Consider the following 42461-nt stretch of genomic DNA (forward strand, 5'->3'; position numbering starts at 1 on the left):
GAACGTTGTGTACCTGTACGCCGAGGCAATCGCTGATCAATCCACCGACGGCGGTCGTACCTTTATCCAAGTCGTGCCGAGCAAGTTCCAAGTGCTGGGCGTCGAGCAAAAGGCTAAAGGCTATCTGGAAGACTACACGAACGCGACCGCTGGTATCATGTGCAAGCGTCCGTACGCTGTAATCCGTCGCTCCGGCGCTTAACCTAGCATCACCCCCGGCGAGCATCCGTTCGCCGGGGTTTTACCTTTCGGAGACTCAAAAATGAAATCTGTCTACGTGTACTCGACATTGTCGGCTGACCAACTGTATACAACTTACGTCAAGGGCGGGAACGATATCCCACGTCCCGAACGTACCGTACTGATCAAAGGCGGCGCGAACGTTGCGACCAAACACCTGTTGACCCCTCGCGGCGTCGTCACGCAAGTAACCGCCGAGGAACTGGCGTTACTGCGCGATAACAAGCTGTTCCAGCTTCACGAGAAGAACGGTTACGTCAAGGTCGACACTTCGAAACAAGAGGTCGAAAAGGCCGTTACTGACATGGAGCCTCGCGACGAGTCTAGCCCGCTGGTGCCGGGCGACTTTCAGGTCGACAACAAGCCCGAGCCAGTCTTGAACCTGCCGGACGCACCGCAAGCAAATGAAACTCCGGCCGCGCCTGCAAAGCCTGCCGCCGGCGGTCGCCCAAAAGGCGCACGCTCCCGCAACCGTAAGTAATCAGAAAGGGTCCGAATCGTGTCAGTCATTACGTTCGACATAGCCGCGTTTCGGGCCGCTTTCCCACAATTCACAAGCGATACGACGTTCCCCGATGAAACCTTGCAAGGTTACTGGGACGTCGCGATTGTCTATATCTCCGACTCCGATTATGGTTATCTCGCTGGCGCCGCTCGAACCCGCGCGCTTAACTTGATGACCGCGCACCTTGCCGCGCTGGGCGTACTGATCGCCGCCGGGCAAGTTCCGGGCCTTGTCTCCGGATCGACAGTCGACAAAATATCCGTCACGCTGACGCCTCCGCCGGTTAAAGACCTATTCATGTGGTGGCTCAGCCTCACCCCTTACGGCCAGCAACTCGCCGCGCTGTTGTCGACTTGGTCCGTCGGCGGCATGTATATCGTCGGGCACTATCGCCCTCGGGTAATCAATTGACGACCGTCAAGCGTACGCCCGGACCCGGAGCCGAACGTATACGCTTGTTATTGGCTGGCGTAACGGACAAGGTCGGCAAGGTCGGCTTTTTCCCTTCGAGCAAATATGAGGACGGGACGCCCGTCGCGTACGTTGCGGCTATTCAGGAGTTTGGAAGTCCCGCCCAAGGTATCCCGCCGCGTTCGTTTATGCGCTCCACGATCGCCGAGAAGTCGCCGGAATGGCGCGCCATTGCCGACCAAGGATCGCGCGCCATGCTCAACGGAAACGCTACCGGCGAACAAGTTCTCGAAGCGATCGGGCTGAAAGCGGCCGGCGACATTCGCGAGACGATATCGAAGCTCACGACGCCCGCGCTCAAGCCTGCAACCGTGGCCGCTCGCTTATCTAAACGCGCCGACAAGCAAACCGTCGGGCTACTCACAAAACCGCTGGTCGATACAGGGACCTTACTCAACGCCGTATCCAGCGCAGTAGAGGACAAATAAATGACCCCCGGCTCCAACCTCCTCGCGCAAGCCTTGACCGTGATTGCTCCGCAACTCGCGCAATACTGGGCGGCAACCGGTCGAGAAGTGAATACGGTCGGCATATATGTAACTTCGTTTGCTGAGCCTGTCGACGTGTACGGGAGTATCCAGCCGGTACCGCGCGCGCTGTATGAAAAATACGGTCTAGACTTCAACAAAAATTACGTCACGTTCTACACGACCCGAGCAATCGACGACGTATTCCGCGGTCGATCGGGCGATCAATTGACGTTCGGCGGTAAACGCTGGCAAGTCGAAAGCTCGAACGACTGGCAGTTTGTCGACGGCTGGAACGGGCTTTTATGTATCGAGGTCACGGCTGATGACTGACAATCAAATTTACGCAATATTATTCCCTATCATAAGCGCCGGGCTGGCCGCCCGTAACGTCGTCGTTCCTGCGAATAACATTATTCAAGGCTATCAGCCGACGCAACAGGGTCGACCTATTGGTCCGACAGTTTATCTTAACGCATTGCCCGCAACGCCGCTTGGACATCCCCGCCGTGACTCAATATACGATCCCGATACGCAAGTTATGCGCGACGTCGAGGTACAAACTTACCTCGTGCAATATCAAGCAAACGCGTTGTCGCAACAAACGGCAAGTGATGAAACCCAACTTACTGCGATGGGCATTTTAAAAGCCGTTCGACAAGTCTTGCAAAGCTCGAATACTATTGCTTTGCTAAAGACTGACGGGCTGGCTATACTACGCGTTAACGCATTGCGGAACCCGACTTTCGTAAATGATGAAGGGCGCGCTCAGTATGCGCCGTCTTTTGATTTTACGTTGACATACGACGAAGTATATACGGCCGACGTGCCCGTCGTTGATACGTTTGAGTTTAATCTAAACCGAGTATAGGAGCCTTAATCATGGCGATCAACTTTCGCAAATATGTCGACATTACGTCGGGTATCGGTGCCGGGGCGTCAGTCGCTCGCCGCGACCTGATCGGCCGGCTGTTCAGTACAAACCCCCTCATTCCGACGAAATCCCTGATCGAGTTTGACGATATCGAAAGCGTCCTCGCGTATTTCGGATCGACCTCGGAAGAATACAAGCGCGCCGCGTTCTATTTCGGCTGGATCAGCAAGAACATTACGCGCGCGAAAAAGATCGCCTTTGCCCGCTGGGCCGACGTTGCCGTCGCCGCCCAGATTTTCGGCGACACTGATCAAAAGGCGCTCGCGACTTTCACCGCCATTTCGGACGGTACGTTCATTCTCAACGTTGGCGAGCAAAGCGCAACCGTGACCGGTGTCGACCTGTCCGGCGCCGTGTCCCTTGCCGCGGTTGCCGCGTTGATCGAAGACGCGATCCAACTCGAAGCCGGCTCGCAGTTTACCGACGCAACCGTCGTATACAACGCGACGCGCGGGTCGTTTGACTTCACGTCCGGCGACGTCGGCACGGCGGCAATTTCCGTCGAGGCCGAAGGTACCGGGACCGACTTGCTCGGCCCTCTGGGCTGGACCGGCACAGGTGCGATTCTGTCCGACGGCGCCGACGGCGAGACGATCACGGACGTGCTGACCGAATCCGCCGACGCTTCGAACAATTTCGGGACGTTCCTTTTCATCCCGACCTTGACGATCGAAGAAATCGAAGAAGCGGCAATCTGGAACAATACGCAAAATATTCTGTATATGTTCATGGTGCCGACGACTGACGCTAACGCCTCGGCGTACAGTGCCGCCTTGATCGACTATGCGGGCGTCGCAATCACGCTGTCCGAGACCGCCGATGAGTATCCCGAAATGATCCCTATGATCATTTTGGCCGCGACCGATTACACCGCGCAAAACTCGGTTCAAAACTACATGTACCAAATTTTCGCGGTTACGCCGGGCGTCACTACGACTTTGCAGTCGAACGCGCTTGACGCTTTGCGCGTCAATTACTACGGTCGCACCCAGACCGCGGGCCAGCAAATCGACTTCTATCAACGCGGCACCTTGACCGGTTTGCCGGTTTCGCCTAGCGACATGAATGTGTACGCTAACGAAATCTGGCTCAAGGACGCGGTTGGCGCTTCGATCATGGAACTCTTACTCGCGCTCGCCAAAGTCTCGGCAAACGCGAAGGGTCGTATTCAGATTATCAGCCAGATTCAAGCGGTTATCGGCGAGGCCTTGCGTAACGGCACTATCAGCGTCGGCAAGATTCTCACCAATACGCAAAAGCTGTTCATTGGCGAAATCACCAACGACCCGGACGCATGGCAACAAGTCCAGACGATCGGTTACTGGCTCGATTGTGAAATCCAACGCGTCGACGGCGATCCTGTCGAGTACAAGGCTGTTTACACGCTGGTATACAGCAAAGACGACGTCATTCGCAAGGTCGAAGGTCGTCACGTTCTGATTTAACCGGGCCGGGGGTGCAAACCCCCTCCAACTTTTTAGGAGCATACGATTATGACAACCGATGTAAGCGGCTTTGGAGCGCAGGTACAAATCAAAGCGAGCAACACTTTCCCGCAAGGTTTTGTCGTCTCGCAATTCGCCGACGACGCCGACCCTTTCGATATCCCGTCCGTGCAAATTGCCGATAAAGCTATGGGCTTGAATGGCGATTTGATCACATGGTCGAAAGCCAATCCGATCATGATCACGATCAATGTCGTGCCGGGTTCCGAAGACGACAAGAATCTCGCGATTCTTCTCGAAGCGAACCGTGTCGGCAAGGGTAAATCCGGCGCTCGTGACGAGATTACCGTCGTCGCCGTATACCCGAACGAGGGCACCTTGACCCTGTCCGCTGGCATCATCACGGACGGTTCCCCGGGCAACTCGATTGCCTCGGCTGGTCGCTTGAAATCCAAGGCGTACCAATTCGCATTCGAGAACAAGACGGATACACGAGGATAATCATGCTCGAACCAAAATCTATCGAGGTACAGACGCAAGCGGGCGTCACTCGCACTTACACGATTAGCAAATTCCCGGCCGTTGCCGGGCGTGAAATCGTTGCCAAATACCCGCTGTCCGGTATGCCAAAACTCGGCGATTACGCTGTCAACGAGGAGACCATGCTAAAGCTCATGGCTTTCGTTGCGGCGACTCCGCCGAGCGGCGGCGATCCGGTTCAACTCACGACCCGCGCGCTTGTCGATAATCACGTTCCCGACTGGGAGACGTTGGCAAAGCTGGAAATCGCGATGATGGAATACAACGTTTCTTTTTTCGGGAACGGGCGAGCCTCCGGTTTCTTCGAGGGTATCGCCCAGAAGCTCCCAGCGTTACTTACGAAAATATTGACGGATTCATTGCGACAATTGTCGGAGAAAAACAAGCAACGCTCCACGAACTGAAAACCATTTACACGCTGGAAGACGCTTTTAACTTGTGGGAGGTTATCGTCGTGAACCGTTATAATGAGCATCTTGCAATCGAACATGCAAAGAACAAACGATAATGTCCTCAGTCCTCGAAACCTTTCTGATACTGTTCGAATCCAACGCCGACGACGTCGACAAGGGTACGCAAAAGGCTGAAAAATCCTCCAAGTCTTTAGAGGAGGCCTTGCGCCAAGTCGACGGCCAAACCGACAAGGTCGGCGACGGCTTTCTCAAAATGGCTAGTTCTCTGGGCGGCGCGATCGGTGCCGCCCTTTCTGTCGCTGGCATTACTGCCGCGGTCATGTCTGCCGCCGATAACGCTGACGCACTCGGCGAGTTTTCCGATAAGCTGGGCCTGAATATCGAGGAGGTCAACGCGTGGGGAGACGCCGTTCAAGTCAACGGCGGTACCGCCGAAGGTTTTCGGGGATCGCTTGAGTCGCTTATCGACGGCATGGTCACGTTTGCAACGAAAGGTACGTCGCGCGTTTCGCCGTTCTTTGACGAGCTAGGGATCAAGATGGTCGACGCCGAAGGTAAGGCGCGCGATGTCATGGAGGTATTGCCCGAGCTTGCCGACGCGTTTGAGGGTTTGAGCAAACAAGAATCGGCCGGCCTTGGTCGTAAGCTGGGCCTTGATCAAGGTACGATCATGTTATTGCAACAAGGTCGCCGGGCTGTCGACGAGCAAATCGCAAAGCAAAAGGAACTTGGCACGGTCACAAAAGAGGCCGCGGAAATCGCCGGGAAGTTCAACGACGAGTACGACAATACCGCGAAGGTTTTCCGGTCTCTCTTTACCATTGTCGGCTCGTCCGTTCTCCCGGCGTTAACGGCGATCCTCGGCGGCGTGCAACGGTTCGGAGGGTTCCTCGCTAAGAATTCCGACTTCGTGGTCGGCTTGTTGATTGCGCTCGGGTCGGCCGTCTTGATTTACGCATTGCCGCCGTTCGTATCGTTGGCCGTTGCAGTCGTGACCGCGTTCGCCCCGTTCCTGCTAATGGGCGCCGTTATCGCCGGAGTCTCGATTGCCTTTGCGTTGCTTTACGACGATATCATGAATTTCATCGACGGCAATGACTCCCTAATCGGTCAAATCCTGACGCAATTCCCCATGATCGGCGACGTCATTCAAGGCGTTATCGGTTACGTTAAGGCGCTATGGGATGCGGTAAGCTGGGTTTTCGAGTCGATCGTATCGGTCTTGCAAATATCAATCGAGGGCTGGCGCGTATTGTTTGGCGTTATCGCTGACGGCTTTAGCGGCTTTGTGAGCGGTTCTAGCGTCGTGCAAACCATGCTCGCGACGCTTGCCGAAAATTTCCAATCCTTTAAGGATATCGTCGGCGGTGTATGGGACGGCCTGACCTCCAAGGTTCAAGGCTTTATCAATCTGATCCGCAATGTCATTACGCTGATATCGGGCGTCGCTGGCAAGATTACGGGCGTCCTCGACGGGGTCAAGGCCAATCTGGGTATCGGTGAGGCGCAAGCCGCGATCGCCGAGTCCGGTTCGACCGCAATCAACAATACGTCTTCGAACGCTATCTCTAATAGCTCGAAGTCCGTAAACAAGACGACGAGCGTACAGACCGGCCCTATAACCGTACAAACGCAAGCGACTGACGCCGAAGGTATTGCCGGCGCGATTGGCTCGTCTATGGGTCAGCAAATGAGGCAAGCGGCCTCAACTATCGACGATGGGGTCGCCGCATAATGGCTTTGACTGACGCAAATATCGCAACGGCATCGGCTGACGTGGTCGCAATATTCGACCAGAATTTCCAACAATTATTCACGACGGCGCGCCCGATCAAAGCCGTCGTCAAAGAGGACTCGAAGGTTATGGAACATCCGCTCGAAACGGGCGGCACCATTACGGACCATACGATCATTTTGCCGGTCGAAATCGAGTTGTCGTTGATCCCTACACGGGGCGAATACCGCGACGTCTATCAGCGTATCAAACAGGCGTTTTTGAATCGTACCCTATTGGTCGTTCAAACCAAGTCGGGAACATATCAAAATCAACTCATACAGTCCTTACCACATGACGAAGACCCGGACCTATACGACACGATATCGCTCGCCTTGAAGCTCAAGGAGGTACAGCTTGTCGAGGCGCAATTCGCACGCTTGCCGCCGCGATCCGTACGTAACCCGACCAACGCGTCGACCGTCGATCGTGGTCAGCAACAGCCCAAGGAAAGCACGCGCGACAGTTCGATTTTATTCGGAGTCTTTAACCCATGATCGAAATTGAACTCGCACCGGTGCCAAATCAAAAGTTGACGATTCAGCTTAACGACGAGACTTACGAAATCACGTTGCGCGAGACTGGCGGCGTCATGTCGGCTGACGTCAAGCGCGGCGACGAATATGTCGTGCGTGGCGCTCGCGTCGTTGCCGGGACGCCGCTCGTCCCTTACGAATACCTTATCGAAGGTAATTTTGTATTGAATACAGAAAACGAGGAGTACCCGTCGTACCTCATGTTCGGCACGACCCAAACGCTCCTATACGTTACTGCTGACGAAATCGCCGAGCTTGTCGCATGATCGAACTTGACCCCCGCCTTTTGCGTATTTCGGTCGAAGTTAACGGCGTCATGAAAGCGTATGATCAACTCAACATGCGCGCGACGGGCACCAAGTTTGCAAACGCAAATCAAAACGAGTGCGAGGTCGTACTGACCAATCTCGACAAAGCGACGCGCGACTTTCTTTTGACCGAGACGAGTCCCTTTAATGCAACTCGAACTCCGAAACGCTTTATCGTCGAAGCTGGGCGCGTATCGTACGGTTTGGTTAAGATATTCGAAGGCGTGATTGCCTCAGTCGTACCGACGCAACCTCCTGACATTTCGGTCACGATCAAGGCGCTGACCGGCAACGACAAAAAGTCCGAGGTCATAGCGACCGCTCAGCCGGCGCAAACGTCGCTTCGTCGTATTGCAAGTCAAGTCGCGTCCGATTTGGGCCTTGGCCTTGCGTTTCAGGCGACCGACAAACAGATTGCGAATTACAATTTTACCGGCGGCGCGCTTAAACAAGTCGATAAGCTGGGCGAAGTCGGAGCCGTCGACGCCTTTGTCGACGATAGCCGCTTGATCGTGAAGAACCGCGGCGCCGCGTTAACTGGGCAACTTCGCGTACTGAATGTCGATACCGGCATGATAGGCATTCCCGAGGTCACGGAACGCGGCGTGAAGGTCAAATACTTGCTTGACAATTCGTCCGTACTGGGCGGCGCGTTGCGCCTTGAAAGCGCGATATACCCGACGGTAAACGGTGATTACACTATCTACAAACTAGGCTTTGATATCGCAAACCGCGATACGCCTTTCTATTGGATCGCCGAGGCTTCACGTAATGGCCGCTAATCCTCCCAGTCAAAACCCCGCCGACGAGGACTCGCTAGTCGGCACCTTGCGCTTTGCATTTAACAAGTTTATGCAAGGCGTCGACGGCATGTTGCCGGCAAAAATCATCGCGGTGAGTGGCGATCGAAACAATCCGCGCGTCACTGTCGAACCGCTTATCGCATTGGTCACGACTGGCGGCGCCACGATCAAGCGCGCTCAAATCGCAAGCCTGCCTGTGTTTCAGTTTGGCGCGGGCGGCTTTATGCTGAGCTTTCCGCTTGCCCCGGGGAATTTAGGCTGGATCATGGCAAACGACCGGGACATTTCGATATTTTTAAAGTCGTATGCAAACGCCCGGCCGCAAACGCTACGCAAGACCAACTTCGCCGACGCCGTGTTCATTCCCGACATCATGACCGGCTACACAATCGACGGCGAGGACGCCGGAAACGCCGTTTTACAATCCGCCGACGGTTCGGTTAAGATTGCGCTATGGCCTGACCGCGTTAAGATCACGGCGCCGCTGGTGGAGATTGATAGCGCGCTCGTGACCATGTCGGGCGACTTAACTGTAAACGGCGCTGTCGCAGTCGACGGCGACGTGACAAGCGGTACGATTAGCGTTACTAGTCACATTCATAACGGCGTGCAGTCCGGCGGCGGAACCTCGGGACCTCCTGTACCATGACGAGAGTATTTACAGTCGACGAAAATAACGACCTCGTAATCGCAAGCGACGGTCGTTTGTCTATTTCGGTAGAACTTGAAGCCGTATTGCAGGCTTGCGAGCACGCGGCAAAAGCTCAGCTTACCGAAATGGTCCTCGCTGTCGACGAGGGGGTCCCAAACTTTCAGACGATTTGGAGCGGATCGCCGAACGTCTTGCAATTTGAAGGGTATTTGCGTCGCCAGCTACTTCGCGTTGTCGGCGTGCTGGACATTGCGTCACTTTCCGTTACCGTAAGTAACAACGTTTTGTCGTATACTGCCGTCATCGTGACCGAGTTCGGGCAAGGGGCGTTAAATGGCTAATTATCAATATTTGGATAACTCGGGCGTAATCGTTGCCGATACCGCCGACGTCTTGACGGAAGTCGAGAACGAATACAAAAACGCTTTCGGGCAAGACCTGATCGTAACGCCTGACACTCCGCAAGGCGTTCTCATTACCGCCGAGACTTTGTCGCGCTCAAACGTTATTCGAAATAATGCGGCGCTTGCGAATCAAATCAATCCAAACATTGCGGGCGGCGTTTTCCTTGATGCAATTATGGCGCTCACCGGCACGGCGCGCGATCCTGCCGAACGTTCTACTGTTACCGCAACCCTTACAGGCGTCCCGGGCACGATCGTGCCCGCTGGGGTCATTGCCGCAACGAATCCAGACGGCGACGAATTCGAACTCGTCTCGACGGTCGTCATTGGCGTAGGCGGAACGGTCGACGCGCCGTTTCAGTCCGTCGAGTTCGGTCCGATTGCGGCCGGCGCCGGGGACCTAATCGACATTGTCGACGGCATACTCGGCTGGGAAACAATTACGAATGCCGAGGCGGCGACGCTGGGTCGGCTTGAGCAGTCCGACCAATCTGCCCGATTGTATCGCCGCAATACCCTTGCACTCCAAGGGCAAAGCCAGCCCGAAGCGATCACGTCGGGCCTGTACGCGACCGAGGGCGTCAAGTCGTTGACGTTTCGCGAGAACGTGACCAACGCTTCCGATACGATCGACGGCGTATTGCTTGTCGCTCATTCCATTTACGTATGCGTCGACGGGGGTACCGATCAAGACGTCGCCGAAACTATTTTGCGTAAAAAATCAGCCGGCGCCAACTACAACGGCGGCACGTCGGTTGACGTTGTCGAGCCTTCGAGCGGTCAGACGTATACGGTGTTGTTCGACCGCCCGGCCCCGATCCCAGTCCTCGCGCGCGTAACGATTAAAACCTCCTCGGTCGTTGCCGATCCGGTCGCCGCTATCAAAGAAGCGATATTGGCATACGCCGCCGGCGAGCAGTCCGAGGAGCCGGGATTCACTGTCGGCAATTCTGTCTCGGCGTTCGAGCTTGCGTCGGCAATCAATCGCACATACCCGACAATTTACGTCTCGTTACTTGAGATTGCGTACGCGTCGGACGGTATTTATACGACTGACGCGCTACCGATCGCAATTAACGAAATTGCGACCATTCTCTCCGGATCAATTACGGTAATTATCGCATGAGGATACAGGCGCTCGATTTTTCGATAAATCTGCTACAGGCTATCTTGTGGCAGTATAACGACGCTTTGCGCCTGCAATCCCTGCTAGAGTCAAAACAAGATTGGTATAACGAGCAGTATTCGGAGTTCTGGGACGACTGGGTAAGCGACGTATTCGACTTGCGTACAGCGAACGATTTTGGCCTATCGGTATGGGCCGTTATCCTCAATATCCCTTTGACAATCACGTCGGGGCAGGAGCCTAGCGCGAACCTTTGGGGGTTCGGGCCGTTCCGTAAAAATTTCAATCGAGGCAACTTTGCCCCGTCGACGTCCGGTATCCGTTTGTCGACCGAGCAACGTCGGCTCGTATTGCGCTTGCGATACTTCCAGCTAGTGACGCGCGGCGCGATCCCTGAAATAAATACGTTTTTGAAATACGTTTTCGAAGACTTGGGGGACGTGTATGTACTTGACGGCCTCGATATGACTATGGATTACGTATTTACGTTTGCGCTACCTTCGCAACTTCGTTTCGTATTAGAATCCTACGACATATTGCCGCGCCCCGCCGGGGTCGGCGTTAACTATACGATATTGGTTCGCGACACGTTCGGCTTCGGTCCGTTCCATCGTAACTTTAATCGCGGTACCTTTGGGAGTAATTGATCATGGCGTTAGCTAAATTTTTCCGGTTTCCTTTCGCTACGTCTGGGGATAAGGCGGTCATCCCTGACGCGACGCAACCGGCCGGCACCGTAAGTTACGAGGAGGGTTTTGGCCCCGATTACGAACTTGACCCGGGCGTCGATCCTGCCGCAAAGGACGTTCCTCGCGACGAAACGAATCAGCTTTATTTCGACATTACGACTGCCCTCCGCGAGTACCAAACGTTCGGCGTTCCCGACTATATCGAAGCGTCGCAAAATGGCGGCGTAGCGTTCGAGTACGCAAAGTTCGCTCGGGTACGTTGGACCGACGGCAAGGTGTACGTATCGAAGGTCGACAATAACGCCGACGACCCGACCGTCGCCGCCTCGTGGCAGGTGCTTAACGAAAACGTCGATTTTGTGGCAATCAACACGACGGCATTTAACGGCTCAGTTGTCGACGGCGAGGCTGTTTACTGGACCGGCACCGAGTTCGACGAGGCTGTCGCTGATGGTACGACAGCGCAAAATGTCATCGGCTTCGCTGACGTCACAAACGGCCGCGTTTTCGTGTACGGCGTTTATGCCGGACAACTGTCGGCGCTGACGCCGAACGTCGAGTATTTCCTTTCTACAGCAACGCCCGGGGCAATCACGTCGGTACGTCCGGCCGCGAACGCCGTGTCCGTAGGCGTAGCACGCACCGCGACGGGCTTGCATGTGAATCCTCGCCTCGCAATTCCGGTCGCATCCGAAACTGTCGCGGGTATTGCCGAAAACGCGACGCAAGCGGAAGTCAACGCCGGCTTAGATGACGTTAGATACGTCACCCCTTTAAAGTTGCGATCGGGTTTTGCGATTAGCTTGACCGAAAACGGATATATCAAGTTCCCCGCATGGCTCGGCGGTCTCATTATTCAATGGGCTTTGGCCGCTTCCGACACTACGCTTGCCGCCCAAGGCGGCGCCAGCCAAACAATAACGTTTCCGCTGGCCTTTCCGACCGCCGCTTTTGCCGCAATCCCCGGCACTCGAAGCACGTCGGGGTCTCGATTTTACGTTGCGTATAGCACTTTGACGACGACAAGCGTAACTGTATTGTTAGTTAACCCGACCCCTGTCGGTGGCGGTAGTGGTACGGGTCGTGGCGCTATAATCGCTATTGGTCACTAAGGAGAAACTGTAATGATCGCAAAATTTTCAAAAAAGACCGGGGGAGTTTACCCGATCAACGTTTTCAAACAGTTTCCAAAAGACGCGCTCGATATTCCAGACGACCTTTATGCAGATTTCAAATCCGCAAAAATCGAAGGGTTTGACGTGAGCGACGGCAAAGTCGTTGCCAAAGTTAGCGAGCCTCAAAAAACGTCCGATCCTGCCCAAACGCAAATTGACGAGCTTGAGTTTTCAATCACGCCTCGACGATTAAGAGAAGCCGTTCTTACTGAGTCAGGCGCCAAATGGTTAAGCGAAGTTGACGCCAAAATTCAAGCGTTGCGAGCTAAACTAGGTTAGCGATTGTTATGTCAAAACAAAAAATTAATTTTGGCGCGGGTGTCGCGGCGTTTGGGGACTCGTTCACAAATAGTCAAGGGGCGACGGCTCCCGCGTACGGATACATAAATCGGCTTGCCGCGTCGGTAGGTGGCGGCCTTGCCAATTATGCCGTTTCCGGTCAAGGTACTTACATTGCCGCACGCAACGGCATGGGCGCCCCGCTTCGTCGTCGCAACGTCGTTGCGATACTGGCCGGTTTAAACGACGCTCGGCGAGCCGGGCTTGCCGCTAAAGATAAAATTGTTACGAATCTGAGAGCGTTGATAATCATAAATTTGCTGGCAAGCAATTCGCTCGCATCAAGTTTACCCCGTGTTGGCGCGTGGAAAGTTCTTCCGTCGACGCTTGTTAGCAGATCGTCGGCAAAAGGTGGAAGCGCCTTGTATACTGCCGACATTAACGCGGCAATGACTTATAAATTCAGCGGCGACGCTTTTGTGATCGGTTCGATTACTACTCACACTTTATCGAGTTCGTCATATCAAGATTGGGATTTTCGCGTCGACGGCGGCCCTCGTCAAACGTTTGAAAATTACAATCTGACAAACGAAGCGTACAGCCACAATGCGAGAATCATAAGCGGCCTCGGCGCCGGCCCGCATACCGTTCAAATATTGCCGAAAAGCGCGGTACCTTGGTCGGTTATAGATTATTTTGGCGTACCTCTAGCCGAACCTAAAGCCGCCGGCCCTATTTTGGTGGGGCAAATCCCCTATTTGAAAAACTGGGTTTATCTGGGTTTTACCTTAACGCCTGCAATCGTCGACGAGCTTAATCAGGCAATCGCCGACATGGTCGCAGAATTTGAAGGGTACCCGGTCGCTTTGGTTCGGACCAATGATTTTTATAACACGTTAACCGGCTGTAGCGCAGACGGCATTCACCCAAACAACACGGGGTACGCTCAGATATATTCCGCGTTTATGGATAAACTTGAAATCTGGACTTAAGTTTACGGCGGCGTAATTTTACGGTACAGTTAGCCGCAATAAAAAAGGCGCGGGGTGTATCGTGGAATGGCTCAAAATGCTAGTAAGTGCGAAAGCGTGGGAAGTTGCCGCGGCGCTGGCCGGGGGCTATTTGGCCGCTAAGAATATCGAGAACCTTTCGCGCCGCGAGTTTTTTATCTACCTGATCATCGCCGTACTGTTCGGTTTCATGCTGTCCGATTTTGTTGTATTGTGGTTAACGGAACCGGAGCGAGTGTATCGCCTGTCTCCCGGTGCCGCTGAAAAGCTGTATCCGCTTGCCGTGATAGTGTTTTCGTCGGCTTCGTTCAAGTTGCTCGACGTGTTTTACGGGCTGATCGCGCAGGTCAAGGATATTAAGATCAACTTTTTCAAGGGCAAAAAATGATTATCCTAGCGATAGCCTTACTAACCTTGACGGCCTCGACGTACCTCTCATACGCTTGTTTTTGTATCGTGCATCGCATGAATCATCGCACCCCGTGGTCGACGGCCGTCGCGATCGCCATGATTGCCGCGCTCGCCGCTTATTCGTTCCTGCAATCCGTCGCGTACCTAATCGGGGAATTGCCAGCCGTCCCGCCTGAAATCGCGATCGGTAGTATCATTTTCGCGCTGGTCTTCTTGAATGTTCCGCGCATTGATACCGAGCGTCCCCTATGGCACTTGTAAAGCCCGGCTGGATCGTTGAAGCGGAACGTCACATCGGCTTACGCGAGGTCCCCGGCGTCGCTAACAATCCGACGATCGTCCTATGGCTGACACGCTTAAAGGCGTGGTGGCGCGACGACCTGACGGCGTGGTGCGGTACGTACGTCGCTGAGTGTATGCGGGCCGCTAAGCTCGCATTGCCGACGCGCTGGTACCGCGCTAAAGACTGGCTTAACTGGGGAGTCGAGCTTGCGGCTCCGACGTACGGCTGTGTCGTCGTATTCAATCGTAAGGGCGGCGGTCATGTCGGCTTTGTTGTCGGCCGCGATACGCTGGGTCGACTTCTCGTACTTGGCGGCAATCAAAGCGACGCGGTCAACATTGCGCCGTTTGATATGGCTCGCGTCGCCGGGTATCGCTGGCCGTCCGAGATCAAGTTGCTACGGCAAGAATTACCGACCGTTGCCGCCGTCGGCCTGTCTTCTAAGAACGAAGCGTGATACTAGCCGCGCTATTCTGGCAACCGTCGACCGAGGTCCTATATCGGGACATCGCGGGCGCCAAACAACTTTGCAGTACGTTCCGTTTCAAGCTATCCGTCGCGCCCGGCTATGCTGGCAAGGCTGGCTTTATCGAGTTCGACGCCGCCGGTCGTGTGACCGTGTCGCCGGGCTACGTATGGGACGGCGCGAGCGGGCCGACAATCGACACACTTGACAGCGTTTGCGCGGCGCTAGGGCACGACGTCATGTACGAGCTTATGTCGCTGGGGTTCCTGCCGGTATTCGTGTATAAGAACGTCGCGGATATATGGTTTTATGAACGCTTGCAGGCTGACGGAATGCCACAATTAAGGGCGTGGTATTGGTACAAGGCGGTTTACGTGTTCGGCGTGCCGGGGCTTAGTGACGACCAGATCGTCAAGCGCGCCCCGGTGCCGTTCGATATCAGGCGACCGCAATGGTCTCCGGTGCCGGGATATCATCTAGCAATGTGAGCGACCGGAGATATACTTCGGCGTCTCGTCTGGGTTCTCCAATCGAAACAATGATCGTATCGGGAAAATGCCCCCGACTTTTGACGACCCCCGTCTCCCCCGTGTTGTCGTATCTGATAGCCTCTCCCCGTTTAAACATGTCGACCTCTCCAAAAGTTGATTAAATAATTCGTCTTCGTACGCCTTGGCAAGTTGCGGATCGAGTTCGCTTTGCCGGGCCGCATACTCGCCCTCGTAAAACACGCCGCGCAGGAACGTCGCCGAACGTATCCGACGACGCATACGGGCCGGAGACTCCGGGGCAATCGCCCGGAGTAACCTTGCACGCTGGCGGGCGATCATAATATCGGAAACCTCTTAAAAAGTTGCGTAAAGTACGCCTCAGTTTTTAAACACGCCTCATGATCGTAAAGCTCGTTGATTGCTGGATTTGCAAAAAGCATTGTTAAGTCGCGTTCAATAAGGCGGCTCGGGCGCGTTTCGTTGCCGAAGGTGTTCACGATTAAGCCCGATCCATGCGATAAATGTCGTATTGGCACGCAGCCAAACCTTGAGCGGTAGCGACGGCGCGCAATTCTTCGATATCGTGGAAACCGTAAGCGTGCGCGGGGTTAACTGCAAACATCCAGCCTTGACGATCGCCGAGCGTTGCGCTGTATAACCAACCTTGCCGAATTGCTGAGTATGCGTAATACATGTTCGTATCTCCTAGCTATTTGTTCGAAACGCCGGCTTTGATCGCGATGCAACGGCATTCGACGCAAAGCGGATTGTTAGCGTTTTCTTTGAGAATCCAAAGCGCAGGGCGTCCGGTGGGACCGGCGTCGGCGATATGTTGCAAGTCGCGCTTATTTAGCTTGCGTGCCCATTTAGGTTTTTTCGTTGCCATGTTCGTGTCTCCTGATTACGTTGTCGATGGAGAGACTTTATTCTTTATTGACGAAGCCGTCAATAACTTTATTCATTTATTTTTTATATCGAGTTCGACCGACCGATATGCCAGCCCTTACAAAACTTGCATTTATAAACGTTGATTTTCTCTTTGGTAGCGTTCGGCGATTTGCTCATTGATTGACGGTGCGCGTACGCGTCGTTCATCGAAGCGTGGCGTATCTTGCCTTGACAGGCGTTGCGGCGGAGGCGTCGTTTACTAGCCATTATCGTAAATCGTAATAACCGACGTCGCGCAACATGTCGTCGGCCTTGCGGATATACCAATCGTAATCTATGTCGTTCGGGAACTCGTCGGGTAATTCCATACAAGGCCGGGCACCGTAACTCAAGCTGACCGTATTGCCGTTGCTGGCATACACGATAGGCCCCGGCGAGTTCGTGCCGTAATACCATCTGACGACCTTGCCCAGATACTCCGGCCGTTGCGGCTCAAAGCATGACACGTACGCGGCGCGAGCGTCGGTAATGACGGTACCCTTACGCCATTTGCGACCGTCCTTATACCATCCGTTCGCCTCCAATATGGGCACGATGTCGCGTACGAGGGCGTCTTTTAACGGGCCGTGCCCCCACATTTTAACGCCCCCGCCGTTGACTTTCTGGATCGTGACAAACTTCCGGATGTCCCGGCATTCGCGAATCGTGGTCGCGATCAACGTGCCTTTAGACAGGAACTCAGCGACGGCGTCGGCGCATATTTCGACGTCGGGATTTTTCTTCTCTATCAGCCCGGCCTTGGCGTACTCTCCCTTGCGCTTGACCTCGCCGTCGGATTTGACGGCTATATAATTGTTGACGTCGCGGCTGTATATCGCGCGGTACTCGACGGTTTCCATTTCGAGACCAGTTCGCTTTTGCCATTCCGTGACCAAATGCTCGGACAGTGCGACTTGATCGCGGGGACACTTGACGACGATCCCGTCCGTGTTGGCCGATATCACGTTTATGCCGTAATATTCATGCCATTCAATCAACATGAGCAAGGATAGCTGACCCGTTATCGTCGTCTGAATCATCATTTCAGGAGCGAACAATACGGAATACGGCGAACCGGTCTTACCGAACGTGCCGTTAATCATGATCTTGCCGCCCTCGTTGCCGACCATCGCCTCGACGTACGCCGGGCTTGTCGTGTCGCCGGCCTTTTTGAGTTTGCTTTGCAAGGCCTTTGCGGCTAGTCGCTCCTCTTTAATGGCCGCGTATTCGGTAAGGAACGTTTTCCCCATAGCCGGAGGCCATGCGCCCGAGTTGAGCATCAAAGAGGGGTAATAACTGGCGACGTCGTTGTCACGCAATACGAACTGGTCGTCCGAGACGTGGACCGCCTTTTTCTCCTGCGAGTGTAAGCCGCCGATCCCGATGCTATACGTACTCAGCCCGATCGTGATTTGCAGGCCCTCAAGCTCGGGCGGCATGACGACGGCGCCGTTACCGCCCAGCCGGAACGTCGCGGCCCGTACGATATCAAGCGCGCGTTGCAATGGGGGCGTCGCGAACGCAATGTATTCGGGCACTTGATAGTTAAAGCGGAGGTTCCAGTCGACGTCCGGCTTGTATATGCGCCGTCCGAGGGCCTGTTCGCAACGATGCTTTAGTACGGCCTCGGCGAGTTGCGCGTCGGCCTTACTGCGTAAGTCAAGCCCGTAGCGTTTACCCAGTGCCTCGCGTTGCTGTATTTGTGGCAGTAACGCCGTATAAAGCGATTGCAGTACGTCGAGGTCGTTTTCGCAATAATTCACGATTGCCGCGATTTGCGTGATGTCGAGTTCTGACCCGGGATCGTAGGGGAGGTCTTGCATTTTCTTACAGTGGATACGTCCGGCGTATTGCTTTTGACTGCCGATACCGGGCGCGACTTCCATTACGTCAATATGGTCCGAGGGTTTCCATTCTGGAAGGTTAAGCTCCCACGGTTTCACGCCCTCGACGATAATCCGATCGTTGATGATTTTAAGTTGCGCCGGGTCGTACCCTTGAAGCGCGGCCGTTATCATCGGAACGTCGTAATTGTTGCCGTTGAAACTCACGACCGTAAAGAGGTCGAATATGTTGAGTATGCGCTTCCGCGTCTCGATATCGAAACTCTGCCCGGCATACAGGGGAAACCGTACGACGATACCGGCGTCGGTTTTGAATGCAAGTAACCAAAAGTTTCGATAACATTCAGTATCGTAAAACGCGACCGGGCGGCGCGTGCGTTGCGGCGGTGCTGGGATCATGTGATAACCTTTAAACGGGCCTTACCTCGCATACCCCCGCCCAGCTAACAAACTCGGAGTATGCGAGGTAAGGCCCGCCCTTGCGGGCGGGGTAATGGTTACGGTACCAAATAGCCCTCTTGAATCAACAGCGCGTCGGTCCAGCCGGCCGCGACCATTGCCTCATACGTGGCGCCGTTCGCCTTTGCCGTCATGACTTTGGTCGGCGGCGTCAAGATTGCCGGGTTCGGTACGACGGGGATCGCCGCCGGTGCTGGCGCAGGTGCAGGAGCGCCCGGGATCGGAGGCATACCCGGTACAGGTGTTGCGGCGGGCGGTGCTGGCGCAGGCGCAGGAGCGCCCGGGATCGGAGGCATACCCGGCACGGGGGCGCCCGGTACGGCCGGAGGGGTAAAGCTCGCGATCGGAGTCGTCGACGCGCCCGGGGGCAACGCAACGCCCTTGCCGAACCCCGCCGCCTCAACCGGTGGCCCGCTGACAATCTCGGGACCGTAGCCCGAGAACGCGACGTACGTATGATTGAAGTACAGGCCCGGCGACGCGCTCGGCTTGTTGTCGGTCACGCTGGCGAAGACTTGTACGTAATAACCGGGCTTGACCGCGTCCTTTTCGAGAATCTGTTGCGAGCCGTCAGCGTTGAAAACCTTCGGCGCGTAGCCGCCCGAAAAGCGTACGACCCAGTGCCCGGGATACCCTTCGATATCGCAAGGCTTGCGGCCGGGCTGACCGTTGCGTCCCTTGCCGGGGATTTGGCTGTCGCCGTCAACGATTTTCCATGCGAAGTCGTGACGTTGAGCTTCGCCCGCGGCAAAGGCTTCGTGACCTAGTGCCCAGATAGGCGCACCCCACGCTTCATTCGCCCAGTGTTGTACGCCCGGCGTTTTCGGGATCGCAACGCCAAACGAGTAGTCGACCCGAGCTTGACCGGCATTAGGGCCGCTTTTGACGACGAGCGGCTTGCCGTCGTAATCAGTCGTTTGCGGCTCGTACAACGATCCGTAAACCATACGACCGACCGGCGTCGTAAAATCAATACGTTTACCCATGATATAAAATCTCCTAAGTTAGTAATGCGAAATTGCAGGTTAATACTAATTGACGATGTCGTCAACTGTTTGAAAACACTTTGCGCGCTTGCGTACCGTCGTCGGCTTTCAACTTCGTTTCGCCGATCGGAATCTCGGCGTAAGACTTGACGATGTCAACCGGGACCCCGGCGTCGATCGCCTGTTTCGGCGTGATGGGTTTTTCCTTAACGATAGGCACGCCGAGCATTCGCCCGAGCGCCTTAATCTCCTCGTCAGGCTTCGCCCAGCGTTCGCGACCCTGTGACGGCTCAGCGCGATAGAACGGCACCGCGACACCGCGTTTCAGTAGCGAAAGCGTTTGTTCAGCAAGTCCGGTGCGTCGCGCCTCAAGCATGGCGATCGCGCGATCAACGTACCGCAACTCGGCGCCGAGAGCGTCCGGCGGCAAATCGAAGGGCACATTGCTATACGCCACATCCATAGACGCATACGCCGCCGATTGCGCTGAGCGGCAAGCGTGACGAGCGCGACAATCCCGACACTCCGGGCCGACGATGCAAGGCGCGTCCGCTTCGAGCGACTTTGCCTCGGACAGTCTGAGCGCGTTGAAATAGCCGCGAAGCTCGGACGCCATACAAGACCATGTCGTAATCGGAGGCCCGCCGGAATAACAACGCGGCTGTACGATCCGGAACTCGACTTGCGTACGATGATCGCTTACACCATTGATCCCGACAGCCTCAAGCGCGCCGGCGGCGTACTCGATAACTTGCCAGTTTTCAAAGACGTCGACGCGACGATGACCGAACTTGTAGTCCCAGATAATCAGCTTATACGGCTTGAACCGCCAAGTATCGGGCGTCCCCCAGCATAGCGGGTTAATCGTCGCAATCGACAACGTCTCCTCAACGTGCAACGTATAGCCGACGAACTCGGCGTCGGTCGCCCGTACGTCGGCGGTCATCAACTCGGCACCTTCGACCATTTCGTCGGTAAGCATGACGCCGTTCGGTGCAATCTGGCCGGTATCAATCGTACGCCCGGCCAGCATTTCGGCGACCGCCCAGTGTGCCGCGGTGCCGTCCTTTGCCGCTTGCGACTCCTGATCCTCGGGATACATTTCCTCAAGCGCGCGCGACCCGGGGCACTGTACGCGACGCGCCGCCGATGACGGCGCTAAAGGTGCGTGCGTACTCATAGACCGCCCGCCTCGGCGATAGCCTTTTCAATCGTGGCCGATACGGTCGGAATGAGGTCGGGCCGTTGCATTAGTGCCGGAATGCCCGGAAGGCCCGCGGCGGTACACGCTTGCAACGTCTGGGACTCGCTCAGCTTACCGGCCGCGACCGCTTGCGTTACGCGTTGCATGAGTTCCGCGAACGTATTAGAAGGGGACGCAGGTGTCACAGTAGAACCCGGAGGCGTGGCGGCCGTACTGCCAGTCGCTTCTAACGGGGCGGAGGCAGGCGTCGCAGGCGGTAAAGGGGGCGGGGCCGGTACCGCCGGGACCGCCATTACTGCGCGCAATTCCTGTTCTACGTCAGCGATCACATTGTCAGCGACGCCGCGTTTGTATTTCCAAGCGCCGTCCTTAGTTTTGGTCTTCTCGCGGCTATGGATACGATTGTCCCAAGGTAAGCCGTTTTTATCCAACTCAACGCCGGGCGCAGGGGCCGGGGTTTGGGGAACAACAGGGACCGCCGCGCTCTCGGGCGTCGCTACAGGCGGAGCGGGGACGGACGGAGGCGTCGGGATTGAAGTAATCGCCGTCGTATCCTCGGGGGCAATCGTTGACGCTTCGACACCCGCAATAGAGGGGGCAGACGCCCCCTGCGGCGGGGGGATTTGGCCGCCCCCGAATACCGCGGCCGGATCGGGAGGCGTCGGCTGACCTTGACCCGGGAACGGGCCGCCAGTGTGATAACCCGCCAGCGCCTCGGCTTCGACGTGTTCCGCCGCATTGAAAGTTGCGGGTTCTGGAGGAGGAGTGTTGGTCGGCCAGTCCGGTCGTGCTGTCCCGTTAAGGTCGGCTAGCGCGTCGGCGTCAGTGAGAAGAGGGCGCCCGTCGGAACCTACAATCGACGTCGAGATGTCGCCAGCAAGCGCCAGCAAATACGACGCCGAGACACGCAATACATGCACGTCTTTTTCGTCGATAGATAAGGTAATCATTTAAAAATCTCCTTGGTGATTTAGTTGACTGCCAGCGCAGATTAAAATATATTGACGAACACGTCAACAACTATTTATTGGAGATATTCGAATGGCCGTGCCAATTCAAAATCGCTTTTTATTGTTCTCGAATCCTTACGGGGACACGCTCGGCGGCTGGTATGACTTTCAAAGCGCGCACGCTACGCACGAGGAAGCAATCGCCGCCTTTTTCAATAAATACGGCCCGAACGCTTCGAAAGCGTGGTATCAAGTTGTCGACGTAATGGCGCTTAAAATTAGCGAAGAGGGTTCCGTGTGACCCCTCTCCGCTCGTTTCAAAGCCAGTTACGCAACGCCATATATGCCGCATGGCAATCGGGCGCCCGTAACGTCATGCCTGTACTGCCGACCGGCGGAGGTAAGACGGTACTGTTCGGGAACATCATCGCCGAGAACGTGGGGCCGTCCGTGGCGATCGCTCACCGTCAGGAACTTACGAGCCAGATATCCCTAGCTCTCGCGCGCAACGGCGTCCGGCATCGCGTCATCGGCGGTAAGTCTCTACTTCGCAATATCGTACAAATGCACATGGCGGAAGTCGGCCGGGATTACACGCACCAATACAGCCCGGTCGCTGTCGCTGGCGTCGATACGTTATTGAACCTTGATCCTCGGGATCAATGGTTTCAGCAAGTGACCCTCGCCGTACAGGATGAAGGGCATCACGTACTAGCCGCAAACAAATGGGGCAAAGCCGCCGCCATGTTCCCGAACGCAAAAGGCCTGTTCCCGACCGCAACGCCGAAACGCGCAGATCGGAAAGGCCTCGGTCGTCACGCTGACGGGCTGGTCGACGCGTTGGTCGTCGGTCCTACTATGCGGCAACTTATCGACATGGGGTTCCTGACCGATTACAAGATTTACGCGCCGCCGTGCGACGTTGACTTGTCTCATGTCGATATCTCGGACGCGACCGGCGACTTTAACCAAGTGCAGTTGCGTAACGCGATCCACGAGTCCGGGTCGATCGTGGGCGACGTCGTCAGTCATTACAAAGAGATATGCTTGCGTGAACTCGGGCGGCTCGGGCTGGGCGTTACGTTTGCCGTCGACGTCGAGGAGGCCACAAAGATAGCCAAGGCCTTTCGGGACGCTGGCGTACCTGCCGAGGTCGTCAGCGCAAAGACGCCCGATCATGCTCGGGCGGCAATCTTGCGGCGATTTAAAGCGCGCGAGATATTACAGCTAGTCAACGTCGATTTGTTCGGCGAAGGGTTCGACTTGCCCGCAATCGAAGTCGTATCAATGGCGCGGCCGACCGAGTCCTTTTCGCTATTCTGCCAGCAATTCGGTCGGTCATTGCGCCTCATGATATCGGACGTCTTGTCGGGCGCATGGGATACCTATACAGACGAGCAACGCCGGGAATTCATCAAGCAATCGGGCAAGCCGTACGCACTGATCATCGACCATGTATCGAACGTCGTACGGCACGGGCTACCAGACGCCTATCGCGAATGGACCTTGAACCGTGGCGAAGGTCGTCGCGGCAAAAAACGCTCGGACGCGATACCGATCCGGACTTGCCTAAACCCTGAGTGTTTCCGGGTTTATACCCGGGCGGCGGTATGCTGTCCGTTTTGTGGCGATCGTCCGGTACCGGCGGCAAGGTCGACCCCGGACCAAGTCGACGGCGACCTCGTGGAACTCGACCCGGACGTATTGCGCGCCCTTCGCGGAGAGATCGAGCGCGTCGACGGCGCCCCGCTAATACCGCGACATTTTGAGCGCGGTAGCCCGGCGCAGATCGCCATATTCAACAATCACGAGCGCAGGAAAGCCGCGCAAGCGACGCTACGTCAGGCGATTGCCTTATGGGCGGGCTATCAAGACACGCTCGGCTATAGCCAGCGCGAGCAGTACAAGCGATTCTTTTTCATGTTCGGGACCGACGTCGCGACCGCGCAAACGCTGGGCGCCCGAGAGGCCGAGGAGCTTGAATTGTCGATACGCGGCAAATTAGCTATTGACGGCGTCGTCAATGCGACTGTATGATTGTCCGACCATAACTAGGAGATTTGATAATGTCAAAACTTGAAGGGCTACAACACGCCTTACGCGCTATTGAAAGCCAAATTGTAGAGTTACAGGCCGAACGCTGTCGCATTATTGCCGACATTGGCGAGCGAGCAAGGACCTATCCGAACGGAACGCGCGTAACGCGGCGCGACATTCAATATGAAATTGTCGGCGTTAACGTTCACTTGGCACTTTCGCCAAACCCGGCTCTTTGGTATTACGGCAAACGTATCAAAAAAGACGGGTCGATGTCGGACGTTTGGACATGTTTGTACGGCGACGACAGTTTCGAAGTTGTCCCCAAATGACGCTTATGCAATGGGCGATTCGGCACGCCATACCGTACGCCGCGATACACGAACTTGAAACTCTCCTCGGCGTTGCCGACCCCTACAAAGTCACGAGCCAGCCGGGCGCGTCCGAGGGTGCCGTACAAAACCTTGTCAGGCTCGAAGCGTCGACCAAGGGCGTTTATTTGTGGCGTAACAACGTCGGCGCCGCGACGCTAGAAGACGGATCGTTTATTCGATGGGGACTCGCAAACGACTCCTCGCAAGTCAACGCGAAACTTAAATCGGGCGACTTGATCGGGATACGGCCTCTCGCGATTACGCCTCAAATGGTCGGTCACACGGTCGGCATATTTGTCAGTCGGGAAATTAAGGCGGCGGGCTGGCGGTATTCCGGTACCGATCGCGAGGTCGCGCAACTCAACTGGATCAATCTAATCACGTCGCTAGGTGGCGACGCACGTTTTGCAACCGGAGAGGGCACGTTATGAAAAAAAGGCTTTTGATAACCGTCTCAGGGGGACGCACTTCGGCGTACATGGCCTACCGCTTGTTGTCCGAATATTCTGACGTTTACGAAATGGTTTTTGTTTTTTGCAATACCGGCGGCGAACATGAAGAAACTTTGCATTTTGTGCAAAAATTAAATACGTTTTGGGGCTGGCCTATTGTTTGGCTAGAAGCCGTTACTCATTTAGACAGCCTTACCGGCTGTACGCACAAAATTGTAAATTTTGAGTCTTCTAGCCGAGATTGGCAACCATATAGGCAAATGATTCAAAAATACGGAATCCCAAATATCAAATACCCTCATTGTAATCGCGAACTAAAATTGAACGTTGCTCGTTCTTATGCGCGCTCTATTGGCTGGGAAAGCGGATCATACGAAACTGCAATCGGGATAAGGTTAGACGAAGAACATAGACGTCGCAAAGACGCCGCTAAATTTCATTTAATTTATCCGCTTTTGGATATTTTTCCTAGCGACAAAATAGATGTCAACGATTTTTGGCAAGATCAACCGTTTAAATTAAATTTGCCTAAACATTTAGGAAATTGCCGATCGTGCTTTAAAAAATCGCATGTGACTCTAATGAAAGTCATGCGAGACGATCCGAGCGCGTTTAATTTTACTCAGGAAATGGAAGCGTTACACGGTAAAACTAAAGTCGAAAACGGACCGCCCCGGGTATTTTTTCGAGAGAAAAAATCAACGCTCATTCTTTTGCGCGAGTTTTCCCTTTTAGACGTAAAAAATTTACCTCCCGACACTGACGCCGATTACGGCGACGGATGCTCGGAGGAATGCGGTCTAAATGAGGCTTACGAATAATACTTGACCGCCGCGTCAATTAACGAATACTATACAAACGCAGTTAACCGAGGATATGAAGACATGACAAAAAGTAAACGACTAGGGCCGGACGTACGACGCGGCGAGTTGCTAGACATTGCGCTAGATATGGCGGAAAGTCTTGGCCTTGAGCAAATCCGTCGAGACGACATCGCTAAAAAGGCGGGCGTCGCAAACGGTCTCGTGACCCATTATTTCAGCACAATGACCCAGCTTAAACGCGCCGTCGTGCGCGCGGCAATCGAGCGGAAAATCCTCCCCGTGATTGCTCAAGCGTTGGCCCTCAAACATCCCGAAGCCTTGAAAGCCCCCGACGAATTGCGAAACGCCGCTTTAGCCAGTCTAGCCGCAAAATAAGTCACTATCGGGGGTTCGGGGAAAATGCAGGACTTAAAGCGGGTGCTAGGCGCCCTAGCCAACTATCGGCAATTTATCGTATACAAGCTCGTGCCGTCGCAAACGAAGCCGGGCAAAACCGATAAATTTCCGATCAATCATGCGACCGGCGCCATGCCGGAAAAGGGAAGCGGGGCCGCGTCAATCTGGACCGACCTCGATACGGCGGTCGCGGCCGCAACTAGGCTGGGGGTCAATCACGGTATCGGCTTTAGTTTTGCCGACTCTGACCCGTTCTTTTTCGTCGACATAGACAATGCGCTCGAATCCTCGGGGCAATGGTCGGCGCTTGCGTTGCACTTGCTCGAAGCGTTCCCCGGGGCATACGTCGAGGTTTCACAATCGGGCCGGGGCCTGCATATCATCGGTACCGGATCGCCGCCCCCGCATGGCTGTCGGAATACGCCGTACGGTTTGGAGTTCTACCACACCGACCGCTTTGTCGCCCTGACCGGGATTAACGCGCAAGGCGATAGCGGCAAGAATTTCGATTACCTGTTGCCTTGGCTGGTACAGCATTATTTTCCTATGACGGCCGACCTTGATAACGGTATCGGCTGGACCGACGGCCCTGATCCGGAATGGTCAGGCCCTACAGATGACGGGGCGTTGATTGAGCGCGCGCTTAAATCCAAGTCGTCGGCTAGTGTGTTCGGCAATCGCGCGAGCTTTGCCGACCTTTGGTACGCCGACATCGCGGCGCTCTCCGCTTCATACCCGGACCCGGCTCGCGGGTACGACGCGTCCCTCGCCGACGCGGCGCTCGCTCAGCATTTGGCATTCTGGACCGGCAAGGATTGCGAACGCATACTCCGGATCATGCGGCAAAGCGCGTTAAATCGCGAAAAATGGGAGCGTGAAGACTATCTACCCCGGACGATATCGAAAGCCGTATCGCGTCAAATTGACGTGTTACGCGACAAGCCCTCCCAGTCGCTCACTATCGAATACGAGACCGGCAACGTCACGGCGACACCGCAAGCGGTCACGGGGGCGACGTATTTGAGCATCGACCAACAGTTGACCCTGTTCCGGGGGTGCGTATACGTGACGGATCGTCATGCGATCCTAGTGCCCGGCGGTACCTTGTTGAAGCCAGACCAATTTCGCGTACGTTACGGCGGCTTTTCGTTCCCTATGGACCCGGCAAACGAACGCGTCGTCCGTAACGCGTGGGAGTGTTTCACCGAGTCGCAAGCGTTCCGCGCGCCGCGTTCCGATACGACGTGTTTCCGCCCAGACTTGGAACCGGCCATGCTGGTAAACAACGGCGGGCGTATCGAGGCGAATATCTACTGGCCTATAGTGACCAAACGTCAAGCCGGCGACGTGGCACCCTTCATGTCGCATTTGCGTAAGGTACTGCCAGACGAGCGCGATCAAGCGATCATCCTGTCCTATATGGCCGCGTGCGTACAGTACAAAGGGGTTAAGTTCCAATGGGCGCCGCTACTGCAAGGCGTCGAGGGTAACGGCAAAACATTATTTTCGCGGTGCGTCGGCTTCGCGATTGGCGACCGATACGTACACTTTCCGAAAGCCTCGCAGATCGCAAGCCAATTCAACGACTGGATATACGGTAAGCTGTTTATCGGCGTCGAGGACATATTCGTCGCCGAGTCTCAGCAAGACGTTATCGAAGAACTCAAGCCGATGATCACGAATGACCGGCTTGAAATCGAAGGTAAGAACAAGGACAAGGCGACGCTCAACGTATGCGCCAATTTCATCCTTAATTCGAACCATAAGGGTGCGGTAAGGAAGACTCGCAAGGATCGCCGGTTCGCGCACTTCTACACGGCCCAGCAGGAACCCGAGGACCTTGATCGCGACGGCATGTCGGGCGATTACTTTATCAAGCTGTACGACTGGCTCCGGGCTGGCGGGTATGAATACGTGAACGAGTTTTTGCATACGTACGCGATCCCAGACGAATATAACCCGGCGACCAAATGCCAGCGCGCGCCGGTCACGTCGACGACCGAGGAGGCTTTAGCGTTAGGGCTGGGTCGCGTGGAGCAGGAAATACTCGAAGCGATCGAACGCGAGGAGGTAGGGTTCCGCGGCGGCTGGGTTTCCAGCATGGCCGTCGACAAACTGCTAGACCGTGTGAACGCCTCTCGGGCGATCCCTCCGAATAAACGGCGCGACCTCCTGACGAATATCGGATACGACTATCATCCTCAGCTTGTCGGCGGACGTGTCAATAACGCCGTATTGCCCGACGGCGGCAAGCCTCGCTTATTTGTCAAGCGCGGATCAGAATTAGCTAGTATAGTGGGACCTGCCGAAGTCGCTCGCGCATACTGTACCGCTCAGCAAATCGGCGTTTAAAATCTCCTCCCTTGTGCCCGACGCATCCTCCCCGAGCGTCGGGCTTTTTTTTGATTACATAGGGTAAATGCGGTTCCCTTTGGGGTCGTACTTGCCGAGGAAAATGATCCCGTCAACTTGCGGCCGGTACTCGTCGATTCTGTACGGCGCCTCGGGAGGCAACGGGACGTAATACAGATTGTAACTGCCCGTCCCGTCGTTCTTCATTTTAGTAGCCAGCTTGACGACGCTTTCGTCCGTTTGCCAGCCGTACGGATTTGACGCAAAGAAGTGGTGCGTACTTTTACTCATATTAAAATCTCCTAGTTTTTAAAGTGTCAATTTCCCATTGACAAACCCATTATACCCCTTATTGACGGGTTCGTCAATATTATATTTTAAATCATAACTTGTTGTACGATAAGAAAAATAAATGAATAAAGTTATTGACGGCTTCGTCAATAAGAGTATGATGAACCTATCGACAACGTAATTACATAGGGGCACATCATGAGCAAATTCGAAACCGGCAAGACATACGAAACCCGAAGCGTCGGCGATCACGATTGCATTTTCAGCATTAAGATCGTGCGTCGTACCGCCAAGACTGTTCTGGTCTTTATCAAGGGGCAAGCCGGCGCAAAGACGTTGCGGATCGGTACGCACCAAGGCGTCGAGTACGTCAAGCCGTTCGGTTCGTACAGTATGGCGCCAATCGTTAAGGCTTGCTGATCATGAAGCGCCGCATACATCGAAACAAGTGGGGCAATTGGCGCGGCTATGAGGGGCGTCAATGTGTGATTGAGTTCGGTGGCGACGACGTTGCCGCCGGGCATTGGTTACTTACCGGGGAGACCGAACGTCTCTCCGGGTACGCCAGCGACGAAACCATTAAGGCGGCACGTCAAGCCGCATCGGAGGCCTGATCATGGAATTCAAATACAGCGACGCCGGGCGCAAGCTGTCGAAGCGTCCCAAACAGATAAACGATTGCGTCGTACGCGCGCTCGCGCTGGCCGTCGAGATACCTTACGACGTGGCGTACGACATGGCGGCAAGTCACGGGCGGCAATCCGGCCGCGGCATGGTGCACGCTCATATACGCGCCCTATTCGACTCGGTACCGCGGATCGCTGGTCGACATGTGTTTCAGGCCGTCAAGGGTCAGCCACGGATGAACGCGCGACGGTTTGCCGAGGCTTACCCCTCGGGCCGCTGGATCGTGCAGTTTGCAGGCCATTACGTTGCGGTCGTCGACGGGGTGTTTCACGATACCGTCGCGGCCGGATGTCGTCCGACACGTTGCGTTTATTCAGCGTGGGAAGTCGTTCCATAAGAAAAATAAATGAATAAAGTTGTTGACGGCTTCGTCAATAAGAGTATGATGAACCTATCGACAACGTAATTACATAGGAGCTACTGACATGACAACGACTCAATTCAAGAAAGGCGACAAAGTTATCCGGTTCCGCCGCTGGAATGACAATGGCGTATGGCTCTGGGAGCGCCTTACGATTCAGTCATGGGGCAAAAAGCAAGGCACCGCAACGCAAGACAATACCGACGAATTTGTCGAAGACCGTTTTTACGTTGACCAAGTTAACAACGCTCCTTACCGCGATCATCTTTACCTCGCAGACGGTCTGGATATCGAAAAGGTAGGTCTCGAACTTGCCGCCGCGTTTCTTGTTTACGAAATCGAAGCCGCAAAAGCTCGAATTGCTCGTTATTCCGCCCAAGGCTACGACGTCAAAAGTAACGAAAAAGAGTTGGCCGCACTTGAAGCCGCGACGCCCCGGATCGCTAACCGTCTGGACCTTGTCGCCGAATTGCGAGTACGTTAACCAAAACCGCCCGGCTTCGGCCGGGCATTACAGGAGATAGGGAAATGTCAAACAAACATACGCCGGAACCGTGGCAAGTGCTGGAAGTACACGGGGAGGTATTTGTCGCGGCAAATACATACGAGGGGCATCCGTACCATAACCGGACGCGGACGATTGAGATTATGTCGGACGAGGATTACCCCACAAAAGAAGCCGACGCGCACCGTATCGCGGCTTGCGTGAATGCGTGCGAGGGAATTTCAACCGACATGCTTGAACAAGTCGGAAAGCTGATCACTCCTAGCGCCTTGAATTTTCATCAGCTTAACGCTCAGCGTGACGAGTTGCTTGCGGCGTTGAAGTTGACGTTGCCCGTCCTTGAGCATTTTAGAAAAAATTATCCAATTGACGACACGATTTTTCCATTAGCTATCGCCCGCACGGCCATCGCCAAAGCGGAGGGTGGCACATAATGCTAGTTAAGATCAAGCGTCCGTACCCGACGCAATTCGAGGTACACGTCGACGGCAAGTACGTCGCGTTCTTTACGCGTAACCCATATGCGGCCGGGTATCACCTGTACGACGTTACCGGACGCCGGATCGAGTGTATCGGGGCGTCGGCGCCGATCCGGTATATGCGTAAGCATGACAACAAATGGTATTACTACGCGCCCCGTCAATGTGACATGGAGCTATCGTTTAAGGCCGCATGGCGCGCCGGGGCGGTACCGGACGAGACTGCAATAAAAATTCGTACGGAATACGAAAAACATATTGACGAGTCCGTCAATAAGAGTAATATGGTTACGTCGTCAACGTAAACGGGAGTTTAGATCATGAGAGCAACCAAATACAAATCGAGCTACGGCGCCGAAGGTTTCGAAGTTTTAACGAAAGGGTGGATCGGGTGTAGCTGGAAATCTCAATTTCTCAGGGCTACTTGCCGAACCGTAAACGACGGCAAGGAACTATCGGTCGACATCGTTCAACATTACGGCTCGACGTCGCGCGAAATGCGCGGCAGTCTGGTACTCAGCAACGAGAAAGCCGTCGAGTTTGCCGCAAAGCTATCGCCTGAAATGTTCGAGCTTGTCGCTCGTGTTGCCGGCTTGAATCCGGACGCCGGGGAAATCGGCGCCGGGATGCTTGCGAACCTAGTCAAGCAAGCGCGCTCGATTGTTGGTAGGACCGACTGATCGTGACGACTCGGGCCGTATATTATGCACAACGCAACGCCGGAAAATGGCGTACGGCTCGGGTCGCTCACCGTTGCGACTGGCGTAAGGACGGCTTTCGTTGCCGCCACGAGATACGGCCGGGTGGTCGATACTTCGATACTGGCTTGCATAACCCGCATTCGTCATCGGTTCACGGTACGTACAGGATTTGCGAAGAATGCGCCAACGAGGAGATAAATCAATGATAGGCAAAGGTCGGCCGGCGCTCAGCGCGCGGGTCGCTAAGATTATGGAGGCGGATCAAGCGGGCCTGACCTCTAGTGAGTCGGAGTTTCTGGCCGACATGGTAGCCCGTCGCATTTCGTTCGGTACGCCGAGGCAAAACGTGTGGGTGGATCAAATCGGGCGCAAGGTGTTCGGCGCTGACAACTGGGAGGCTTTTCGAAATGGTGGATCATAAAGACACCCCGTCGTATCGGGAAATGCAACGCCGCTTACGGGCGGAAAATCGTCAAATGGCTGTCGCGCTGGTCGTCGGCTTGATGGTGGCAAGTTTCGTACTGGGGGTGCTGGTATGAACTACGCCGGCGTTTGGAAACCGTGGAGTATGGCGGTCGTTGAAATGCGTCACCGCGATTTTAGCGAATTTTGGTACGCAAACCCGTGGCAACTTGCGTGCTTTGAAATGACTAAACGCGATTGGAGCCTGATTGTATGAAGCTGCTCGATTACATCCGCTACCGCCGACAAGGTGTACGCCCCGGGCTTGCCTATCGCATGGCATGGGAACGCCACGGGATCACGCTAGGCGACGTTATCTTGCTGATCGCCATAGTCGCCCCTTACGCATTCGGTAGCGCGACCCATGCGCTCGCTACGGATCGCCTCGAACGTCTCGGGCGCGAGGTCGAAACCGTCAAGGCCCGGGCGTATTCCATGAAGCTAGAGACGGCGTTCATCCAATGCCTTAATCGCGGTACCGTACAGATTGACCGCTGGACCCATACATGCGAGATAAAGAGGATACCGCTATGAACGAACATGCGTGGATGCTGGCCGTTGAGCTATTCGTCATAGCTTTTTTAATCTACATACTTTGGAGGTAATACCATGAGCAATTTTATCGTCGTACGTTTGGGCAATAGCCCGCAAAACCCGCCGCGCGTAATTCACGGTAACGAAGAAGCGGCACGTAAAGAGGCGGCGAGGCTTGCGGAAAAGCATCCCGGGTGCTGTTTCGTGGTCGCTGATATCGTGACCGCATACAGCACGAAACCTAACGCGACAGAACTGTCGATCGGACAAATGCCGCTACTTGTAAAGGTGTTAGAAAATGAGCAATGCCAGCCGAGAGTTTGAAAAAGAATACGCAATCAGAGAAGGCGAGCGCGTGCATGCTGAGAATGAATATTTCAAGCATCGCCCTCAAATCGACAACACCGACCGTCGCCGTGTATTTGATGCTGGCTTTGACCGAGGTTACGAAGCCGCCCAATCCCGCCACGCCTCAGAACGCGAGGCGCTGGTTAAAGATGCCGAACGATTGGCATTCATAGCTAAAGCGGAAAGGACGGTTGCTGGCGGCAAGTGGTGTATTCAAGTTCTCGACCCAAAAGGAAAACCGTTTGCTGAATATTTTGACAATCCGCCTGCTGGAACGCCTATGGGTATTCATCCTGACAGGCTGACCGCATTAAGGGCGGCTGTAGATGCAGCAATCCTCGCCCTTCTATCCGATAGCGGGAGCCAAGGATGAGGAAACTGATTGTTTTGGCACTGTGGTCTATCGGCATAAAGGGTCAGCCGTGCAAGTGTTCATTTTACGAGGCGTCTCATTACAACTCAGACCTAGAGTTCGATATTGAAGATTGGCCATGTACGCACTATCAGCCCGACAACCAGCAAGCAACGATAAGGAGTAAGTGATGACGACTAGCGCCACCATTGTAACAATCGACTTCCTGAAAGACGGGGACATTCAAGCCTTTATCCGTAAATACGGCAGGCCAGCATAAGGACTAACCCATGATTACCAAAGAACTGATTGAAGATGCAAAGACGGCGGGCTTTGAGCCGCATCCAGTACATGGGGGCTTAATTGTTCGTCATAGCAACGGAAGCTGGATCAATATAGAAAAAGGCCTGACCGTTCTTGCCGAACTCCAACGCCAGCGCGAGCGTCAGGCTGTGCCAACAAAACCCGACAACGTACTTTCTTCGTTTTGGGACAAGGCAATGCAAGGCTATCGCTTTGTAATTGACAACGGTTTTACCGCCCCGTCAATGGAGGGTATGCATTATGAGCATGTTCACGTTGACCCGAGCGACGAGTCGGACGCCGGCAAAGTGTCCGTGCTGGTGCCGGACGGCTTTACGATCGTGCCGACCGATCAGCCTAGTCGAGTGCATATAAATCGGATCGCAATCGGATTGGCCGAAACGTTCGGCTATAGCTGGGCGGAACTGTCAGAGTCTGCCCGGGCACGCATTTTCGAGCAGGCTCAAGCCGCGTTCAATATCACCCCCTGATATCGTCGACCGTCTCCACCCGAGGCGCGTCGACCTCCTGCAAGACTCCTCCTAGTATCCTGTCGCGCACCTGTTCGACATCCGTTACCCGCCGGGCGTAAAGCTCGCGCGCCGTGTCGCTCAATTCCTTGACGTTGTCGATCGGACACTTGACGTCGTATACGTAGCCGTGCCGCGGCTTATCCATTGCCCAGACGTGACCGATCGACACGGTGCCGGCGTACGGTAACAGGTAGGCCATTAACAGGCCTTTAAGCGACTCGACGTCGTCGGGATGAACGGTCAGCGATACCGTCGCAAACCCTTCGAGGTTCGGAGCGGATCGTCGAGTCGTCATTCGATCGCCGTTAATGCACTGTTGGCACGTTCCGGACTGTACGTATCGTTCCGCGATATGTCCGTTTCGGCATGGCTTTCCGGTGAAGTATTTCGTCAATCCGGAGGCTTTTGCGGTCGCTCTATCAATAATAATCATCATATAATCCTATAACGTTGAAAAATGGGGTTTCCCGGGGTATCGGCAAGCTACTGAAAGTTAAAAGAAATATTTAAGTTTACCTCTAACCCGTATCGGCCAAACCCTTTTAGCTATAAATGAGCATAATATATGATATGACATATAATATCTATGTACGTTATGTACTGTCAATATTGTATTTATTAAGGGTATTAGGGGTAAAAAGAAGTAAGTAACTGAATATAAAGAGTAAATTTTACCACCCCGAACTGTACCCCGATAACCCCGTACTGATAGATACTTGACGTTGCAGTCAACTGTGAACGATACTCGCGGTCATGACACCCAAACAAACACGGTTCGCAATGACGCTATTCGAGTGTGGCGATCAAACGGAAGCCTATCGCCGTACGTACAACGTTGAAAACATGAGCCAAAACTCGATTTATACGGCCGCATACGAACTCGCGAATCACCCTGAAGTCGTAAAACTGATCGAAGAACGGACGGAAGACGCGGCCCTTGTGGCGACGCTCAACGAGGCTTGGGTCCTCAAACGCTACATGATGCTCGCCAATGCTGACCCGAACGAACTCGTCGAAAGCCGCCTCGTGTGCTGTCGGCACTGTCATGGCATCGACCATAATTACCAATGGGTCGACGCTCGGGAATGGGCCGAAGCGGTCGCCGCCGTACTTGACGACAATGCCCGCCGCGCCGGCTCACGTAACTTTACGCCCCGGGCGATACCGACCAACGACGGCGGCTATGGATTCTGGGGAACGAAACCGCCGGCCCATGACTGCCCTAAGTGTTTCGGCCGGGGCCTGACCGACATCCATATCCACGATACCCGGAACCTATCGCCTGCCGGGAAGTTGCTATACGCGGGCGTCAAGATGACGGCCAACGGTCCCGAAATCAAAATGCGCGATCAGGACGGCGCCCTCGACTTTCTGGCGAAGTATCTGGGCCTCGACAAAAAGGTCCTCGACATCAATCCGCCGCCCGGGTCGACGAGCAATCTCCATAAGCTGTCAGAGATTACCAACGATCCGATACAAGCCTCCAAGGCGTATGCTAACTTGCTGACGGGTACCTGATGGCCTACCCCTACCCGTTCGACTTTAAGAACCCGGATTACCTGAAAGTCTTCGATCATCGGATCGGAGTCCTAAAGCGATTGCGCGAAGCGATTGCCGCCGAACGTAACGCCGGGCAACCTCCAACAATCTTACCTTTGCTGAAAACGTACTACCGCGACAATCCTGCCGACTTTGTTGAGGACTGGGGCACGACCTTCGATCCCCGGAACGTCGAGCGCAAGTTGCCGACGCTAATGCCGTTCATCCTGTTCCCGAAGCAACGCGAGTTCGTGAACTGGACCGTCGATCGCTGGAAATCGCAAGACCCGGGCCTAGCCGAAAAGTCGCGCGACATGGGCGTATCGTGGCTGATCGTCGCGCTCGGCTCGACGCTTTGCCTGTTTTACGAGGGCGTTGTCGTCGGGTACGGTTCGCGCAAGGAGGAGTACGTCGACGGCAAGGACAAGCCGAAGTCGCTATTCTGGAAAGCCCGTCAATTCATCCGCCATTTACCGCCCGAGTTCCGCGGCGGCTGGGACGAGGTGCGCAACGCGCCGTATATGAAAATCAGCTTTCCGGACACTGGGTCGTACATGGCCGGCGAGGCTGGCGATTCTATCGGCCGGGGCGACCGGGCGTCGCTGTACTTCGTTGACGAAGCCGCGCACTTGGAGCGGCCCGAGCAAACCGAAGCGGCCCTTTCTCAAACGACGAATTGCCGTATCGACGTATCGTCTGTCAATGGCATGAATAACCCGTTCGCTGAGAAACGTCACGCCGGGCGCATATCGGTATTCACATTCCATTGGCGCGACGATCCCCGTAAAGACGAGGCGTGGTACGCAAAGCAAGTCGAGAACCTGTCGCCGGTCGTCGTCGCGCAGGAAATCGACATCAATTACAGCGCGTCCGTCGAGGGCGTCGTCATCCCGAGCGAATGGGTACAGGCCGCGATTGACGCGCATATCAAGCTGGACATCAAGCCGACCGGCATCCGTAAGGGCGCGCTCGACGTTGCCGACGAGGGTATCGACTTGAACGCGTTTTGCGGCGCTCACGGTATCGTCGTCGAATACCTCGACGCGTGGTCCGGCAAGGGCGACGACATTTACGGCACGACCGAGAAAGCGTTCCAGATATGCGATGACATGGGGTACGGCTCGTTCGACTATGACGCCGACGGTCTCGGCTCGGGAGTTCGCGGCGACGCCCGGGTCATCAACGAGAAGCGGTCGCGTAAAATCGAGGTTAACGCTTTCCGCGGCTCGGGCGCCGTCGTTGACCCTACCGCCCCGATCCCGAGCGTCGTCATTGATCCTGACGGCAAGGAACGAACGAACGAGGATTTTTTCGGGAACGCCAAGGCGCAATCGTGGTGGAGCTTGCGCGTCCGATTCTTGCGTACGTATCGCGCCGTACAGGCATTGCAACGCGGCGAGCATTACGAGTATGATCCCGACGAACTGATATCGCTGTCGAGCAGTATGCCGAAGCTGACGGACGCTGTACGGGAGTTGTCGCAACCGACGTTCAAGCCGAACGGGGCCGGCAAAATACTGATCAACAAGCAACCGAGCGGCACGAAATCGCCAAACCTTGCCGATTCGATTATGATACGCTTCGCACCAACAACGAAACCCGCGAAAGGGTTTTTCGACTTCGATTAGGGGCGCGCTATGTTAAATTGGTTTAGAAAACGGCTCGGACGCGATACGTACAACGACGAGGAGCCGATCGAGCAGGCCCCGGAAGTCGACGCATTGACTCAGGGCGCCGGCGTATTCTCAACGCATTTTCTCCGCAAGATAGGCGACCGGAACGACCTCATTCAATCCGTAATCGATCGCAATATCCAAGTCGATAGCTTCGTCGACTCTGAATCCGGAATGGCGCTCGACGACGCAAAGACGACCGGCCGTTTACGGTCGTTTTCAATGGCGAACCTGACCATTACCGACAATCAATTCGCGTTCTTTGGGTCGCAAGGGTTTATCGGCTATCAGACCATGGCGATCCTTGCTCAAAACTGGCTGATCGCTCGTTGCCTGTCTATCCCCGCGCGCGACGCTATCCGCAACGGCTACGAGATTGCCGTCGTCGACGGTACCGAACTGACGCCCGAAATCCTTGAGTACATGCAACGCATGGACAAGGCGATGAACCTGACGAAGAACCTACACGACGCGATTTACTACAAGCGCATGTACGGCATCCGAATTGTGAAATTCGACGTCGACTCTCCCGATCCCGAGTATTACGAAAAGCCGTTCAATATCGACGGGGTTCGCCCGGGCGCGTATCGCGGTATTACCCAGATTGACCCTTACTGGATCACCCCCGAGCTAAACGGCGACGCGGCAAGTAACCCCGATTCGCGGCACTTCTATGAACCGACTTGGTGGCGCGTCAACGGCCAGCGCATACACCGTACGCACTTGGTCATACTGCGCGGCCCGGAAGTTGCTGACATCCTGAAACCGACGTACCTGTACGGCGGCTTGTCGGTCACGCAACAGATTTTCGAGCGCGTATACGCCGCCGAACGTACCGCTAACGAAGCGCCGATGCTTGCCCAGACAAAGCGCGAGACTGTGATACACGTCGACGTCGAAAAGGCAGTCGCCAATCAAGCGGCGTTCGAGGAGAAAATGGCCGTATGGGCGAACTTCCGGAGTAACTACGGGATTAAGGTCGCCGGCAAAGAAGAGACGATTGAGCAGTTCGAAACGTCGCTCGCCGACCTCGACGCTACGATCATGACGCAATACCAACTCGTCGCGGCGGCGGCTGGCGTCCCGGTTACGAAGCTCATGGGTACGGTACCGAAGGGGTTCAACTCAACCGGCGAGTACGACGAGGCGAGTTATCATGAGGAGCTTGAAAGCGCGCAAACGCACGACCTGACGCGTATCGTCGAGCGTCATTACATGCTCATGAATCGTTCGTACGTGTTACCCAAGTTCGGCAAAAAGTTCGACGCGTCGCCCTCATGGAAACCGCTTGACGCACTGACCGCCAAGGAACTAGCCGAAGTCAACAAGATTAAGGCCGAGACCGGCGTCGCGCTCATGCAGGCGGGCGCGATCGACAGCGTCGACGAACGTACGCGCATTACGAACGATCCAGACTCCGGGTATACGGGCCTTGCCGAGCCGGCCCCCGAATTACCTCCCGACGACGAAGCCCTATGAGCCTCCTCACAAAGAAGCGCGAAGCGTGGGCGCAACAGCGCGGCGGGCACATGTTCGAGGGTAAGACGCTCAACTATAACGCCGCCGTTATGGATCGTTACGTCAAGGCCTTGTCGAGTCTCGTCAAGCAAATGACCGCCCAGACAATCCGCGAGATACGTAAGCTCGAAGCCTCTACGGCGATGGATAGCGCCGCCGCCATGGATGCGGGCAACGTCGCCAGTCAAGCCCGCATACTCACGAACAAGCTGACGGCGAAATTCGACTCCCTGTTCGGACGCAAGGCGAAGGCGCTCGCCGAAATGATGGTAAACGCCAACACGAAAGCCAGCCGGGCCGCGCTCAATATCTCGCTCAAGGAAATGTCCGGCGGGCTGTCGCTCAAAACCGACATCATGAATAAGACTTTGCGTACGGTACTGACCGCGACGGTCGCCGAGAACGTATCGTTAATCAAGTCGATACCGACCGAGTTTATGACCCAGATTACCGGCGACGTACTGCGCGCCATTACGACCGGAAACGGGCTTGCCGATATCGTGCCGAAGCTCGAAGAATACGAAGGGGTTACGCTACGCCGGGCGCGTAACATCGCGCTGGACCAGACTCGCAAGGCGTACAACAACATCAATAAAGCCCGTATGCAAGCGATCGGGGTCAAGCGGTTCAAATGGGTACACTCTGGCGGCGGGCAGAAACCGCGCGAACTTCATATACAGATGGACGGCAACGTATACTCGTTTGACGACCTGCCGATCATCGACGAGCGTACCGGCGAGCGTGGCATCCCCGGGCAGGCGATCAATTGTCGTTGTACGATGGTGCCGGTAATCGAATTTGAAACGGGAGAGTCTGAGAATGAGTAACGCCGCCGGGATCATGTACGAAACTGACGGGCGCGTTTTGCTCGTCTTGCGTTCTGCCGACTCCGAGCAGGGCGGAACATGGGCTTTCCCCGGCGGCAAAATCGAAGCGCACGAAACGCCCGAGCAGGCCGCGAGACGTGAGTCGTTCGAGGAGGTCGGCCACAATCCGACGGGCGAAATGCGGCAAATTTCCGACGATGGTAATTTCGTTACGTACAAAATTTGCGGCGAACGCTTTACACCGATATTGAATTCGGAACATACTAGCGCGAAATGGGCGACCCGGGACGCTTTGCCGTCTCCGCTTCACCCCGGCGTAATGGAAATAATCGAGGCAAATATGTCGGCACGGAAACCGGATATAAACGGGTTTATTGAGATCAAGAATAATCCAATCTCAAAGGCTGGCGTATTCCCGTACTCGGGCCGCATGATCGGGGGCAATGCCGACCCGAACAAGGTTTACAACGTGTATCGCCCCGTCGAGGAGTTGTCCGACCCCGCGGCGATAGAGTCTTTTAAGCTGATCCCATTCGTCGACGATCATCCGTCCGACATGCTGGGGAGCGAAGAATATGACCTGCCGAACGTCGATGGCAAACCGGCCGACGGCGTCATCGGCGAGAATGTGTACGTCGACGGCGACACGCTTTACGCGAACGTTAAATTTTTCACGGACCGGATCGCTCGCGCGATCAACGCGGGGAAAAAAGAAGTCTCCGCCGGTTTTCGTTGTTTGTATGACTATGCCCCGGGCGTTTTTAACGGTCAGGCATACGACTACATTCAACGCAAAATACGAGGTAATCATGTAGCCCTCGTAAATCAGGGCCGCATGGGTCCGGAGGTCGCGGTACTGGACCATTTCAAAATGACGTTTGACTCAAAGGAGCTAGTTAAAATGGCTGAAAATACCGAAGTTGAAAACAAAGAAGCGACCGCCGACGCCGATATGACTATGGCGGATGCAACGAAAATGCTTGAGGGTATCGTCCCGCAAGTTGCGAAGCTGGTCGAAACGCTGAGCAAGCTCGGCAATCCTACCGCGGCCGCGGCACCTGCCGCCGCTGTCGAGGATACCGACAAGCCTGCCGAACCGGCGCTCGATACCGAAATGCCGACTAAGGCAATGGATGCGCTCGACAAGCTCAATAAGAACCTGACCGCTCTCAACGCGACGATCCAGACCTCGCTTGCCGCCAAGGGCAAGGCCCTCGACGCGAAAGACGTTTTCGCCTCGCTGGCTAAGCGTGACGCGCTGTACGGTTCTGTCTCGAAGCTGACCGGCGCTTTCGATCATGCCGAACTCGACGACGTAGGCGTCGCCAAGTACGCGCTGGACAAGTTCGAAATCACCGCCCCGGCTGGTGCCGAGGTCGCCGTCGTTGAGGCGTATGTCGCGGCCGCTGGTAAGCATAGCGAGCGCGGTTTCGTTCCCAAGGGCAAAGGCCTTGACGCGGCAAGTACCGAGCCAAGTCCCATTCGCAAACACGTCGCAGGTTAATCCCCGGTCGACAAAATCAGGAGCTTTAAATCATGACTTTCCAAACCGCTGTAGATTTGAACCAAGGTTTCGGCGTACCGGGCGAACTGTTTGACGACGGTCCTCACCGCGCGCAACCTTTCGTGCTGGACTCGTCCGACGCCGCTTTGAACGTGTTCGGTCGAGCCTTCACCGTCGTGTCCGAAGGTGTTGCCGAAGCTGGCGGCGCCGACGCGGTATTCGCCGGTATTCTGATCAACCCCAAAGGTCACGCCTCTTACGGTACTGCCGCAGGCGGTCCGCTGGCTCCAACCTTGACCCTGCCGAACGACGTCCCGGCCGAGTTGCTGTCCGAGGGTTCTATCGTCGTGACCTTGCCCGCGGCCGCCGCTATCGGCGACCTCGTGTACTTCACGGACGCAACCGGCGTTCTGACTACGACCGCCCCGGGCGCCGCCGCGCCTGCTAACAGTACCTTGATCAAAGGTGCGTACGTCGATCGCTTCACCGTGTCCGGTGCCGGGCTGGCAGTTATCACGCTGGCAGGCTCCCCACGTTCCGGCGAACCTCTGGCCGCGTAATCGGCTTAACGTCTAACTAAGGACCTTTCAAAATGGAAAACAAAGTACTAGCAAGTGTAGGCCCCCGCGACGTTAAGCCGCTGGTATTGGCCGCGAATCAGATCGACGTGAACACGTTCCGCGACCTGCCGCTTTTGGGCATCGGTCTCGACGAACGTATGCTCGGTAAAATGGCTTCCGGTATGGATGCTATCGAGCCGACCGTAACGACCGCGTCGATCGCGACTCCAATCCAGTTTCTGCAAAACTGGCTCCCGGGTTTCGTCAAGATCATCACCGCCGCCCGTAAGATCGACGACCTCGTCGGCTTGCAAACGGCTGGTAGCTGGGAGGACGAAGAAGTCGTACAGGCTGTTCTCGAACTGACCGGCACGTCGGTACCGTACGGCGACTATACCAATATCCCGCTGTCTAGCTGGAATCTCAACTTCGAGCGTCGCACTGTCGTACGCTTCGAAGAAGGTATGCAAGTCGGTCGCCTCGACGAAGCCCGCGCCGCCCGTGTGAACGTGGACTCCGGCGCGAGCAAGCGCGAAGCCGCCGCCCTTGCGCTGGAAATTCAGCGTAACCGTATCGGCTTCTTTGGTTACAACAACGGCGCCGGTCGTACGTATGGTTTCTTGAACGATCCGAGCCTCCCAGCGTATAGCAACTTGCCTACCGGCGGCTGGGCTACTGCGACATTCCTCGAAATCACCGCGGATATTCGCAGTATGATTCAAGCCTTGCGTACCCAGTCGCAAGATACGATCGACCCGGAAACCGTCGACCTGACCCTCGCAATGGCGACCGACGTCGTCGATTACCTGTCCACGACTTCCGACTTCGGTATTTCGGTGCGTGACTGGATGACGAAGACGTATCCGCGTATCCGTGTCGTTTCGGCTCCTGAGTTGAACGACGCCAACGGGGGCGCGAACGTTGTGTACCTGTACGCCGAGGCAATCGCTGATCAATCCACCGACGGCGGTCGTACCTTTATCCAAGTCGTGCCGAGCAAGTTCCAAGTGCTGGGCGTCGAGCAAAAGGCTAAAGGCTATCTGGAAGACTACACGAA

At 55.3% G+C, this 42461-nt stretch carries 55 protein-coding genes and 1 pseudogene; 48 read left to right on the top strand and 8 right to left on the bottom strand.

Annotated features, from left to right (window positions below):
• From ACR652_RS18420 to ACR652_RS18535, 24 genes and pseudogenes are all read left to right on the top strand, one after another.
• Positions 1-202, top strand: a pseudogene (locus tag ACR652_RS18420) (hypothetical protein); the annotation flags it as partial.
• Positions 203-262: 60 nt separating this feature from the next.
• Complete coding sequence (locus tag ACR652_RS18425; RefSeq protein WP_434507930.1) at positions 263-721, top strand: hypothetical protein; 459 nt, start codon at positions 263-265, stop codon at positions 719-721.
• 18 nt (positions 722-739) lie between these two features.
• A complete protein-coding gene (locus tag ACR652_RS18430; RefSeq protein ID WP_434507931.1) occupies positions 740-1156 on the top strand; it encodes a DUF4054 domain-containing protein in 417 nt (138 codons plus the stop codon).
• Positions 1153-1644 (top strand): hypothetical protein, encoded by a 492-nt coding sequence (locus ACR652_RS18435; protein WP_434507932.1) that lies wholly within the window; start codon positions 1153-1155, stop codon positions 1642-1644. The genes ACR652_RS18430 and ACR652_RS18435 overlap by 4 nt, the downstream gene beginning before the upstream one ends.
• Positions 1645-2016, top strand: a complete 372-nt coding sequence (locus ACR652_RS18440) for a phage collar protein (RefSeq protein WP_434507933.1) — start codon at positions 1645-1647, stop codon at positions 2014-2016.
• The gene (locus tag ACR652_RS18445; RefSeq protein WP_434507934.1) at positions 2009-2554 is read left to right on the top strand and encodes a phage gateway protein; all 546 of its coding nucleotides are present in this window, start codon (positions 2009-2011) and stop codon (positions 2552-2554) included. Before ACR652_RS18440 ends, ACR652_RS18445 begins: the two co-directional genes overlap by 8 nt.
• Positions 2555-2565: 11 nt before the next feature.
• Complete coding sequence (locus ACR652_RS18450; protein ID WP_434507935.1) at positions 2566-4062, top strand: DUF3383 domain-containing protein; 1497 nt, start codon at positions 2566-2568, stop codon at positions 4060-4062.
• A gap of 48 nt (positions 4063-4110) precedes the next feature.
• Complete coding sequence (locus tag ACR652_RS18455; RefSeq protein WP_434507936.1) at positions 4111-4563, top strand: phage tail fiber protein; 453 nt, start codon at positions 4111-4113, stop codon at positions 4561-4563.
• A 2-nt stretch (positions 4564-4565) separates the two neighbouring features.
• Positions 4566-5006, top strand: a complete 441-nt coding sequence (locus tag ACR652_RS18460) for a hypothetical protein (protein ID WP_434507937.1) — start codon at positions 4566-4568, stop codon at positions 5004-5006.
• Positions 5007-5109: 103 nt separating this feature from the next.
• Complete coding sequence (locus tag ACR652_RS18465) at positions 5110-6750, top strand: hypothetical protein (protein WP_434507938.1); 1641 nt, start codon at positions 5110-5112, stop codon at positions 6748-6750.
• Complete coding sequence (locus ACR652_RS18470; protein WP_434507939.1) at positions 6750-7286, top strand: phage baseplate protein; 537 nt, start codon at positions 6750-6752, stop codon at positions 7284-7286. The genes ACR652_RS18465 and ACR652_RS18470 overlap by 1 nt, the downstream gene beginning before the upstream one ends.
• Positions 7283-7591 (top strand): phage baseplate plug family protein, encoded by a 309-nt coding sequence (locus ACR652_RS18475; protein ID WP_434507940.1) that lies wholly within the window; start codon positions 7283-7285, stop codon positions 7589-7591. The genes ACR652_RS18470 and ACR652_RS18475 overlap by 4 nt, the downstream gene beginning before the upstream one ends.
• A complete protein-coding gene (locus ACR652_RS18480) occupies positions 7588-8415 on the top strand; it encodes a baseplate hub protein (protein ID WP_434507941.1) in 828 nt (275 codons plus the stop codon). The genes ACR652_RS18475 and ACR652_RS18480 overlap by 4 nt, the downstream gene beginning before the upstream one ends.
• Complete coding sequence (locus ACR652_RS18485) at positions 8405-9085, top strand: Gp138 family membrane-puncturing spike protein (RefSeq protein WP_434507942.1); 681 nt, start codon at positions 8405-8407, stop codon at positions 9083-9085. The genes ACR652_RS18480 and ACR652_RS18485 overlap by 11 nt, the downstream gene beginning before the upstream one ends.
• Complete coding sequence (locus ACR652_RS18490; RefSeq protein WP_434507943.1) at positions 9082-9429, top strand: hypothetical protein; 348 nt, start codon at positions 9082-9084, stop codon at positions 9427-9429. Before ACR652_RS18485 ends, ACR652_RS18490 begins: the two co-directional genes overlap by 4 nt.
• Entirely contained in the window at positions 9422-10618 is a 1197-nt protein-coding gene (locus ACR652_RS18495) for a baseplate J/gp47 family protein (protein ID WP_434507944.1), read from the top strand. The genes ACR652_RS18490 and ACR652_RS18495 overlap by 8 nt, the downstream gene beginning before the upstream one ends.
• On the top strand, positions 10615-11265 hold the full coding sequence (locus tag ACR652_RS18500; RefSeq protein ID WP_434507945.1) for a DUF2612 domain-containing protein: 651 nt from the start codon (positions 10615-10617) through the stop codon (positions 11263-11265). Before ACR652_RS18495 ends, ACR652_RS18500 begins: the two co-directional genes overlap by 4 nt.
• Before the next feature lie 2 nt (positions 11266-11267).
• The gene (locus ACR652_RS18505) at positions 11268-12419 is read left to right on the top strand and encodes a gp53-like domain-containing protein (protein WP_434507946.1); all 1152 of its coding nucleotides are present in this window, start codon (positions 11268-11270) and stop codon (positions 12417-12419) included.
• A 12-nt stretch (positions 12420-12431) separates the two neighbouring features.
• Complete coding sequence (locus ACR652_RS18510; RefSeq protein ID WP_434507947.1) at positions 12432-12761, top strand: hypothetical protein; 330 nt, start codon at positions 12432-12434, stop codon at positions 12759-12761.
• Positions 12762-12769: 8 nt separating this feature from the next.
• The gene (locus tag ACR652_RS18515) at positions 12770-13753 is read left to right on the top strand and encodes an SGNH/GDSL hydrolase family protein (protein WP_434507948.1); all 984 of its coding nucleotides are present in this window, start codon (positions 12770-12772) and stop codon (positions 13751-13753) included.
• A gap of 61 nt (positions 13754-13814) precedes the next feature.
• On the top strand, positions 13815-14159 hold the full coding sequence (locus tag ACR652_RS18520; protein WP_434507949.1) for a hypothetical protein: 345 nt from the start codon (positions 13815-13817) through the stop codon (positions 14157-14159).
• 77 nt (positions 14160-14236) lie between these two features.
• Positions 14237-14443, top strand: a complete 207-nt coding sequence (locus tag ACR652_RS18525) for a hypothetical protein (protein ID WP_434507950.1) — start codon at positions 14237-14239, stop codon at positions 14441-14443.
• Entirely contained in the window at positions 14431-14922 is a 492-nt protein-coding gene (locus ACR652_RS18530) for a TIGR02594 family protein (RefSeq protein ID WP_434507951.1), read from the top strand. Before ACR652_RS18525 ends, ACR652_RS18530 begins: the two co-directional genes overlap by 13 nt.
• Positions 14919-15419, top strand: a complete 501-nt coding sequence (locus ACR652_RS18535) for a hypothetical protein (protein WP_434507952.1) — start codon at positions 14919-14921, stop codon at positions 15417-15419. The genes ACR652_RS18530 and ACR652_RS18535 overlap by 4 nt, the downstream gene beginning before the upstream one ends.
• 502 nt (positions 15420-15921) lie before the next feature.
• Here ACR652_RS18535 and ACR652_RS18540 read toward each other — a convergent pair.
• From ACR652_RS18540 to ACR652_RS18565, 6 genes are all read right to left on the bottom strand, one after another.
• Complete coding sequence (locus ACR652_RS18540; RefSeq protein WP_434507953.1) at positions 15922-16116, bottom strand: hypothetical protein; 195 nt, start codon at positions 16114-16116, stop codon at positions 15922-15924.
• Between the two features lie 15 nt (positions 16117-16131).
• Positions 16132-16308 carry a hypothetical protein gene (locus tag ACR652_RS18545; RefSeq protein WP_434507954.1) on the bottom strand — a complete coding sequence of 59 codons (177 nt, stop codon included), beginning with the start codon at positions 16306-16308 and terminating at the stop codon, positions 16132-16134.
• A 268-nt stretch (positions 16309-16576) separates the two neighbouring features.
• The gene (locus tag ACR652_RS18550; protein WP_434507955.1) at positions 16577-18592 is read right to left on the bottom strand and encodes a hypothetical protein; all 2016 of its coding nucleotides are present in this window, start codon (positions 18590-18592) and stop codon (positions 16577-16579) included.
• Positions 18593-18690: 98 nt separating this feature from the next.
• Positions 18691-19638: a hypothetical protein gene (locus tag ACR652_RS18555; RefSeq protein WP_434507956.1), complete on the bottom strand. Its 948-nt coding sequence runs from the start codon at positions 19636-19638 to the stop codon at positions 18691-18693.
• 61 nt (positions 19639-19699) lie between these two features.
• Positions 19700-20818, bottom strand: coding sequence for a DUF2800 domain-containing protein (locus ACR652_RS18560; RefSeq protein WP_434507957.1), 1119 nt, complete (start codon positions 20816-20818; stop codon positions 19700-19702).
• Positions 20815-21792 carry a hypothetical protein gene (locus tag ACR652_RS18565; RefSeq protein WP_434507958.1) on the bottom strand — a complete coding sequence of 326 codons (978 nt, stop codon included), beginning with the start codon at positions 21790-21792 and terminating at the stop codon, positions 20815-20817. The genes ACR652_RS18560 and ACR652_RS18565 overlap by 4 nt, the downstream gene beginning before the upstream one ends.
• 91 nt (positions 21793-21883) lie before the next feature.
• On the opposite strand from ACR652_RS18565, the gene ACR652_RS18570 reads away from it, so the two are divergent.
• The 7 genes from ACR652_RS18570 (at position 21884) to ACR652_RS18600 (ending at position 28227) form a co-directional block, all read left to right on the top strand.
• A complete protein-coding gene (locus ACR652_RS18570) occupies positions 21884-22093 on the top strand; it encodes a hypothetical protein (protein ID WP_434507959.1) in 210 nt (69 codons plus the stop codon).
• Complete coding sequence (locus ACR652_RS18575) at positions 22090-23829, top strand: DEAD/DEAH box helicase (protein WP_434507960.1); 1740 nt, start codon at positions 22090-22092, stop codon at positions 23827-23829. The genes ACR652_RS18570 and ACR652_RS18575 overlap by 4 nt, the downstream gene beginning before the upstream one ends.
• 29 nt (positions 23830-23858) lie before the next feature.
• Complete coding sequence (locus ACR652_RS18580; RefSeq protein ID WP_434507961.1) at positions 23859-24161, top strand: hypothetical protein; 303 nt, start codon at positions 23859-23861, stop codon at positions 24159-24161.
• Positions 24158-24634 (top strand): hypothetical protein, encoded by a 477-nt coding sequence (locus ACR652_RS18585; protein WP_434507962.1) that lies wholly within the window; start codon positions 24158-24160, stop codon positions 24632-24634. Before ACR652_RS18580 ends, ACR652_RS18585 begins: the two co-directional genes overlap by 4 nt.
• Entirely contained in the window at positions 24631-25476 is an 846-nt protein-coding gene (locus ACR652_RS18590) for a hypothetical protein (RefSeq protein WP_434507963.1), read from the top strand. The genes ACR652_RS18585 and ACR652_RS18590 overlap by 4 nt, the downstream gene beginning before the upstream one ends.
• A 63-nt stretch (positions 25477-25539) precedes the next feature.
• Positions 25540-25854, top strand: coding sequence for a TetR/AcrR family transcriptional regulator (locus ACR652_RS18595; protein ID WP_434507964.1), 315 nt, complete (start codon positions 25540-25542; stop codon positions 25852-25854).
• A gap of 24 nt (positions 25855-25878) precedes the next feature.
• Positions 25879-28227, top strand: a complete 2349-nt coding sequence (locus ACR652_RS18600; protein ID WP_434507965.1) for a phage NrS-1 polymerase family protein — start codon at positions 25879-25881, stop codon at positions 28225-28227.
• Positions 28228-28281: 54 nt separating this feature from the next.
• Here ACR652_RS18600 and ACR652_RS18605 read toward each other — a convergent pair whose 3' ends face one another.
• The gene (locus ACR652_RS18605; RefSeq protein WP_434507966.1) at positions 28282-28518 is read right to left on the bottom strand and encodes a hypothetical protein; all 237 of its coding nucleotides are present in this window, start codon (positions 28516-28518) and stop codon (positions 28282-28284) included.
• A 198-nt stretch (positions 28519-28716) separates the two neighbouring features.
• Here ACR652_RS18605 and ACR652_RS18610 point away from each other — a divergent pair, with 198 nt between their 5' ends.
• The 10 genes from ACR652_RS18610 (at position 28717) to ACR652_RS18655 (ending at position 33741) form a co-directional block, all read left to right on the top strand.
• Positions 28717-28938 (top strand): hypothetical protein, encoded by a 222-nt coding sequence (locus ACR652_RS18610; RefSeq protein ID WP_434507967.1) that lies wholly within the window; start codon positions 28717-28719, stop codon positions 28936-28938.
• A 196-nt stretch (positions 28939-29134) separates the two neighbouring features.
• Complete coding sequence (locus ACR652_RS18615) at positions 29135-29542, top strand: hypothetical protein (RefSeq protein ID WP_434507968.1); 408 nt, start codon at positions 29135-29137, stop codon at positions 29540-29542.
• Positions 29543-29630: 88 nt separating this feature from the next.
• The gene (locus ACR652_RS18620; RefSeq protein ID WP_434507969.1) at positions 29631-30050 is read left to right on the top strand and encodes a hypothetical protein; all 420 of its coding nucleotides are present in this window, start codon (positions 29631-29633) and stop codon (positions 30048-30050) included.
• A 44-nt stretch (positions 30051-30094) separates the two neighbouring features.
• Positions 30095-30505: a hypothetical protein gene (locus ACR652_RS18625; RefSeq protein ID WP_434507970.1), complete on the top strand. Its 411-nt coding sequence runs from the start codon at positions 30095-30097 to the stop codon at positions 30503-30505.
• Positions 30506-30870: 365 nt separating this feature from the next.
• A complete protein-coding gene (locus ACR652_RS18630) occupies positions 30871-31230 on the top strand; it encodes a hypothetical protein (RefSeq protein WP_434507971.1) in 360 nt (119 codons plus the stop codon).
• A gap of 428 nt (positions 31231-31658) precedes the next feature.
• Entirely contained in the window at positions 31659-31790 is a 132-nt protein-coding gene (locus tag ACR652_RS18635) for a hypothetical protein (protein ID WP_434507972.1), read from the top strand.
• A gap of 136 nt (positions 31791-31926) precedes the next feature.
• The gene (locus tag ACR652_RS18640) at positions 31927-32247 is read left to right on the top strand and encodes a hypothetical protein (protein WP_434507973.1); all 321 of its coding nucleotides are present in this window, start codon (positions 31927-31929) and stop codon (positions 32245-32247) included.
• A gap of 75 nt (positions 32248-32322) precedes the next feature.
• Positions 32323-32571 (top strand): hypothetical protein, encoded by a 249-nt coding sequence (locus ACR652_RS18645; protein WP_434507974.1) that lies wholly within the window; start codon positions 32323-32325, stop codon positions 32569-32571.
• A complete protein-coding gene (locus ACR652_RS18650; protein WP_434507975.1) occupies positions 32546-32968 on the top strand; it encodes a hypothetical protein in 423 nt (140 codons plus the stop codon). Before ACR652_RS18645 ends, ACR652_RS18650 begins: the two co-directional genes overlap by 26 nt.
• A 269-nt stretch (positions 32969-33237) precedes the next feature.
• Complete coding sequence (locus tag ACR652_RS18655; RefSeq protein WP_434507976.1) at positions 33238-33741, top strand: hypothetical protein; 504 nt, start codon at positions 33238-33240, stop codon at positions 33739-33741.
• Here ACR652_RS18655 and ACR652_RS18660 read toward each other — a convergent pair.
• Positions 33731-34078: a hypothetical protein gene (locus ACR652_RS18660; RefSeq protein WP_434507977.1), complete on the bottom strand. Its 348-nt coding sequence runs from the start codon at positions 34076-34078 to the stop codon at positions 33731-33733. The genes ACR652_RS18655 and ACR652_RS18660 overlap by 11 nt on opposite strands.
• Positions 34079-34536: 458 nt before the next feature.
• On the opposite strand from ACR652_RS18660, the gene ACR652_RS18665 reads away from it, so the two are divergent.
• From ACR652_RS18665 to ACR652_RS18695, 7 genes are all read left to right on the top strand, one after another.
• Positions 34537-35301 (top strand): terminase small subunit, encoded by a 765-nt coding sequence (locus ACR652_RS18665; RefSeq protein ID WP_434507978.1) that lies wholly within the window; start codon positions 34537-34539, stop codon positions 35299-35301.
• A complete protein-coding gene (locus tag ACR652_RS18670) occupies positions 35301-36950 on the top strand; it encodes a hypothetical protein (RefSeq protein ID WP_434507979.1) in 1650 nt (549 codons plus the stop codon). The genes ACR652_RS18665 and ACR652_RS18670 overlap by 1 nt, the downstream gene beginning before the upstream one ends.
• Before the next feature lie 9 nt (positions 36951-36959).
• On the top strand, positions 36960-38474 hold the full coding sequence (locus ACR652_RS18675; protein WP_434507980.1) for a phage portal protein: 1515 nt from the start codon (positions 36960-36962) through the stop codon (positions 38472-38474).
• Positions 38471-39340 carry a phage head morphogenesis protein gene (locus ACR652_RS18680; RefSeq protein WP_434507981.1) on the top strand — a complete coding sequence of 290 codons (870 nt, stop codon included), beginning with the start codon at positions 38471-38473 and terminating at the stop codon, positions 39338-39340. The genes ACR652_RS18675 and ACR652_RS18680 overlap by 4 nt, the downstream gene beginning before the upstream one ends.
• Positions 39333-40844 carry a DUF2213 domain-containing protein gene (locus tag ACR652_RS18685; protein ID WP_434507982.1) on the top strand — a complete coding sequence of 504 codons (1512 nt, stop codon included), beginning with the start codon at positions 39333-39335 and terminating at the stop codon, positions 40842-40844. Before ACR652_RS18680 ends, ACR652_RS18685 begins: the two co-directional genes overlap by 8 nt.
• A 32-nt stretch (positions 40845-40876) precedes the next feature.
• Positions 40877-41404, top strand: coding sequence for a structural cement protein Gp24 (locus tag ACR652_RS18690; RefSeq protein WP_434507983.1), 528 nt, complete (start codon positions 40877-40879; stop codon positions 41402-41404).
• 32 nt (positions 41405-41436) lie between these two features.
• Positions 41437-42461, top strand: a 1025-nt coding sequence (locus ACR652_RS18695) for a major capsid family protein (RefSeq protein ID WP_434507984.1), incomplete at its 3' end; no start/stop codon positions are given.

The organism is Methylocystis sp., from assembly GCF_051061225.1.
Taxonomy (GTDB): Bacteria; Pseudomonadota; Alphaproteobacteria; order Rhizobiales; family Beijerinckiaceae; genus Methylocystis.

Excerpts from the sequence above, each read along its gene's own strand:
- ACR652_RS18445 (WP_434507934.1), top strand. The coding sequence starts at position 2,009 with ATGACTGACAATCAAATTTACGCAATATTATTCCCTATCATAAGCGCC.
- ACR652_RS18650 (WP_434507975.1), top strand. The coding sequence starts at position 32,546 with ATGAGCAATGCCAGCCGAGAGTTTGAAAAAGAATACGCAATCAGAGAA.
- ACR652_RS18495 (WP_434507944.1), top strand. The coding sequence starts at position 9,422 with ATGGCTAATTATCAATATTTGGATAACTCGGGCGTAATCGTTGCCGAT.
- ACR652_RS18425 (WP_434507930.1), top strand. The coding sequence starts at position 263 with ATGAAATCTGTCTACGTGTACTCGACATTGTCGGCTGACCAACTGTAT.
- ACR652_RS18560 (WP_434507957.1), bottom strand. The coding sequence starts at position 20,818 with ATGAGTACGCACGCACCTTTAGCGCCGTCATCGGCGGCGCGTCGCGTA.
- ACR652_RS18680 (WP_434507981.1), top strand. The coding sequence starts at position 38,471 with ATGAGCCTCCTCACAAAGAAGCGCGAAGCGTGGGCGCAACAGCGCGGC.
- ACR652_RS18675 (WP_434507980.1), top strand. The coding sequence starts at position 36,960 with ATGTTAAATTGGTTTAGAAAACGGCTCGGACGCGATACGTACAACGAC.
- ACR652_RS18505 (WP_434507946.1), top strand. The coding sequence starts at position 11,268 with ATGGCGTTAGCTAAATTTTTCCGGTTTCCTTTCGCTACGTCTGGGGAT.
- ACR652_RS18590 (WP_434507963.1), top strand. The coding sequence starts at position 24,631 with ATGAAAAAAAGGCTTTTGATAACCGTCTCAGGGGGACGCACTTCGGCG.
- ACR652_RS18665 (WP_434507978.1), top strand. The coding sequence starts at position 34,537 with ATGACACCCAAACAAACACGGTTCGCAATGACGCTATTCGAGTGTGGC.
- ACR652_RS18615 (WP_434507968.1), top strand. The coding sequence starts at position 29,135 with ATGGAATTCAAATACAGCGACGCCGGGCGCAAGCTGTCGAAGCGTCCC.
- ACR652_RS18595 (WP_434507964.1), top strand. The coding sequence starts at position 25,540 with ATGACAAAAAGTAAACGACTAGGGCCGGACGTACGACGCGGCGAGTTG.
- ACR652_RS18565 (WP_434507958.1), bottom strand. The coding sequence starts at position 21,792 with ATGATTACCTTATCTATCGACGAAAAAGACGTGCATGTATTGCGTGTC.
- ACR652_RS18555 (WP_434507956.1), bottom strand. The coding sequence starts at position 19,638 with ATGGGTAAACGTATTGATTTTACGACGCCGGTCGGTCGTATGGTTTAC.
- ACR652_RS18500 (WP_434507945.1), top strand. The coding sequence starts at position 10,615 with ATGAGGATACAGGCGCTCGATTTTTCGATAAATCTGCTACAGGCTATC.
- ACR652_RS18625 (WP_434507970.1), top strand. The coding sequence starts at position 30,095 with ATGTCAAACAAACATACGCCGGAACCGTGGCAAGTGCTGGAAGTACAC.
- ACR652_RS18440 (WP_434507933.1), top strand. The coding sequence starts at position 1,645 with ATGACCCCCGGCTCCAACCTCCTCGCGCAAGCCTTGACCGTGATTGCT.
- ACR652_RS18570 (WP_434507959.1), top strand. The coding sequence starts at position 21,884 with ATGGCCGTGCCAATTCAAAATCGCTTTTTATTGTTCTCGAATCCTTAC.
- ACR652_RS18540 (WP_434507953.1), bottom strand. The coding sequence starts at position 16,116 with ATGTATTACGCATACTCAGCAATTCGGCAAGGTTGGTTATACAGCGCA.
- ACR652_RS18670 (WP_434507979.1), top strand. The coding sequence starts at position 35,301 with ATGGCCTACCCCTACCCGTTCGACTTTAAGAACCCGGATTACCTGAAA.
- ACR652_RS18645 (WP_434507974.1), top strand. The coding sequence starts at position 32,323 with ATGAGCAATTTTATCGTCGTACGTTTGGGCAATAGCCCGCAAAACCCG.
- ACR652_RS18660 (WP_434507977.1), bottom strand. The coding sequence starts at position 34,078 with ATGACGACTCGACGATCCGCTCCGAACCTCGAAGGGTTTGCGACGGTA.
- ACR652_RS18530 (WP_434507951.1), top strand. The coding sequence starts at position 14,431 with ATGGCACTTGTAAAGCCCGGCTGGATCGTTGAAGCGGAACGTCACATC.
- ACR652_RS18450 (WP_434507935.1), top strand. The coding sequence starts at position 2,566 with ATGGCGATCAACTTTCGCAAATATGTCGACATTACGTCGGGTATCGGT.
- ACR652_RS18635 (WP_434507972.1), top strand. The coding sequence starts at position 31,659 with ATGGTGGATCATAAAGACACCCCGTCGTATCGGGAAATGCAACGCCGC.
- ACR652_RS18545 (WP_434507954.1), bottom strand. The coding sequence starts at position 16,308 with ATGGCAACGAAAAAACCTAAATGGGCACGCAAGCTAAATAAGCGCGAC.
- ACR652_RS18610 (WP_434507967.1), top strand. The coding sequence starts at position 28,717 with ATGAGCAAATTCGAAACCGGCAAGACATACGAAACCCGAAGCGTCGGC.
- ACR652_RS18475 (WP_434507940.1), top strand. The coding sequence starts at position 7,283 with ATGATCGAAATTGAACTCGCACCGGTGCCAAATCAAAAGTTGACGATT.
- ACR652_RS18515 (WP_434507948.1), top strand. The coding sequence starts at position 12,770 with ATGTCAAAACAAAAAATTAATTTTGGCGCGGGTGTCGCGGCGTTTGGG.
- ACR652_RS18620 (WP_434507969.1), top strand. The coding sequence starts at position 29,631 with ATGACAACGACTCAATTCAAGAAAGGCGACAAAGTTATCCGGTTCCGC.
- ACR652_RS18605 (WP_434507966.1), bottom strand. The coding sequence starts at position 28,518 with ATGAGTAAAAGTACGCACCACTTCTTTGCGTCAAATCCGTACGGCTGG.
- ACR652_RS18685 (WP_434507982.1), top strand. The coding sequence starts at position 39,333 with ATGAGTAACGCCGCCGGGATCATGTACGAAACTGACGGGCGCGTTTTG.
- ACR652_RS18550 (WP_434507955.1), bottom strand. The coding sequence starts at position 18,592 with ATGATCCCAGCACCGCCGCAACGCACGCGCCGCCCGGTCGCGTTTTAC.
- ACR652_RS18510 (WP_434507947.1), top strand. The coding sequence starts at position 12,432 with ATGATCGCAAAATTTTCAAAAAAGACCGGGGGAGTTTACCCGATCAAC.
- ACR652_RS18480 (WP_434507941.1), top strand. The coding sequence starts at position 7,588 with ATGATCGAACTTGACCCCCGCCTTTTGCGTATTTCGGTCGAAGTTAAC.
- ACR652_RS18640 (WP_434507973.1), top strand. The coding sequence starts at position 31,927 with ATGAAGCTGCTCGATTACATCCGCTACCGCCGACAAGGTGTACGCCCC.
- ACR652_RS18455 (WP_434507936.1), top strand. The coding sequence starts at position 4,111 with ATGACAACCGATGTAAGCGGCTTTGGAGCGCAGGTACAAATCAAAGCG.
- ACR652_RS18490 (WP_434507943.1), top strand. The coding sequence starts at position 9,082 with ATGACGAGAGTATTTACAGTCGACGAAAATAACGACCTCGTAATCGCA.
- ACR652_RS18525 (WP_434507950.1), top strand. The coding sequence starts at position 14,237 with ATGAATCATCGCACCCCGTGGTCGACGGCCGTCGCGATCGCCATGATT.
- ACR652_RS18585 (WP_434507962.1), top strand. The coding sequence starts at position 24,158 with ATGACGCTTATGCAATGGGCGATTCGGCACGCCATACCGTACGCCGCG.
- ACR652_RS18460 (WP_434507937.1), top strand. The coding sequence starts at position 4,566 with ATGCTCGAACCAAAATCTATCGAGGTACAGACGCAAGCGGGCGTCACT.
- ACR652_RS18630 (WP_434507971.1), top strand. The coding sequence starts at position 30,871 with ATGAGAGCAACCAAATACAAATCGAGCTACGGCGCCGAAGGTTTCGAA.
- ACR652_RS18690 (WP_434507983.1), top strand. The coding sequence starts at position 40,877 with ATGACTTTCCAAACCGCTGTAGATTTGAACCAAGGTTTCGGCGTACCG.
- ACR652_RS18655 (WP_434507976.1), top strand. The coding sequence starts at position 33,238 with ATGATTACCAAAGAACTGATTGAAGATGCAAAGACGGCGGGCTTTGAG.
- ACR652_RS18600 (WP_434507965.1), top strand. The coding sequence starts at position 25,879 with ATGCAGGACTTAAAGCGGGTGCTAGGCGCCCTAGCCAACTATCGGCAA.
- ACR652_RS18465 (WP_434507938.1), top strand. The coding sequence starts at position 5,110 with ATGTCCTCAGTCCTCGAAACCTTTCTGATACTGTTCGAATCCAACGCC.
- ACR652_RS18580 (WP_434507961.1), top strand. The coding sequence starts at position 23,859 with ATGTCAAAACTTGAAGGGCTACAACACGCCTTACGCGCTATTGAAAGC.
- ACR652_RS18485 (WP_434507942.1), top strand. The coding sequence starts at position 8,405 with ATGGCCGCTAATCCTCCCAGTCAAAACCCCGCCGACGAGGACTCGCTA.
- ACR652_RS18470 (WP_434507939.1), top strand. The coding sequence starts at position 6,750 with ATGGCTTTGACTGACGCAAATATCGCAACGGCATCGGCTGACGTGGTC.